Consider the following 57671-nt stretch of genomic DNA (forward strand, 5'->3'; position numbering starts at 1 on the left):
TCGTCGTCGCGTCATGTCGTGAACCGTCCTCCTGCACCCATTCTGGTGCATCAGAACTCTCACAACCGCTGGACCTGCTCAAAGGGCTCCAGTCACGTGTCAGTGAACGGTGCCGCAAGTCATCTGATCGCACGCCATTCGGCTACTTGGACAATGCGACCGGCTCGAACCCGCACACCGATCCTTCGGACAAGCCACACCCCGGACCCACCAAACAACCTAACTCCGCACCCACATCGACGCCTTGACTAAAGGGGCGGCAGAAGAGCGCGCTGCTATGCGGGCATGAACGGCCAACCCCAACCGTACCGTTCTAAACGTGCACTACAGCTGAGGAATTGGCGCGAAATTGCTGTTCTACAGACGATTGTGCGGGATTGCACCGGTCGCCCGAAACTCGGCATTTCCGTGCACAGTTGACGGGCCCGGTCGGGTGAGATGATCTCAGCCCGTTGATCTTCGGAGCGCTCGCGCTGACCGGTTCGGTCAGCGCGGCATGCGGCACGACCGAACGGTTGCTCACGCCTCGAGTGAGCAACCGGTCGCGCCGGTTATATCTACTCCGCAAACTCGGTTCGTTCGAACCACTCGTACACAGGCAGCCGCCCCTCGGCGGTATCGGTGAACCTTGGGGTGCTTTTGTAATGTTCGTAGCCGGCACGACGCTCGATCTTCACCTCGAAACCGGGCGGGGTTATCGGGACGATTCGCGTGGGCATGTCATCTGGTCCGCCTTCGATGAAACACTTCGTCGACATCATGCGCTCCTCTCGTTGATTGACCAGCTCAGCGGCATTCTATCGATCAGTTGATGGCAGGAGTGGGGCAACGGAATACTGCCGATGCACATCCTCCGTTCGACAGAAGAGGATGTCCTGGGCGGCCGGGGCGTCACTTGGGCGGCAGTTCAGGCCACCGGCGTCAAGGCGGGGGGGTTGCCAGGTGCTGTCGATCACCGACCACGGCGCGGTCAGACTTCCCGCAACCGGTCGACGAGGGCCGGGACCGCTATGAGCCCCAACGCCACCAGCAGGCCGGCGATCCGCCGGCGTTCGGTGACCGGCTTGCCGGGCGACAGCGTCCGCTCGGCCGGAACGGGCATGTGCAGCTTGGTGATCCGAGCGCGATACTGCGGTAGCGATCTGAAATCTAGCGACGCTAGACAAGCTGCTGGAGTCGATGTTACCGTTGCTCCAGTTTCTAGCTCTGCTAGACATCAGGAAGGGGAAGCCGAGAATGTTCATGATCGCCTGTTCATTGCCACTGCCGGACTGTGCGCCGCGCTGATTCTGTTCTGATCTCGGAGCAGGGAGGCGTCCTCCGCGATGTCGCGGTCCCACTGAACCGCCGACGCAGGACGCGCGGGACGCGCAGGCAACAGCTTGTGCTTCCCGCACACAACAACTTCCGGCTGATCGCCGGGCACACCTGATATCGAATTCACTGAGGAGTAAACGACATGACCTTCACCATCAATGAACAGCAGTTCCTCGCGGAGGCCGGGATCGGTCGGCTGGCTACGGTGTCGCCTGACGGCGTTGTGCAGAACAACCCGACCAGCTATCGGGTGAACGCCGACGGCACGATCGACATCGGGGGAATGCGGATGCGTGCGAGTCGGAAGTATCGCAATGTCGAGGCGGGCAGCCGGGTGTCGTTCGTCATCGACCAACAGGTTTCATTGGAGCCATACGTGATTCGCGGCATCGAGGTACGCGGCACGGCCGAGGCGCTGGATGACGAAGAGCCACCGTTCCAGCCCCAGGAACGCGCGGTCATCCGAATTCATCCCGAACGGATCATCTCCTGGGGCATCGACGGCGGATCCTTCGACTTCGTCAGTCGCGGTGCCGAGTAGAACATCAAACAAGACAGATCAAGAACGCTCCGACGTTGACGGCGGGCGGAAGGATCCAGGGTAAGCAGGGTAGAGCGGAATAGCCGGCCATGGCCTCGGACCGTTGCTCGGCTACGGGAGCCGATGCCGGTTCGGCTGTGGCGACGCCCGCACCGGCGGTGATGACGGATGCAATCGCTAGGGCTGTTGTCAGTGCACTCGATTTCTTGGTCATGGCAACCTCCGCTGTAGTGGTACCGGACGACCTCGCCGAGTGCACTCGATTGCGCTCGGACCGCTGGACACCCGGCGGGGCGGAATGCTCGAACACCAATTAACCCGCTCAGGAGGGGTCCCCCGCAAGGGCTCCGTCCGGACATCGGACTTTGCCGGCGAAGAAACCCCGCTTCCGCCCTCCACGTGGCCCCGGACACGCTGTGCCCCAAGCACTTGCTGGTTAACACGTCATCGAAGCCCGCCGATCTTGACTCGACAGTGGCGCGCGCACCCCACCCCGGGATGCGCGCGCCAGTTCGATCAACGCAAGGAACAACATGCGCAAGACTCTGTTCGCCCTGTCCGGCCTCGCCTTCGCCACCGCCGCCGCGGTGCTGCCCGCGGCCCCGGCCCAGGCCGCCTCCGGCTCGTGGGGCGCGATCGCGGTGTCCGACTACGGCGACCTGGGCTGGTCCTGGAACTACGACACCGAGGGCTCGGCGAGCCAGGCCGCCATCGACAAGTGCGCCAAGGCGAGCTGCTCGACCGTCACCACCTTCACCGGCTGCGGCGCGGTGGCCTTCTCGGATTCGATGAACAAGTACACCGGCGGCTACGGCGCGACGCCGGCCGACGCCGAGAACTCCGCCAAGTGGTACTCCGACTCCTACCTGGTGCGCACGGCCATCTGCAACGACTGAACCACCGGGGCCGGACGACCGCCCTGACATGGTCGGCCGGCCCCGGAGTCCTTGCACTGGAGCCCCTTTCGGGGGCTTCAGCGTTCGGCGGCTTCGACCGCCTTGCGCACCGTTTCAGCATCCGCGGGGGCCGCCTCGTTCTCCCAGAACGGCGCGGCGACGGCGTAGGGGGTGCCGTAGACGGGGGTTTCGGGTTGCGTGCGCCAGCTGTCGGCGAGCGAGCCGATATCGACGGTGTCGTAGCCGAGCCTGCTGATCAGTTCCGCCGCAGCGGTTTTCGCCGCGGTATCGTCACCGGCGATGGGCAGCGCGGTGCGATCGGCCGCCCCGGCGGGGCGGGCCAGCACGGCCAGATGCTTGAACAGGATGTTGTTGAACGCCTTCACGACCCGTGAGCGCGGCAGATGCCGTTGCAGCAGTTCGGAACTGGTGGCCACACCCGCGTCCAGGTCGGCGAATTCGCCGTCGCGGCCCGGATAGTAGTTGTTGGTGTCGATGACCACCTTTCCGATCAAGGGCTCGACCGGCACCTGCTGATACGCCTTCAACGGTACGGTCACCACCACGATGTCCCCCGCGGCGGCCGCCTCGGCCGGGGTCGCGGCACGGGCCCGCTCCCCCAGTTCGGCCACCAGCTCCGCCAGGCTCTCCGGCCCTCGTGAATTGCTCAGCACCACATCGATTCCCGCGGCCACGGCCAGCCGGGCCAGGGTGCCCCCGATATTTCCGCTTCCGATCAATCCGAGCGTCGTCATGCCCGCTGGTAACGCGGGCGCGGCGGGCGATGTTCCCGCGAGATCCTCCGGCGGTCACCGGGTGGGCGGGTCCAGGTCGCACCCACGGCCGCCGGCACGCGACGGCCGTGGGAGCTCGCCGGGTGGTCTCAGCCGAGGGTGATGGCGTCGAGGCGGGTGCGCAGGAACTCGGCGGAGACGACCGGCGCCAGGCCGGAGACCCGGCCGATGGGCGGCTCGAGGGGCGTCACCCGGGCGTCGTGGTCGAGTTCGTAGAAGTAGATGAGCGACACCAGGTCCTCGTCGGGTGCGGACGCCTGGGGCGGGAGTACGCGGTGGCGGCCCGCGGGCCAGCGCTGGCCGCTCCAATAGGCCAGCAGGTCACCGATGTTCACGGTCAGGGCGGACGGGTCGTAGGGCGCGTCCGCCCAGCCGCCGTCCTCGGTGTAGATCTGCAATCCGCCCGCGCCGGGTTCGCGGTCGAGGACGGTGACGGTGCCGAAGTCGGTGTGCGGACCGATGCGGAACTGGCCCGGTTCGGGCGGGCCGACCTCGGCCAGCGGCGGGTACCGGTTGATATTGCAGGTCCAGGTCGGACGGCTCGCCAGGCCCTCGAAGGGGTTGTGCGGCAGGTCGAGCGCGGCGGCGAAGAGCGCGAGCAGTTCGTCGGAGAGGGTGCGCATGGCCGCGGTGTAGGCGAGGAACAGCTCGCGCAGCTCGCCCACCTCCTCGGGCCAGACGTTGTCGAGGAACCACACGGTGTCGATCAGGGCGTCGCCGGTGCGGGTGTCCGCGCCGATCGCGAAGGTCTCCTTGAGGTCCGGCGGGGTCTCGGTGCCCTCGGCGTAGCCGTTGGCCTCGAGGCCGGGACCGATCCAGCCGCGCCCGCCGACGGAGACCGCATACCGCTGTTTCACCTCCGGCGGGAGCGCGAAGAAGCGCCGGGCCGCCGCCCGCAGGTCGGCCGGAAGTCCGTGCGGCACACCATGTCCGCGCACCAGGAGGAATCCGGCGCGCTGCATGCCCGCGTCCACCTCGCGCAGCACCGTGGCCGCGGTCTCGCCGCCTTCGCGCCAGCGGTCCAGGTCGACGGTCGCGATGGGGGTCATTCCGCCACTCCTATGTCCTCGTTCCAGAGTTCGGGCCGTTCCGCGATGAAACGGGTCATCATGTCCACGCAGGCCGGATCGTCGAGCACGGTGATGGAAACCCCGTGTACGGCAAGCCAGTCGTGGCCGCCGGTGAAGGTACGCGACTCTCCCACGATGACCGCTCCGATGCCGAACTGGCGGACCAGGCCGCTGCAATACCAGCACGGGGACAGGGTGGTGACCATGATGGTGTCGCGGTAGTCGCGGCGGCGGCCGGCATTGCGGAAGGCGTCGGTCTCGGCGTGCACGCTGGGGTCGTCGTTCTGGACGCGGCGGTTGTGGCCGCGGCCGAGCAGGTTGCCGGCGCTGTCGAACAGGGCCGCCCCGATGGGAATCCCGCCTTCCCGCAGCCCGAGTTGCGCCTCGTCATAGGCGGTGACCAGCAGATCCTGTGCGTTGATCATGCCGATCATGCTGCCACCGCGGCGCGTGCGATCCGGGACCGGTTCACGATCAGATAGGCCGCGCCGGAGAGCACGAAGCCGACGAAGAAGGTGATGTCGCCCAGCTGCGGCACCGCCTTGGCGACGAAGCCGACGAACTTCTCCTGATTGGAGAACAGCAGCACCGACACCACCAGCCCGGCCAGGAACGCCGACACGCCGGCCCAGTTGCGGTGGTCGCGGTCGTAGAGCAGATGGTCGATGCGCTGACCGCGACGCAGGTACTCGTCGGCGAACACCACACCCAGCCACGGCCCGATCCAATACGCGACGATGAGCAGGAAGCCCTCGTAGCTGGCCGCCGCGTCCGGCAGCGCCCACCAGGCGACCAGGAACCCGATCACGCCGAAGGCCACCGACACCAGCGCCCGCTGCGTGCGCACCGAGAACGTGAAGCCCATGGTCACGAAAGCCATTGCGCCCGAGTAGACATTGAGCGCATTGGCGGCCACCGCGCCCACCGCGATGGCCAGCAGGGTCAGGTCCGCCAGCAGCTTGGGCAGGTTGGCGGTGAACACATCGGTCGGGCTGCCCTGCGCGGTGCTCGCCACGGTCGCCGACGCCGCACCGACCACCTCCAGCCAGACACAGGAAATGAACAGGCCCGCCGAGGCGTACGCACCGGTCGCGGCCCGTGACACCGTCGCGGGCAGATAGCGGGAGTAGTCCGCCGCGTAGGGATTCCAGCCCGCGCCGTAACCGAAGGCGGTGCCGACGGTGAGCAGGAATCCGCCCGTGCCGCCCACGCCGCCGGCCGGAGCGGGAGCGCCCAGCGAGGCTTTGCTGAAGATCACCACGGTGACGATGGCGAACACGATGGCGAGCAGCGGGAAGGCGATGCGTTCCACCGCCTGCACCAGGTTGTGGCCGAAGAAGGCGAAGGCGGTCTGCACCACCACGATCACCAGCAGCGCGGTCGGCTTCGGCATGCCCGTCAGGGAATTCAGCGCGAACGCGCCGCTCACGGAGTTGGTGGCGAACCACCCGACCCCGCACATGACCGACATGAACGCGGCGGGCAAAGTGTTGCCGCGATAGCCGAAGGCCAAGCGCCCCAGCACCATTTGCGGGGCACCGTGCAGGGGCCCGCGCGCCGACAGCAGGTAGTGGGCGGCCGCGCCCAGCCCGGTACCCACGACGATGCCCAGGCTCGCCTGCCAGAAGTTCATGCCGTACGCGGTGACGGCGAGCACGCCCACGAAGACGGTGGCGAACTCCATGTTCGGAGACATCCACGTCCAGAACAATTTTCGCGGCGTACCGTGCCTGGCGTCCTCGGGGATGTAGTCGTCGCCGCCGGGCTCGACGGCTATCACGCGGTCGCCGTATGCGGGAGGGATCTCGGTGTCGGTCATGGCTTTCCGCCTCTCAGCGCTCGTGTGATTCTTCCAGCACGGTCCGGCCCAGCAGCGCGTAGCGGCCGGGGTCGGTGCGCTTCAGGTACAGGGCGTAGCCGATACCGGCGATGGCCACCGCGGCCACCAGGTACGGCGTCGCCTTCAGAATCAGCGACCCGGCCTCGCTGCCGGCCGCGGTGTCCATATTGAGGACCAGCAGCAGCACCACGCCGATCATGGCCACGCCGCCCACCAGCGGGGCCACCAGAGTCCGGAACCAGTGCCGGGTTTCGGGGTGATGGTTGCGGAAGTAGGCGATGACCGCGAAGGAGCACACGGCCTGCACGATCAGGATCGCCATGGTGCCGAGCACCGCCATCAGGGTGTAGAGGCTCGCGTAGGGGTCCTTGCCCGCGAGGCCGAAGGCCAGCACCAGCACGGCGGAGAAGACGGTCTGCGCCAGACCGGCGATGTACGGGGATCCGTTCTGCGGGTGGGTCTTTCCGATCGTCCGCTTCAACGCCGGAATCACGTCCTCGCGGCCGAGCGCGTAGAGGTAGCGGGAGGCGCAGTTGTGGAAGGCCATGCCGCAGGCCAGCGAACCGGTGACCATGAGCCACTGCATGGTGTCCACGGCCCAGTGCCCGACATAGCGTTCGGTGGGCGCGAAGAAGAGATTCATCGGATTGTCGGAGGCGGCCAGTTCCATGGCCCTGCCCTGCCCGTTGCCGGAGATGGTCATCCAGGAGATGAACAGGTAGAAAACGCCGACACCGAGGACGGCGATCATGGTGGCGCGCGGGATGATTCGCTTCGGATCCTTGGATTCCTCACCGTAGATGGCGGTGGATTCGAACCCGACCCACGACCAGAAGGCGAAGAACAGTCCCAGGCCCGCGGACGCGCCGTGGAAGGCGTTGACCGGATTGATCGGGGCCAGCGACAACCCGTCCGGCCCGCCGCCGTGCAGCAGCACCGACAGGCCCATGACCGTCAGCACGGTCACCTCGGTGACCAGCAGCACGATGAGCAGCCGCTCGGCCACGGCGACGCCGAACCAGGTGCCCAGGCCGTTGATCACCAGCATCAGGATGGCGAACACCCACCACGGAATGTTCACGCCCACCTGATCGGAGACCGTGTTGTGCGCGAAGCTCGAGAAGATGCCGATCAGCGACGGCTCGAACACCATGTAGGCGAAGGTGGCCAGCAGCCCGGCCGACAAGCCCGCGGTGCGGCCCAGGCCGTAGGAGATGAAGCCGTAGAACGCGCCGGTGGTGGTGATGTGCTTGGCCATGGTGGTGTAGCCGACGGTGAAGATGGCCAGCACCACCATGGCGATCAAAAACGCCGCGGGCGTGCCGATTCCGCTGCCGGCCGACATCATGAACGGCACATTGCCGGTCATGGCGGTGATGGGCGCGGCCGTCGCGACGGCCATGAACACCACGCCGAGCAGACCGACCACATTGGGTTTGAGCCGCGACACTCCCGCTGCGGATGTGTCCGATCCCCCGGAAAGTACGGTTGGTGCACTCGATTCCATGGTGAAGCTCCTCAATCTTGGTCGACTGACCTGCGAGGAATGTTCGGGCTGGAATGTTGCCTGGATATGAAACGGAGTTACCGGCAGAAACCAAAGGAGTGACTCAGGTCACTATTCTTACAGTCAGCCGGAAACCCGGTCCGGTGCTTTACGGATCGTATGGCGACCCCGCCTGAGGTCACCAGACGCCGGGGACCAGGCGCTTGGTCGTGTGGCGATAGGTCTCGTAGGGGGCGCCAAGGGTTGCCACCAGCGTCTTCTCCTCGAGCGTGATCCGGCGCAGGAACGCGTAGACCGGGACCACGGTGGTGAGCAGCAGGGACAGGTAGTTGCCGGCGGCCAGGCCGAAGCCCAGCGTCAGTAGCAGGATGCCGGTGTAGGAGGGGTGCCGGATCCAGCGGTAGGGGCCGGTGCTGATGACCGGCTGGTCGCGGTCCACCTCGACGGTGGTGCGAAAGTGCTTGCCCAGCACCGCGATCGCCCAGGCTCGCACGACCAGGCCCAGCCACATGAGGGCGACGCCGAGGATCTGCCACGGCAGGACCGGGCCGGGAAAGCGCAGCGGGCTGCCGGCCGGGAGGAGGATTCCGGCGAAGCTGGCGACCGTCATGGCGGCGGCCACCAGCACGAAGATGAGGAGCCTGGTGTGGCCGTCCCCGGCGGTGGAGCCGGTGCCGCGCAGGCGATCCCGCACCCGCAGCGCGATCTCGAATGCCATCCACGCCCAGGTGGTGTACACGGCGATGGTCACGTTGGACTCCCTTCCGGTTCGAGATAACCATCAAACGGGATCGGCCCGCATCAGGGATCCACCCGGAGAACGAACCCTGAGCGCCCCGGATCAGACCTGCTGCCGACACCGCGCCTCGATCAGTACCGCTCGAGTCGAATGGCATTGGCGGCCTTCTCGATCGGCTTCATGATCGGGCGCAGGGCCATGCCCTTCCACGGCATCCAGCGCAGCATGCGCATCATGGTCATCTGCATGCGCAGGGCGCGGGCGTCGGCGGCGACCATCTGGGTGGCGTTGTTCCAGCCGAGGGTCAGGTTCTCGTCGACGTACTCGCGCATGCGCTCCTGGTAGGCGGCGAAGGCGACGCGGTGGTCGCCGGCGGCGGCGCGCAGCTCACCGGCCAGCACGTACGCCCCGACCAGGGCCATGCTGGTGCCCTGCCCGGACAGCGGGGACGGGCAGTAGGCGGCGTCGCCGACCAGCGCGACGCGGCCCGAGGACCAACACTCCAGATGGATCTGGCTCACCGTGTCGAAATAGAAGTCCGGCGAGTCCGGCATGGCGTCGAGCAGGGTCGCCGTCTCCCAGCCGCCGCCGGCGAAGACCTCGGCCAGCAGCCGCTGCTGTGCGGCGGTGTCGCGGCGGTCCGGCAGCTGCTCGGGAGCGGGAAAGATGAACTGCGCCTTGGCCGCCGAGCGCTGCGTGCTGTACACCTGCACGACCTTGCCGGGGGCGGCGTGGATGAGCTCCCAGTGGTCGAGGTCCAGGTAGTTCGGCACCGAGATGACGCAGGCCGCCATGCCGGTGTGCCGGGCGAACTGCTCCTCCGCGCCGAAGACGCTGCGGCGCACCGTGGAATGCATGCCGTCCGCGCCGATCACCAGGTCGAACACCTGGGGAGCCGCATGGCGGAAGTGCACCTCGACGCCGTCGGCGTGCTCGATCAGCTCGGTGATGGCGTCGCCGAACCGATAGTCGACGCCGCTCTTGCCGGCGTCGAACAGGATTCGCGCCAGGTCGCCGCGCAGCACCTCGTCGTCGCCGGGCGAACGCATGCCGATCAGGTCCGGTCCGAGGGTGGCGATCGCCTTGCCGGTCGCGTCCACCCACGCACCACCGCGCATATCGGTGGAGGCCTTGCGGATCTCGCCGGAGAGCCCCATCCGCTCCACGACTTCCATTGCCACGCCGCGGATATCGACCTTGTACCCGCCCTCGCGCAGGGCCGGAGCCTGCTCCACGACGGTGACGGTGAAGCCGTACTTCTTCAGCCAGAAGGCGAGGGCCGGGCCGGCGACGCTGGCGCCGGAGATGAGGACGGTCTTGTTGGCGAACTGCTGTGTGCTGGTCATGTCACACAGCTTCGGCCGGGGCGCTCACCAACCCCTCACCGTCGGCTCACCGGCCCTCACCAACACCCTGACCTGCAATTTCAGGCGTCGTCCAACAGTGCCAGCCCCTCCCGCGCCCGCTCGTGCGCCTCGGTGATGGCGATCGAACCTCCGGCCGGGATCTCCAGCACCGACCAGTAGAGGTTCCGCGCCGCGGCCGGGTCCTCGGCACGAGCGATATCCCCCAGGCCGCGAAGTGCAGCGGCGTACATGTCGATCGCGCCGTGGGTCCGCGACAGCTCCGCTGCCCGTTCATAATCCGCGCGGGCCGCTTCGGCATCCCGCTCCGCCGCCCCGCCGAGGTAGATATCGCCGCGACGGGTCAAGAGGTCGGCAGTGTCCGCGGCCCAACCCAATTCGGTGTTCACCGCGATCGCCTCATCGATCAGAGCCAGCGAGGCGGCCCGATCGCCGTGCCGCTCGGCCACCGCCGCCAGCTTGTCCAAGGAGGCCGCGATCGCCCACCGGTCCCCGATCCGCCGGAACCGCGCCAGCGCCGCCGCGAACTCCGGCTCGGATTCGTCGACCCGCCCGGACATGAACAACGCCATCCCGTCCCCCAGCCGCAGAAACGCCTGCGACCAGTCATCCGCCCCGAACAGCCGGCGCAACTCCGCGGGCTTCCCGGGCAGCATCCCGCCCGCGAGCGCGAGCAGGAAGATCAGATGCGGCTGCCGCATCGGATGTTCCTGCGCCGCAACTCCGGCCGCCGCCCGCTCGACCTCGGCCGCGAGATCATCGCGTCCCCGCGCCGCCACCGCCACCACCAGCGCGTATTGCTCGGGATCCACCGCGACCAGCGACCCGGGCCGGGATGTGCGAGCCGCCGCGGCGACGCTCGACCCCACTCCCGGCGCATCATGCCCAGCAGCGGTTTCCGCAACGAACGGCGCGCGCCGCTCCTCGCCCAGAGGGCGCGCATCCGACCTGTGCGCCGCAGTGGGAGTGACCAGCGCCGTAGGCTCGTGGAGGTCTGTGTCTCGGCGGTCGCCGACGTCATCACGGCGTACCGGCCGACCCTGCGGCCGGGTAGCCGAGGCCGGCCGACGTGCCGCCGAATTCAGTTCGGGTAGTAGGCGGTTGGCGAGGGCGGGGCCGTCGCCCGAGTGGCCGGTGAGCCACCAGTACCAGGCTTGAGCGGCGATGAGGCGGGCGGCGAGGGCGGGGTCGGCGGTGGTGGACCAGTGCAGGGCGGCCTGTAGATTGTCGTGGTCGGTGGTGAGGCGGGCCAGGTGCTGGAGTTGGGTGGCGGTGCGTAGCAGGGCGTCCGTGGTTTCGGCCGTGTCGGCGAAGTATTCGGCGTGGGCGCGTTGGGTTTTCTCGTGGTCGCCGGATTCGATGGCGCGGGTGCGGGCGAATTCGCGGATGGTTTCGAGCATCCGGTAGCGGCCGGCGGCGATGTCCAGGAGGGATTTGTCGGTGAGGTCGGCGAGGAGGTCGTCGATATCGTCGATGTCGCACACCCGGCGGGCCTGTTCGGCGGTCGCGCCGCCCGCGAATACCGAGAAGCGCTGGGCCAGTTGCTGTTCGGCGGGTTCGAGGAGTTCCCAGCTCCAGGCCACCACGGCCTGCAGGGTCTGGTGGCGGGGTTCGGCGGTGCGGTCGCCGCGGGCCAGCAGGCGGAAGCGGTCGGTGAGGCGGGCGTCGATCTCGGGGAGGTCGAGGGTGCGCAGGCGGGCGGCCGCGAGCTCGATGGCGAGCGGGAGGCCGTCGAGGCGGCGGCAGATGCGGGCGACCAGGGCGATGGTGCCCGCGTCCGGGAGGAAGCCGGGGCGGACCGCGGCCGCCCGGTCGGCGAACAGGCGCACCGCCGGGGCCGCCAGCTGGTCGGCCAGCGGCGAATCCGATGGGGCCATGGGCAATTGGGGAACGGGGAACAGCGTTTCGCCCGTGACCCGCAGCGCCTCGCGGCTGGTGGCGAGAATCCGCAGGCCCGGGCATGCGACCAGCAGGCGGTGCGCGAGGCGGGCGATATCGAGGACGACGTGCTCGCAATTGTCGAGGATGAGCAGCAGCGGACGGTCGGCGAGCACGGCGACCAGCTGCGACTCGACATCGCGTGGCCCGGGGGCCGCATGCGCCGACAGGTCGCGACAGCCCAGGGCGCTCGCGATCGCCTGGGCCGCCTGCACACCGTCCACCAGCGGCGCCAATTCGACGAAGCAGACGTCGCCGCGGACCCGGCTGCCCGCCGCCAGCGCCAGCCGCGTCTTCCCGGTGCCGCCGGGGCCGATCAGGGTGACGAGGCGGGCCCGGGCGATCAGTGGCGCCAGCCGCGCGAGTTCGTCCTCCCGGCCGACGAAACTGGTGAGCGGGGTGGGCAGTCGCCGATTCGGCACGGCCGCAACCTCATCCGCGCGCAGGATCGCCAGGTGGGCGTCCATGAGCTCGGCCGAGGGATCGGCCCCGAGCTCGTCGGCGAGCAGCCGCCGTCCCGCTTCGAAGGATTCCAGCGCCTCGGCCTGCCGGCCCGCCGCGTACAGGGCACGCATGAGCAGAGCGCGCGCCCGCTCCCGGAGGGGATGTGCCGCAACCAATTCCGACAGTGTCGCCACCACCGCCTGCGAATCCCCCACCGCCAGCGCCGCCTCCGCCCGATCCTCCTCGGCGGCCAGCCGCGCCCCGTCCAGCCGCGCGCCCTGACTCTCGGCGAAGGGCGCGTCCCGCACATCGGCCAGCGCCGGACCGCGCCATAATCCGAGCGCCTCGTCCAGCAGCGTCATCGCCGCCCCGGAATCCAGGTCCCGCAAGGCTTTCCGCCCCTGCTCGGCCAGCCGCGCGAACCGGAGCGCATCCACCGACTCCGGGTCGACCGCCAATCGATAACCCGCCCCGGCCGACTCGACGAACTCGCCGTCCCCCACCCCGGTGCGCAGCGCCCGCCGCAGCCGCGACACCTGCGACTGCAACGCATGTCCCACATCCCCCGGTGGCTCCGACCCGTACAGGTCGTCGATCAGCCGCTCCCGCCCGACCACCCGCCCGGCATCCAATGCCAACACCGCCAGCAAGGCCCGCACCTGCGGACCCCCAATCGGAAACGGGCCCCCATCGGCCCGTCGCGCCTCGATCGGACCCAGAATCCCGAACTCCACGCGGCCAGTATGCCCGGGCCGGACCTGACCCCCAACGCGTGGATCTGAGCCGCTCCCGCTCATTCCGGTGCGCTGTGCCCGGAGCCTGCCGACCCACGTCGGAAGCACCGCCGGTTCGAATCCCAGGCCGGCGGCATACCTGGACGACGGGCGGCGATCCGGATCGCCGCTTGGAGAATGCGCTGGCGCACAGGGCTTCCCGGGCCTGTCCCGTACCTCGGAATGCACGCCGCAGGACCCTCGCGGGCTGTGGTCAGCGGGGTTCAGGGGCAGCGACCAGGTCCCGGATGAGCAGGGCGGTGTGGAGGGAGGTGCGGGTCTCGCCGTTGTCGAGATCGACGTCGAGGATGCGTTCGATGCGGGACAGGCGGTCGTAAAGGGTGGGCCGGCTGATATTGAGACGCTTGGCGAGTTCGGTCTTGTTGCCCGCCAGGTCGAGGAATTGGCGCAGGGTCCGGGTGAGATCGGCGGCATTGCGGATGTCGTGGCGGAGCAGGGCGCTCAGCTCGGTCTCGGCGAAGCGCTGGACGCCCGGCTCGTCGCGGATGAGCGATAGCAGGCCGCGCAGCCGGACGTCGCCGCTGCGATAGAAGGGGCGCGGAACCGAAGGGTCCAGGGAGAGAGCGACTTCGGCGACGTGCGCGGCCTGGGCCAGCTCGCGCGCGGTGTCGAGGAGGGAGTCCGATTCACCGCCGGCGCCGATGACCGCGCGCTCCACACCGGGCACGCGGCGGATCTCGGCGAGCATGGCCGAGCAGATCGCGGTGAGCGCGCCGTCCAGGTCGCCGCTCCGGGCGACGCCCAGCACGATGGTGACCCGATTGCCGTGGTCGGGTGCGGCCAGCGCGGTGGCCTTGGCCAGCGCCACCCCGTGCAGCGCCGCGTCCAGCAGTGCGGCCGTACGGCGTTGCTGCGCCACCGGATCCGCCTCGGCCGCCGCCGCGACCTCCACGGCGAGCGGGACATAGCGGGCGCGGCGGGCCAGCCCGAGCGCCGCCGCCAGCGCCACGGCGTCGCGCTCGTCGGTGAGGCGGCCGTTGACCATATCGTCGATGAGCCCGGTCTGGGCCTGCCGGTGCAGCCCGAAGCGGTCGCGCTCGATCATCCGGTGCAGGGTCAGTGTCTGCGCGCCGCGTTCGAGCACCATGCGGGCGCGGGCCGTGGGCACCCGGCTGGAGCGCAGGATGAGCCGGCCCCAGCGCTGTGTATGCGGGCCCACCGGAACCACATTCGGGTCGGAGTCGGGCAGCAACCGGGAGGTGGTCTCCCAGTGCTCGAGCAGGGCCGAGGTGCCGGTGTGGCGCGCGGTCAGGGCCAGCACGCGATGCGCCAGGTCCTCGAGCACGACCGAGGCGTCCAGCATTCCGGCAGCGGTTTTCACGATTTCGGCCAGCGACGCCCGCCGCACGCTCAGCGCCGTGAACGTCTCGTGCACCGTGCGCGCGAATTCCAGCTCCGCGTACTGGTCGGCCACGATCACCCGGTGCACCGCCTCGGTGACCTCCACGAACCGCACCACCCGATGCAGCGCCACGGTCGGCAACCCCACCCGGTCGGCGGTCTCGGCCACCACCGGCGACAATTCCCGCACGTAGGTGCCCAATTCGATGACCAGCCCGGACACCCCGGCCGCGGCCAGCGATTCCAGGTAGGCCACGGTGGCCGCGTCGCTACCGGCCAGCGCCTGTCCGGTGGTGAGAATCAATTCCCGTCCCACCAGAAGTTTCGCCACGTCCGGCAGTTCGCTCACATGCACCCACCGCACCGGCCGATCCAGCGGACCGCCGCCCACGACCTGCGGCTGCCCGGCCCGCACGACCGGCATGGCCAGCACATCAGCAACGGAGAGGAGCACCGACGAATCGTAATACGAAGTTGGAAAATGGATACACAACGTCGGGAATCAACCGGCGGGTAATGGCGCAGAGTAGGGACGGACACTCACGGAATCGAGGAGATATGCAGACCATCGCACACTGGCTCGACGGCAAGTCCTTCACCGGTTCCAGCACGGCGACCGCACCGGTCACCAATCCCGCGACCGGCGTGGTGACCGGACAGGTCGCCCTGGCCTCCGCGGCCGACGTCCGCACCGTGATCGAATCCGCCGTGGCCGCGTTCCCCGCCTGGCGCGACGCCTCCCTGGCCAAGCGCACCCAGGTGCTGTTCCGCTTCCGCGAACTGCTCAACGAGCGCAAGGAGGAGCTGGCCGCCCTCATCACCAGCGAGCACGGCAAGGTGCTCGCCGACGCGATGGGCGAGGTGACCCGCGGCCTCGAGGTCGTCGAATTCGCCTGCGGCATACCGCATCTGCTCAAGGGCGGCTACACCGAGAACGCCTCCACCAAGGTCGACATCTTCTCCGTACGGCAAGCCCTGGGCCCGGTGGCCATCATCTCGCCGTTCAATTTCCCGGCCATGGTGCCCATGTGGTTCTTCCCCGTCGCCATCGCGGCCGGCAACACCGTGGTGCTCAAGCCGAGCGAGAAGGACCCCTCGCCCTCGCTGTGGCTGGCCGAGCTGTGGCGCGAGGCCGGGCTGCCGGACGGGGTCTTCAACGTGGTCCAGGGCGACAAGGTGGCGGTGGACGAACTACTGGCGAACCCCGCGATCAAGGCGGTGTCGTTCGTCGGTTCCACCCCGATCGCCAAATACGTCTACGAGCACGGCACCGCCGCCGGCAAACGCGTGCAGGCCCTCGGCGGGGCCAAGAACCACATGGTGGTGCTGCCCGACGCGGATCTGGACCTGGCCGCCGACGCCGCCGTGAACGCGGGCTTCGGCTCGGCCGGTGAACGCTGCATGGCCATCAGCGCGCTGGTGGCCGTGGGCGATATCGCCGACGACCTGGTGGCGCGGATCACCGAGCGCGCCAAGACCATTCGCACCGGCGACGGCACCCGCGGCACCGATATGGGCCCGCTGGTGACCGAGGCGCACCGCGACAAGGTGGCGGCCTATATCGCGGCGGGCGAATCCTCCGGCGCCACCGTGGTTCTCGACGGCCGCGGGGTGGCCGCCGACGGCGCGGCCGACGGATTCTGGCTGGGCCCCACCATTCTCGACCACGTCACCACCGACATGAGCGTCTACACCGACGAGATCTTCGGCCCGGTGCTGTCGGTGGTCCGCGTGGACAGCTACGACGAGGCGCTGGCCCTCGTCAACGACAACCCCTACGGCAACGGCACCGCCCTGTTCACCAATGACGGCGGCGCGGCCCGGCGCTTCCACAACGAGGTCGAGGTCGGCATGGTCGGCATCAATGTCCCCATTCCGGTCCCCATGGCCTACTACAGTTTCGGAGGCTGGAAGAACTCCCTGTTCGGCGATTCGCATGCGCACGGCACCGACGGCGTGCACTTCTTCACCCGCACCAAGGCCGTCACCACCCGCTGGCTCGATCCCAGCCACGGCGGCCTGAACCTCGGCTTCCCCCAGAACCACTGAACGGAGTCCGCGATGACCCTGCCCAATGGGCTGACCCCGGAGGCGGCCCGCGAAAAAGCCGCCCGCGCCTACGAACTGGACCGCAAGCACGTCTTCCACTCCTGGTCCGCGCAGAAGTCGCTGGATCCCATGGTGATCACCGCCGCCCAGGGCTGCTACGTGTGGGACGGCGACGGCAACCGGCTGCTCGACTTCTCCTCGCAGATGGTGAACACCAATATCGGACACCAGCATCCGAAGGTGGTGGCCGCCATCCAGGAGCAGGCGGCCACGCTGTGCACCATCGGCCCGGCCTACGTGAACGACGCCCGCTCGGAGGCGGCGCGGCTCATCGCCGAACGCACCCCCGGCGAGCTGAACCGGATCTTCTTCACCAATGGCGGCGCGGACGCGGTCGAGCACGCGGTGCGCATGGCCCGGCTGCACACCGGGCGGTACAAGGTGCTCGCGCGCTACCGGTCGTATCACGGCGGCACCGAGACCGCGGTCAATCTGACCGGCGACCCGCGGCGCTGGCCGAACGACCACGGTAATGCGGGAGTCGTGCACTTCTTCGGACCGTTCCTGTACCGCTCGCACTTCCACGCCACCACCGAGGCCGAGGAGACCGAACGGGCGCTGCAGCACCTCGAGCAGACCATCGCGCTCGAGGGGCCGAGCACCATCGCCGCCGTCATTCTGGAATCGGTGCCGGGCACGGCCGGCATCATGGTGCCGCCCCCGGGATACCTGGCCGGCGTGCGCGAACTGTGCGACAAGTACGGCATCGTGTTCATCGCCGACGAGGTGATGGCGGGCTTCGGCCGCACCGGAGAATGGTTCGCCATCGACCATTTCGACGTGGCGCCGGACCTGCTCACCTTCGCCAAGGGCGTCAACTCCGGGTATGTGCCGCTGGGCGGCGTCGCCATCGCACCGCACATCGCGGCCACCTTCGACGACCGCGCCTATCCGGGCGGGCTCACCTACTCCGGGCATCCGCTGGCCGCGGCCGCGGCCGTCGCGACCATCACCGCCATGCGCGAGGAGTGCATCGTCGAGAACGCCGCCGACATGGGCGAACGCGTCATCGGCCCGGGTCTGCGGGAACTGGCCGAGCGGCACCCGAGCGTCGGTGAGGTCCGCGGACTCGGCGTGTTCTGGGCCGTGGAGCTGGTCCGCGACCGCGCCACCCGCGAACCCCTGGCGCCCTACGGCGGCACCAGCCCGGCCATGAACGAGACGGTCGCCGCGGCCAAGGCCGCCGGACTGCTGCTGTTCGTGAACTTCAACCGCCTGCACGTGGTCCCGCCCTGCACCATCAGCGAAGCCGAGGCCAAGGAGGGACTCGCCATCCTCGATCAGGCGCTCACGGTCGCTGACTCCCATACCGTGTGACCCGGAGACGGTGAATTCCGAGAAGGCGAGGAGCGCGATGGATCAGGAACAACTGCAATTCATCGGCGGCGCACGACGATCCGGGTCGGGCGCGCCGCTGTCGATCATCGCGCCGGCCACGGGCGCGGTCATCGCCGCGGGCGCCGGCGCGAACACGGCCGACGTCGAGTCGGCGGCGACCGCGGCCCGGGCGGCCTTCCCCGGCTGGGCCGGGCTCACCCCGGCCGCCCGGTCGGACCTCATGCACGAATGGGCCCGGATCCTGCGCGCTCGTGCCGGGGACCTCGCCGCGATCGAAAGTGTCAACGCGGGCAAGCCGATTCGCCTCGCCACGGAATTCGACGTGCCCGGCACCATCGACAACACGGCCTTCTTCGCCGGCGCCGCCCGGCACCTGGAAGGCAAGGCGGCAGCCGAATACTCCGGTGACCACACCTCGTCGATCCGGCGGGAACCCCTCGGCGTCATCGGGTCCATCGCGCCTTGGAACTATCCGCTGCAAATGGCGGCCTGGAAGATCCTGCCCGCCGTCGCCGCCGGAAACACGGTGGTGCTCAAGCCTTCCGAGCTGACCCCGCTGTCCTCGCTGTTGTTCGCGGAGGCCGCCACCGACGCGGGCGTGCCGCCGGGCGTGATCAATGTGCTCACCGGCACCGGCGCCGAGGCGGGACAGCCGCTGGTGGAGCATCCGGCCGTGGCCATGGTGTCGTTCACCGGCTCCACCGGGGTCGGCAAACGGGTGGCCGCCACCGCCGCCGGTATGGTCAAGCGGGTCCACCTCGAACTCGGCGGCAAGGCCCCCTTCGTCGTCTTCGACGACGCCGACCCGGAAGCCGCGGCGCGAGGCGCGGTCGCGGGCGCGCTCATCAATACCGGCCAGGATTGCACGGCCGCCACCCGCGCCTATGTGCAACGCCCGCTGTTCGAGGAATTCGTCGGCCGCGTAGCCGATCTCATGGACCGGGTGATACTCGGTCCGGTCGAGAACCTGGAAACCGATATGGGACCGCTCATTTCGCGCGCACACCGCGACAAAGTGCTGGGCATGGTGGAACGCGCCCGCGAATCCGGCGCGAAAATCGTTCGCGGCGGCCGAATTCCGGAACACACCCCGGCGGCCGGTTCGTACTTCGAGCCGACCCTGATCACCGGCGCGGCCCAGGACTCCGAGATCGTGCAGCACGAGATCTTCGGCCCGGTGTTGGTCGTACTGCCCTTCGAGACCGACGACGAGGCCATCGCGCTGGCCAATGACACGGTCTACGGGCTGGCCGCCTCCGCCTGGTCCCGCGACGTGTTCCGCACCCAGCGGGCGAGCCGGGAAATTCAGGCCGGCTGCGTGTGGATCAACGACCATATTCCGATCATCAGCGAAATGCCGCACGGCGGGTACAAGTCCTCCGGATTCGGAAAGGACATGTCCGCCTACGCATTCGAGGAGTACACGAATATCAAGCACGTCATGTCGGATATCACCGGCGCGGCGCACAAGCCCTGGCACGACATCATCTTCCGGGCCGGCTAAAAGCGGCGATATCGCGCGGGCGGGCTCCGATCGGACCCGCCCGCGAATTTCTGGGCTATCCTCATGACACAGGAGGAGGCGGAAATGGACCGGCCGACGTCGCCGACGCAGGTATTGCGGTCCACCGTGCGTATGCCCCGCCGCTCCGAGGATCGCGCCGCCACCAGCTGACTCTCTCGAAAGCCGCCGACTGGTCCCCCCACGGGTGACCATCGGCGGCTTCCACGTACCCCGAGCACGCAGGCGCGAACGTTCGCCGTTACGGCACGAGAGAAGGAGTTGATCGGCCATGTCGGCCAAAGGAAGCAAACTGTGGGCGTCGGCACTCATCGATGCAGCGCCGACGCCGTACTGGACCGACCGGCCCGAGCGGCCGACCCCCACCGACCCCCTCACCACCGCCACCACCGCGGATCTGGCCGTCGTCGGCGGCGGCTACAGCGGACTCTGGACCGCGCTGCTGGCCAAGGAACGCGATCCCGGCATCGATGTGGTGCTGCTGGAGTCCGGTCTCTGCGGACACGCGGCCTCGGGCCGCAACGGCGGATTCTGCTCCGCCAGCCTGACCCACGGCCTGGCCAATGGCATGGAGCGCTTCCCCGACGAGATCGGACAGCTCGAACGGCTCGGCCGCGCCAACCTGGACGACATCGAGAAGGCCATCCTCCGGTACGGCATCGACTGCGACTTCGAGCGCACCGGCGAAATGGAGGTCGCCACCGCGCCCCACGAGGTCGAATGGCTGCAGGAGAGCCACGACGCCGCCGAAGCCCTCGGCTACCGCACCGAACTGCTCGACGCCGGCCAGGTGCAGGGCATGGTGCACTCGCCCACCTACCTCGGCGGCTGGTGGGACCGCGACGGCGTCGCCATGCTCGATCCGGCCCGGCTGGCCTGGGGACTACGGCGCGCCTGCCTGGATTCCGGTGTCCGCATCTTCGAAGGCACTCCGGTGCAACGCCTTTCGAAATCCCACGGCGGCACGCTCACCCTGCACACTCCGCACGGTGAGGTCCGCGCGCCCCGGGTCGCCCTGTGCACCAGCGCTTTCGCGGGCCCGGTGCCCAAGGTGTCACGCCACGTGGTGCCGGTCTACGACTACGCGCTGATGACCGAGCCACTCACCGCCGAACAGCTCGACAGCATCGGCTGGGGTACCCGCATGGGCCTGGGCGACGCCTCCTACCGCTTCCACTACTACCGCCTGACCAGCGACAATCGCATCCTCTTCGGCGGCTACGACGCCATCTACCACTTCGGCAATCGCATCGCCCCCGCCCTGGAATACAACGAGGCCACCTTCGAAACCCTCGCCCAGCACTTCTTCCAGACCTTCCCGCAGCTCGACGGCCTGCGCTTCACCCACCGCTGGGGCGGGGTCATCGACACCTGCGGCCGGTTCTGCGCCTTCTTCGGCTCCGCCTACAAGGGCCGGCTGGTCTACGCCGCCGGCTACACCGGGCTCGGGGTGGGCGCGACCCGCTTCGGCGCGGAGGTCATGCTCGACCAGCTGTGGGGCCGCGACACCGAGCGGACCCGCCTGCGCATGGTCCGCTCCCGGCCGCTGCCGCTGCCACCGGAACCGTTGCGCTCCGCGGGAATTCACCTCACCCGCTGGTCCCTGGCCCGCGCGGACGCGCACCAGGGACGCCGCAATCTGTGGCTGAAAACCCTCGACTACACCGGCCTGGGCTTCGACAGCTGAGCGGCCGGAATCAGTTGGGCCGGCGCAGGATCAGCACCGTGATCTCGCTCGGCGCGAACAGGCGCAGCTGCGGACCCCAGAAGCCGGTGCCCCGGCTGGTGTAGAGCTGGGTGCGCTCGCCGTGGCGGCTGAGCCCGGCCACCACGGGCTGATCGAGGCGGACCAGGTACCGGAAGGGCCAGATCTGCCCGCCGTGGGTGTGGCCCGAAATCTGCAGGGCCACACCGGCCGACACCGCGTCGGTGACCTGTTTGGGCTGGTGGGCCAGCAGGACCACCGGCAGCGCCGGATCGGCGCCGGCCAGGGCCGCTTCGATGTCGGGGCCGTGGCCGGGCAGGCCGCTACCGGTGGGGTCGTCGATGCCCGCCAGCACGAGGCTGTCGCCCTCGCGGGTGATGACCTCGTGCTGGTTGCGCAGCGGCTGCCAGCCCAGGCCGGACATGTGGTCGATCCAGCCCGGTGCGTCGCCGAAGTATTCGTGATTGCCGGTGATGTAGAAGCGGCCGTACTCGGCCTCGACCTTGCCGAGCGGATCGACCTGCGCCCTCCGCTTCTCCACCGAGCCGTCCGCGAGATCGCCCGCGTGACAGGCGATATCGGGACGCAGCGCGTTGACCTCCTCGACCACCCGCTCCGACCAGCGCAACCGATCGGTCGCGGCGTAGTGGGTGTCGGTGACGACCACCAGCCGGAAACCGTCCAAACCCGCACCGAGACCGGGGATCTCGACCTGGACCGTACGCACGCGCGGCACCCGGCGCGCCTCGTAGATCGCCCAGGCGGACAGCACAATCGACACCGCGAGCACCCCGACCGCCACCACGCGCGAGCGCACCGGATCGTCCACCCCCGCGACCGTAAGTACACCCCGGACCGCGGCGCCGATCACCGACCAGGTGAACACCACCCACATGACGCCCAGCATGGTGTCGCCCACCAGCGACGCCGCGTCGGACTGCCGCGGGCCGTGCCCGAGCAGCATGCCCGCGGGCAGCGCCAGATAGCCGAGCAGGAACACCGCCGACCCGAGCCAGAACCAGGTCCCGGACATCGTCGTGTAGACCAGCAGCCACCAGGGGAGGGCGAACAGGAGCGCGGGAATGCCGAGGAACAGAACCGCGCGCGGAACGTACTTCACGGGAGATCATCCTTGTCGGACCGAAAACCGCCGGACCCGGCGACCGATCCCAACATACCCGCGCGCTCGCGACCGCCGGTCGGGCGTTCGCCCGACCAGCCGCGATGAGGAAGGATGATCTCGTGATCGACCAGAACTCCGGCCGGGGAGCTCCGATCCTCGACGACATCTCCAAGCGGATCATCGATCAGCTCCAGGAGGACGGGCGACGCGCGTACGCCACCATCGGCAAGGCCGTCGGACTCTCCGAGGCCGCCGTCCGCCAGCGCGTGCAGAAGCTGGCCGATGCCGGGGTGATCCAGATCGTCGCGGTCACCGATCCCCTGCAGGTCGGGCTGTTCCGGCAGGCCATGATCGCCATCACCGTCGACGGGCCGGTGCAGCAGGTGGCCGACATCTTGGCTGCCATCGAGGAAATCAACTATGTCGTGGTGTGCGCCGGACGCTACGACATCCTCTGCGAGGCCGTGTGCCCGGACGACGAAGCCCTGCTCGACCTGGTGTCCAACCGGATTCGCGGGCTGGCCGGGGTCCGGCATGCCGAGATCATGGTGTACCTCAAGCTGCGGAAGCAGACCTACAAGTACGGCACCCGCTGATCGGGGCGCGAACCCTCACTCGGCCCCGGGTTCGCCCGCCGGCTCCGCGGTGAGCGTGGCGAGTTCGGCCGCGAGGTTGGCGCGGGCCGCGGACTCGTAGCGGGACCGGGCGGTGGGGGTGCGGAAAAGCGCGGGCTGCCCGGCGAGCGCCGCCAGCACGGCGGCCCGGCCCGAGCGGAAGAGCGGGTCGGGAACGTGGGCGTACTCGGCGCGGACGGCGGCGGTGTAGGCGGCGTAGGCGGTCGCGTCGGCCGCGAGGATCGCCAGATCGGCATCGCAGAGCACCGCGCCGTTGCGGTCCGACGGGTCCGGATGGTGGCCGCCGGTGAGCCGGACCAGCCGCGCGGCCTCCGCCACCGTGTCCGCGCCGACTCCCAATGCGGGCAGGGCGGTTTCGGCCAGGCGGGCGCTGGCCTCCTCGTTGTCGGTGCCGTCGACGGCGTAGACCGCGTCGTGGAAGAAGGCGGCGTAACGCACCGCGTCCAGATCCTCCGCGTCGGCGGCCAGATCGTCGATGACCGCCAGCATGGCGGCCAGGTGCTCGACGGTGTGATAGCGGCGGTGCGGCTCACGGTAGCGGCGGACCAGGTCCTCCCCCACCGCGCGTGCCTGCGGCCCGGCCAATTTCGTCCAGCGGTCCAGCAGATCCGCGTCCAGACTCATCCCCATCCGGGCAGTGTGCCCAATCTTCGGTCCGGAGAAAACCCCTCCGGCAGCGTGGTTTTCACCACTGGCTCACAAGGTCAAGCGTTCCCGAGCGTGAGGTAGCGCTGAATGGTGGGCCCGATGTCGGCGACGATCTGCTCCGAGCTCAGCGCCACCACCGGCGGCAGCCGTAAGACATAGCGGCACAGGGCGAGTCCCAGGATCTGGGTGGCGATCAGACCCGCGCGATGCGGTGCGTCGGCCGGATCGCCGAAACGGAGCACGGCCGGCATGAGCTGCTGGGCGAAGATGCGCCGGGTGCGTTCCACCACGTCCTCGTCGGTCAGCGACGAACGAATGAGGGTGAGCAGGATCTCACTGGTCGGCGGCTGCTCCCACAGCTCCAGGAACCGCGCCGCGAGCAGTGCGCCCAGCGAATCCGGCGCGGCCGCACCGAGATCCGGCAGCTCCAGGTCGACATCCAGTGCGGCGTCGAACAATCCGTCCTTGTTGCCGTAGTAGCGCATCACCATCGACGGGTCGATCCCGGCGTCGGCCGCGATCGCCCGGATGGTCGCCTTCCGGTAGCCGTCCTCGGCGAAGCGGCGCCGTGCCGCCTCCAGAATCGCCGCGCGGGTGGCATCCGACCGCCGCGGCCCCGTCTCCACAATCATGCCCACAAGTGTAGGCCAACAACTGTTGACTACCAAGGGCCGGGTTACAGTGAGCCATGTCCATGCAGCCCAAGCGCTGGACGCCGCCCAAGGCGACGGCCCGCGCCCACGAAAACCACAGTGCGCCACCCATGCCGCCCGTACGGCGGCTCGAGGTGCCCGGAGACGGGCCCGAGGATGTGGTCGTCGCCCCCGACGGCAGAGTCGTCGCGGGACTCGCGGACGGCACCCTGGTGGCGGTCGACCCGGCCGACGGCACCGTCGAGCGGATCGGGCACACCGGCGGGCGACCGCTGGGACTGCACGCGAACCCCGATGGCTCGCTGCTGATCTGCGATGCCAACCGTGGGCTGCTGCGCCTGGACAAGCCGGGCGGGCAGGTCGAGGTGCTGGTGTCCGAGGTCGACGGCGTGCCGCTGAACTTCACCAGCAATGTGGTCGCCGACGGCGACACCGTCTACTTCTCCGAGTCCACCCGGCACTGGTCGCTAGGCGAGTACATGGGCGACATGCTCGAGCACTCCGAGACCGGCCGGCTGCTGCGCCGCAATCCCGACGGCAGCGTCGAAACCCTGGTCGACGGGCTGAAATTCGCGAACGGCATCGTGCTCGCCCCGGACCGTTCGTGCCTGCTGGTCGCCGAAACGGGCGGCTACAGCATCATCCGCTACTGGCTGACCGGGCCGAAGGCGGGCACCCACGACTACTTCGCCGAGAACCTGCCCGCCTTCCCCGACAATATGGGCCTCGGCAGTGACGGGCTGGCCTGGGTGGCGCTGGTGTCGCCGCGAAATCCGCTGCTGGACATGCTGCTTCCGCTGCCCGGCGTGCTGCGCCGGCTGGTGTGGGCGATTCCCGAAGCGCTGCAACCGAAACCGGCCCGCACCGTGTGGGTGCAGGCCTTCGACTTCGACGGGAATCTCGTCCACGACCTGCAGCGCGAGGGCACCGACTACGCCATGGTCACCGGGGTCGCCGAACAGGACGGCGCGATCTACCTCGGCAGCCTGACCGAATCGGCGATCGCGGTCACCGCGGTGCCCTAGCTCTTCTGAGCCTCGTCCTGTGCGTGCTGCGCCTGGGCCAGCTGCCCGGGCGTGTACCGCAGCGTCAGCGCCAGCAGGCCCATGACCGCGGTGCCGATGGCGCACACCAGCAGGACGAGGGTGTACCCGCTGCCCAGCGCATCGATCTGGCTCGGCGACATCTCGCTCACCTTGCCCGATTTGCCGCCGAGCGCCAGCGTGCGCGACAGGGCGACCGGGCTCAACACGCCGACCGCGAACGGCGTGCCCATGTTCATGAACATCTGCCCGACCGCCGACAGCGGGCCGATGTGGGCCATGTCCACGCCGACCAGCACGCACAGCGGCAGGATCACGATGGCGGTGCCCACGCAGAAGCCGACGATCGACATCATCACCAGCAGCGTGGGGAAATAGTCGGCCGAACTGTCCAGTGTGGAACCGAAATACAGCGCGCCCGCCAGCACCAGGGCGGCCGCCAGCAGCAGCCAGCGCGCCCGGACATACATGCACGCCTTGGACGCCACCGCGGTACCGACGCCCGCGCCGAGGGTGAACGGAATGCTGGCCAGACCGGCCTGCAGCGGGCTGTAGCGCAGCACGTTCTGCAGGAACTGCGCGACGAAGAAGGTGGTCGCGCCGAGCACGCCGGAAGTCAGGAAGATGGCGGCGAAGGTGATCACGCGGTCGCGACTCTTGAACAGCGACCACGGCAGCAGCGGGTTGTCCACATCACGCTCGGCGAAGATGAACACGATCAGCAGGACGAAACCGCCGATCAGCGCGCCGAGGATGACCGGAGAGCCCCAACCCATTTCGGGCCCCTCGGTCGCACCGAAGACGATCGACACGCAGGCCAGCGTGCCCAGGATGGCGCCGCGCACATCCATGGACATGCGGTGGTGCGCGGTGTCGCGCAGCTGGTAGATCGCGCCCCAGACGATGAGAATGCCGATCGGCACATTGATCCAGAAGATCCAGCGCCAGTCGACCTGGGTCAGCGCGCCGCCGATGACCAGACCGCCGACCGAGCCGACACCGACCATGGATCCGAAGATGGCGACCGCCTGATTGCGGGCCGGGCCGGGCGCGTAGGTGCTCGCCACCAGCGCGAAGGCGGTCGGCGCGGCAATGGCCGCGCCCGTACCCTGCAGCGCGCGGGCCGCGATCAGCCAGGCCTCGTTCTGCGCCGTGCCGCACAGCGCCGAGGCGACGGTGAACAGCGCGACGCCGAGGATCAGCATCCGCTTGCGGCCGAACGAGTCGCCGAGACGTCCGCCCAGCAGCATGAGGCCCGCGAACGGAAGACCATAGGCCGTGACCGTCCACGCACTGCCCGCGCTGGACAGGCCGAGCTGTTCCTGTAGTCGCGGCAGCGCCAGGATCATGACGGTGCCGTCCAGCACGACCATCAGCTGAAGCCCGCTGAGGACGAGAATTGCGAGCCCGAACGCCCGCTTGGTCACCGGATACTGCATCGTCGCAGCGGGGTTATCGAGCACCCGCCCACTGTAATGGATGCACTATCCGGCGAACCGAACTCATTACGCGACGTCAGGAGTTGTCCTGGTCCGGCGCACCCGCGGTGAAGCCCGCGGTCGGGCCGATGACGATGATGGCCGGCGGGCGAATGCCCTCGGTGCGCACCCGCTCGGCGACGGTGGCCAGGTCGGCGCGCAGGATGCGCTGGGTGCGCAGGCTGCCCTCCTGGATGACGGTGACCGGGGTGTCGGCGGCACGGCCCCCCGAGATCAGCGCGTCGGCGAACTTCTCGATCCGCTCCACCGCCATCAGCAACACGATGGTGCCGCGCAGCCGGGCCAGCGCGGGCCAGTCCACCAGCGAATCCGGGTGGTCGGGGGCGACATGGCCGCTGACGACCACGAACTCGTGCGTGACACCGCGGTGGGTGACCGGGATACCGGCCAGGGCGGGCACCGAAATCGCGCTGGTGACACCGGGAACCACGGTCACCGGGATACCGGCGTCGACGCAGGCTTCGAGTTCTTCGTAGCCGCGCCCGAAGACATAGTTGTCGCCGCCCTTGAGCCGCACCACGAACTTGCCCGCCTTCGCGCCCTCGATGAGCGCGGCATTGATGGCCTCCTGCGCCATGGCCCGGCCGTAGGGAATCTTGGCCGCGTCGATGACCTCCACCTCCGGCCCGAGCTCGGCCAGCAGCTCCGGCGGCGCGAGCCGGTCGGCGACAACGAGATTCGCGCGGGCCAGCAGACGGCGGCCGCGCACGGTGATCAGATCCGGATCGCCGGGGCCGCCGCCGACCAGCGCCACGCCCGGGGTCACGGGGGCCGAATCATCGGTCACCACACCGGATTGCAGGGCTTCCAGCAGCGCGTTGCGCACCGCGGCCGAGCGGCGGTGCTGCCCGCCGGCCAGCACGCCCATCGTCATGCCGTCGTAGCGCGCGGTGGCCGGGGTGACTGCGGTGCCCAGCCGCGCGGTGTCGGCGCGGACACAGAAAATGCGGCGGCGGGTGGCCTCCGCGACCACGGCCGCATTGGTCTCGGGCTCGTCGGTGCAGGCCATGACATACCAGGCGCCGTCGAGATCGCCGTCGGCGTAGGCACGCAACTCCAGGGTCAGCTGTCCCGAGGTGGCCATGCCCTCGACCGCGGGCGTGGCCTCGCGGCTGATCACGTGCACATCCGCACCGGAGGCGATGAGCAGCCCGAGCCGCCGCTGCGCCACCGTGCCACCGCCGACCACGACCACGCGGCGACCGTTCAGATCGAGGCCGACCAGGTAGTTCAGATCGCCGGTGTCGACCCGGGACTCGGGAACCGGCTGGTCATCGGGGGTGGCTGCGGGGTTCTGCACAAGGATTCAGGGTACGGCGTGGGCGTCGGCGCACGACAATCGACCGGCATCCGGGTGGCAATCGATACAGAGTTCACAACGGTCGCGGTCATCTTGCGCATCCGACGCGCCGGCCATTTCTATGCTCAATAGCTATGACACGCAGTGCCGCCGTGCTTGTTCGCTGTTGCCTGCTCGCCGCACTGGTGGTGCTCGGCATTCCCTTCGGAACCGGTCACGCGGACCCGCCGGTCGAGGCCGTCTATGCGCAGCCGGGGCCGTGGGCGGTGACCGAACAGCGCGCCTTCACCTGCTGCGACTCCACCGGGGCCGCCTACGACATCTGGTATCCGACCGAGCTGGGGGCCAACGGGTTCCGGCATCCGATCATCACCTGGGGCGACGGGACCAACGCGCACCCGAACCAATACGCTTATCTGCTGCGGCATTTCGCGTCCTGGGGGTTCGTGGTGATCGCCACCGAGAACTCGGCCACCGGGTCGGGGATCGACATCGCGGGGGCGGTCGACCGGCTGCTGTCCCTGGCCGCGGACCCGGACAGCGTCTTCCACGACCGGCTGGACCCGGATGCGATTGGCGCGGTGGGGCATTCGCAGGGGGCGACGGGCGCCCTCAACGCCATGATGCATTCGGGCGGCCGGATCAAGACCGCCGTGCCGATCGAGCTGCCCATCCAGCTGTCGTGCCTCCTGGGCTGGTGCCCCGATACCCACGGACTGGCCGGCGGTTCGATCTTCTTCGTGAACGGTTCGGCCGACACCGTCATCTCGCCGTCCGAGCAGACCTTGCCGCCGACGGCCGTCGGCCTGCAATCACTGCGGGCCTTCTACGACGCGGTGCCCGCCGGTGTCCAGAAGGCGTGGGGCACCCTGGTCGGCCCGAACCACAATGATGTTCAGGGCCAACCGGATTGCGCCGACGCCTCCTGGCCGTGCACCTCCGGCGTCTCCGGCTACCTCGGCTATCCCACCGCCTGGCTGGCCGCCCGGCTGCTCGGCAGGGCCGACGCCCAGCGGGCGTTCGCGGCCGGATCCGGCGAATTCCTCGCCCCGAATCCGCTGTGGACCAACCAGATCAGCGACATCACTACCCCATGACCTTGCCGAAGTTCGCGTCTTCCTGAATCAGGTGCAGGCCACGGCCCTTCCGGAGCGGCAGCTGGCCGAGGTCGACCCGATCGAGCGTGATGGTGACCGGGTGGCCGTCCAGCCGGCCGTCGAGCACCAGCCGGTCCGGCGTCGGTTGCTCATAGCCGAGATCCGCCAGGTCCGTGGTCGCCTGCGCGCTGCGGAGCACCAATCGGTGTGCGCCGGTGTCGATCTGCGCGCCCAGCGGCATCAACTCATCGTCCATGCGTTGTACGACGGCCATCTTCGGCTGGTCGAGAACCAGTCGCCGCCAGCGGCTCTCATCGGTCAGCAGCGGCGGCACCGGCCGGCCGTCGCGGGTGAAGTCGGTGACCGTCCAGATGCCGTACAACTCGGATTTCGGGCTGCCACCGCCGTATTCGTGCCAGTTGTCCGCCCCGATCCAGACGTAGCCCGCCGACAACCACACGATCAGCAGCACCTGCGCGGCGGCCGCCCAGCGCCGCGTCCGGCGCGTGCGGAACGGCTCCGGTGTGGCGGCCGGACCGGCGGCCCGGCCGGTCAGCAGCGCGGTGAGCCGCGGAGCCTCGGGCACCAGCAGGACCAGGCAGAGCAGCATCAGATGGAACGACAGCAGCTTCACCGGCACATCGAAGGTCATGTTCAGTACCCACACCTGCGCCATGCTCACCAGGCTCAGCAGCACACCCGCCAGCCGGGTGCGCGGCACCAGCAGCAGCACGCCGCCCAGCACCTCGGCGATCCCGAGCAAGGTTTCGTACACCGGTGACACGCCGACCTGACTCCACAGCACACTCATGGGCGCGAAGTCGCCGTACGGGGTCAGCAGCGTGGTGAGCGCGGGCTCGGGCATCTGCGTCGGAATCGCCTTGGCGAACCCGTATCCGAGCATCTGACCGGCCAGGCACAACCGGATGAACAACAGGAACCACGCGGACAGGCGGTGGTACTCGGTCCGGGTGCGGTCCAGCATCGTCCAGAGCACGGTCCCGGCCGCCGCGATAACGAGCAGGCAGAACACCAGGATCCAGAAGACCGCCTGATCACCGCTGCCCGTGCTGTGCAGCGCCACATCGGTCCCGAAGACGGTGTGGCCCGTCCACTTCACCACGGGCAGGGACACGCTCATCCAGAGGCGGGGCCAGTCGTCCGGGAGCCAGCGTTGCAGCGGTCCCGCGAAGTCGATCAGCATTTGCGGGTAGAAGACGCAGAAGAGCCCGAAGTACAGGAATCCGAAGCGGAAGAGAATGCGTCCGATCGGATTCCAGGACCGTGCGGGCTCGGTGTCCCTCCCCTCCCGCTCGGTCGCGGTGTCGATTGTCTGCACGCTCATGCCCCGTCCCTCACTTCCATTCGGAAGCTTCGACGGTAGGCGGTCCGGCGGCCCGCACGCTTCCGGATTCACCCTGAGCCGACCCGGAATATGCCTGATAGGAACTACTTCTCGAGGCGTACGTGGCAGCACGACCACGACATGGCGACCAAGCCACATCCCGGTCACCGGTACTGGTGAAACGGGTCTCGCCGATCCCCTACCAGAGCTATTTAGAACGCGTTACATTTCACCCAACGTGCCGACCGGACTTACCACAGCGGCGACCCGGCCGCATCCGGTGGCCCGCAGGCACACTCCGCTACACCCGCGCAGGGAGGACCCCATGACTTCGGCCCACGCCGATCCCAACCAGCGGATGGAACTCACGGTTTCCGACCAGAACCTCGATGAACTCGCGACCGAACTCGCGCAGTGGCTCGGGACCAAGGTCGAGGCCGACGAGCCGCCGCAGGTCACCTCGATCACCCGGCCGCAGGCCGGCGGCATGTCCAGCACCACGCTGCTCTTCGACGCCGAGTGGACCGAGCAGGGGCAGGCGGCCGGCGGGTCCTTCGTGGCGCGGCTCGCGCCCGATCAGAGCTCCTTCCCGGTGTTCGAGAACTACGACCTGGCAACGCAGTTCGCGGTCATAGCCGGTGTCGCCGAGGCCACCGACCTGCCGGTGCCGCCGCTGTGCTGGCTGGAAACCGGTTCCGACAATGTGCTCGGCGCACCGTTCTTCGTCATGCGACGCGTGAACGGCCGTGTGCCCGAGGACAATCCGCCGTACGTGTTCATCGGCTGGCTGCACGAGGCCACCCCGGAGCAGCGCTATCAGGTGACCCGCCGGACCATCGAGATCATCGCCAAGGTGCACTCGATTCCCGATCCGGAGCAGCGGTTCCCGATGCTGGCGGGCGAGGGCTCGGCGCTGCGGCGGCACTTCGAGGCCCAGCGGGCATGGTACGACTGGGCGCTCGCCCGCGACGGCTTCCGCATCCCGCTGCTGGAGCGCACCTTCGACTGGCTCGAGGAGAACTTCCCCACCGACACCGGAACGGACGTGCTGAGCTGGGGCGACGCCCGGCCGGGCAATGTCATGTTCGACGAGTTCGATCCGGTCGCGGTGCTGGACTGGGAGATGGCCGCCATCGGCCCGCGGGAACTCGACGTGGCCTGGACGATTCTCATCCACCGGTTCTTCCAGGACATCGCCACGCGGTTCGACCAGCCGGGCCTGGCCGACTACATGCGGCGCGCCGATGTGGAGAAGCTCTACGAGGAGGCCAGCGGGCACGCCGTGCGCGACCTGGACTGGTACCTCATGTACGCCGCGCTGCGGCACGGCATCGTGATGGCCCGCATCCGGCGGCGGATGATCCACTTCGGTGAGGCGACCGACAACGACGATCGCGACGACTACGTGATGCACCGGCATCTGCTGGAAGCCATGCTCGACGGCACCTACTCGTGGGATTGAGAGATGACGCAGAATCAGATCAACTCGCTCGACGAATACCCGATCCACCAGACCCCGCTGTCCATGTCGCGGGTCGGGACCAGTGATCGGAACTTCTACGACCGCAACTACTTCAACGCGCTCGACACCGGCAGTGACACCTTCCTGGTCACCGGTTTCGGCGTATATCCGAACCTGGGCGTGACCGACGCGTTCGCGACCGTGCGCCGCGGCGACACCCAGCGGGCCGTGCGGTTCTCCGACGCCCTGGCCGAGCGCAGCCTCGAGCCCAAGGTCGGCGGCTACCGGATCGAGATCGCCGAACCGCTGCAGAAGATCCGCGTGCTCTGCGAACACGAGGACCTGTCCTTCGACCTGACCTGGGAGGGTTCCTTCCCGGCCGTGGCCGAACAGCCGCACACCATCCTCACCGGCGTGCACCGGCCCATCATCGACGCGCAGCGCTTCGCGCAGGTCGGAACCTGGTCGGGCACACTGCATGTCGACGGCACCGATATCAGCGTGGACCCGTCCGCATGGTGCGGCACCCGCGACCGCTCCTGGGGGATCCGCCCGGTCGGCGAATCCGATCACCCGGGCCGGTTGGGGTCCGAACCGTCCGAAGGCTTCTGGTGGCTGTACGTGCCGCTGCTGTTCGACGAGTTCTCCATCATCGTCATCGTGCAGGAGGAGCCCAACGGCTTCCGCACGCTCAATGACGCCACCCGGATCTGGAAGGACGGGCGAGTCGAGCAACTGGGCTGGCCCCGTGTGCATCTGACGTACAAGTCGGGCACGCGCATCCCGACGCGGGTGCGCCTGGATCTCACCACGCCGGACGGCAAGCCGCTCGAGGTCGAGGTCGAGGCCGGAACCTTCATGGCCCTCAATGTCGGTTGCGGCTACGGCGGCGACCCCGACTGGCAGCACGGCCAATGGAAGGGCCGCGACTGGTCCGAGAGCAAGCTCTACGACCTGACCGACCCGGCCATTGCCGGACGCATTCCGTTCGGCGTCATCGATCACGTCGGCAAGGCGCGCTGCGGCGACGCCGAAGGCTGGGGACTGTTCGAGCACGGCACCATGGGTCGCCACGATCCGACCGGATTCGCCGATTGGGGTGCTGTCGCACCCTGACCGCGCACAGCCGCAGCCCTCGCCGGCAACCAACCACCCGGCGGGGGCCGCGGCGTGTGGGAGTGATGTCACATGTCGGCAATTCCGGTGGCCTACTGCGGAATTCACTGATCGCAGACGCCACGGCCCGGATGAGGAAGTGGTCAGGTGGAGGGCCACCAGTAAGTGGCGACCATGTAGAGGCTGAGTAGGAACCCTGCGATGAAGATCAGGGCGCCGACCGCGAGTGCCCAGGTGGGGCGCCAGCCGTGGCGCAGGGCTATTCGACCGAGCTGCCAGGAGACGGCTCCACCGGCTGCCCAGGTGTACAGGGGGAACGCGCCCAGGCCCAGGATGATCTGGGGTGGGCAGGGGTGACGCCAGCCGCAGAACTCTGGGATGCCGTCCAGGTCTCTGATGATGAGGAAGGACAGGAAGGCTGTGGCGCAGAAGCCGACGGTGCCCCAGAAACGCCACCACATCAGGAAGCTGCGCCAGCCGTCGGGTACGAGGGTGGGATACGCCACAAGGCAAAAGATAAAGAACAAAACGCAAAATACAAAAGACCGAAAGACAAAGACGCCTGGAGAAGCGAGGGGGCCGGGCTTGGGGACGCGCCTACACCTACCAGCCCAATCACCTTTGAACCTGCATGTGGGTGTCGCTGCAGGAGGTATTCGCTTGGATCTCGGGGTTGCGGTATCCGCAGGATGGGATCTAGCGAGGAGAAGACCGCTGTGGCTGTTCGGCGTTCGAGGAACTCAGGATGGACTTGCGGTGGGTTCTGTCTGTAGAAGGTGATGCGTGCAGTCCCTGGGCCGGGATCGGCGGGAGACGTTCCCGACCCGGCGTCAGCCCAAGTCCGGTAGGGCAGGCGAGGTGACCACACCTCCCCGTCCCCGCGCACACCAGCCCGACACGAGCAGCCGGGAATCACGCCGCCCATGAACCCCACCTCCGGCAACTGGAATCGGTCGCAGCCGCGACCCACTGCCCCACGCGATGCCGATCGTCCACCCGCACCTCCCCGGCGCCCTGCGCACGCCAGCAGGACACGAGCAGCCGGGAATCACGCGGCCCGTGCACCCCACTTCTGGCAACTGGATTCGACGGCAGCGGCGACCCACTGCCCCACGCGATGCCGATCGTTCACCCACACCTCCCCATGCCCCGCGCACGCCACCAGGACACGAGCGGCCAGGAATCACGCCACCCGAGCACCCCACCTCCAGCAACTGGAATCGATCGCAGCCGCGACCTGCTGCCCCACGTGATGCCGATCGTTCACCCGCACCTCCCCGTGCCCCGCGCACGCCAGCAGCACACGAGCGGCCGGGAATCACGCTGCTCGTGCACCCCACTTCTGGCAACTGGATTCGACGGCAGCGGCGACCCACTGCCCCACGCGATGCTGATCGTTCACCCACACCTCCCCGGCGCCCTGCGCACGCCACCAGGACACGAGCGGCCGGGAATCACGCCGCCCGTGAACCCCACTTCCAGCAACTGGATTCGACGGCAGCGGCGACCCACTGCCCCACGTGATGCCGATCGTCCACCCGCACCTCCCCGTGCCCTGCGCACGCCAGCAGGACACGAGCGGTCTGGGAATCACGCTGCTCGTGAACCCCACTTCTGGCAACTGGATTTGATGGCAGCGGCGACCTGCTGCCCGACGTGATGTCTGTCGTTCACGCGAGGAATGCTGGTGGGGTCGAGGCGTTTCGGGGCAAGCCACCCGGTCCGGCCCCGATAGGGGGAATCTTTGCCCATGACAACGGTTTTCCAGCCGTCGGGACTGTCGTTGACCAGTGCGTGGCAGTGATCGCAGACCAGGGTCAGATTGGTCAGGTCGGTGGGGCCGTCTTTGGCCCAGTCGGTGATGTGGTGGACCGCGCACATGCTCGCGGGTGCGTCGCATCCTGGTCGGGTGCAGCCCTTGTCGCGGGCGATCAACGCCAACCGCTGGGCGGGGGTGGCCAGGCGTTGGCAGCGGCCCAGGTACAGCGGCAGCCCGTCGGCGTCGAGGACCGCCAACACCGGACGGGTCCCCTCGGCCAGCGTCAACGCCTCGTTGATCGAGACATGGCCGCCCGAGGCGGTGGTCGCGACCCCGGCTCCACGCTCGAGGTCGGCGAGGTTCATGGTGAGGATGGCTTGGACCGGCAGACCGCGGTGGGAGCCGAGTTTGGCGGGGTCGACTCCAGGCTGCAGGAGTGCGAACAGGGCGTCGTGGGTGCGCTGCCCGCCATCACGACGATCACGACGCGCGGCCGCCTCGAGGACCTTGGAATCGACGACCTTGACCGTGGCAGCGACGCTGTCGGGGTCGTCGATGTTGCACATGCCCGGACGCGCCAGCTTCGCGAACACCGCATCCAACAGGGCCCGCAACTCGGGAGTGATCCAACCCTCGATCCACGACATCCCATCCACCCCGGAACGACCCAGGACCAGACCGCGACGGCGACGGCGGTCGACGTCGGAGACGACCTTGCCGTCGGGATCGACGCGGGCGAGGATGTCACGACCGATCTTGGGCAGGTCATCGGGCCAACCGACCCGGGAATGGCCGACCAGGATGTCCTCGGCCTCCGCACGCGTCTCGGCCGCGATGTCGGCGGGCAGGTGGTTCATCACGTCGATGATGTTGCGGACATGATCGCGTGAGATCTCGCCTGCTTCAAAGGCTTCGGCGGTCGAAGCCAACGTCGCCGGGCGCAGGTGTCCGGTGGGTTCGAAGAATTCCCCGCACTGGCGGGCGATTTTCACCCGCACCGACGCGTCGTACCTCGACAGGCCCAAGGTCTGCCGCAGGAACGGCACCACATCTTTTGCCCCGCTGCTTTCGGGCAGGGAGCGGTTGCAGGCCTCGATGATCAAGCGTGAATCCAGCGCCGACAGTTGACGTTTGCAGGTTTCGAGCCGCTGCATCAACTCCACGACATCAGCGTCGGAGAACGGGGTGAGGTTTCCGTGCAGGACGGAATTCGACAGGGCCTCGACGGCGGCCGCCAATTCGGCCATACCGAACGCTTCGAGTTTCACCCCCATCGAATTCATGCACTGATTCTACCGCTACAGCAACAACCTAGGAACCCGAAATGTCCTGTATTACTTGGCTTTTCACATTTGCGACTACGAATTGAATTCTGCCGCCGCGATAACAACCCCAGCGAAAACGGTTTTGGCGACGACCAAATTCCCGCCATCGCCGGCCAGCACAGCGGCCGCCTCAGCGACGCTCGCGCTCCCTACGGCAAGCGCAACCCGCTCCGACGGATTGGGAACGGAAACGGCCTCCAGCTCCGTGAGCGTGAATCCCACCAGCTCGACACCCAACCGGTCGGCGGCCGTTCTGATCCCGGGCTCTCCGACTCGCCGCTCGACGGTCGCCAAGCAGCGAATCACCCTGTCACCGACCGTGTTTCGTATGGCAGCCAGGATCGCGTCGGCGGTTGTCCCGGGACGGAGTCCAACCCCGACAGCCAATTCAGGCCGGGGCATGGGTGCGGGCGAAATCAGCGGCGGTGGTGACGAATCGGCTGACGGCCGCTGGATTTCCGGCGGGGTGGGTGTGCAGGTAGGACGCGTGGACGCGATGTACTGCCGCGCCCTCGCGGACGGTCTCGCCGGAGGGAGCGCGCCAGGCCCAGGCCGCAACGGCGGATCCGGGGGTGACCAGGCGGGTGCGGTGGAATTCGTGGCCGCGCACGCGTGCGCCCGCGCTCCAGAGCGGAGTATCGGTGAGCGCCACCGCATCCCGGTAGCCGAGGGTGAGGCGCGGGCCGAATTCGGCTTCGGCGTCGATGACTCCGGCCATGCGGTGACCGTCGAGGGTGCGGGTCAGGTAGAGCAGGCCCGCGCATTCGGCGTGGATCGGGAGGCCGCGGCCGGCCTGTTCGGCGATGGCGTCGAGCAGGCCCGTGTTGGCAGCGAGTTCGGCGGCGTGCTCTTCGGGGAAACCGCCGGGAAGGACCAGTCCCGCTGCACCGGAGGGCAATTCGTCGCGCAGCGGGTCGAAGACTCGCACCTGCGCGCCCGCCGCCGCCAGCAGCTCGCGATGTTCGGCGTACCCGAAGGTGAAGGCCGGTCCGCCCGCCATCGCCACCACCGGCCCGGACTCCGCCGCCGTCACCTCGGCGGCGGGATCCCAGTCCTGCCCCTGTGCGCTCGACACGGCCAAAGCGGCCACCGCCGCGAGATCGATATGCGCCGCAACGAGATCCGTCATGGCGTCCACGGCGGCCTGGGCCGCCGAGCCGTGCTCCACCGCCGGAATCAGGCCGAGATGCCGTGACGGCACCGCCAATTCGGCCAGTCGCGGCAGTGCGCCCAGCACCGGCAGTCCGACGCGGGCGCAGGCCGCACGCAGCACCTGCTCGTGGCGTTCGCTGCCGACCCGGTTGAGAATCACTCCGCCGAGCCGGATTCCGCTGTCGTAGGTCGCGAATCCGTGCAGCAGGGCCGCCAGGCTCTGGCTGTGCCCGCGCGCGTCGACCACCAGGATGACCGGCGCGCCCAGCATGGCGGCGATCTGGGCGGTCGAGCCCTCCGCGACGGGTTCGGTGTGGTGTTCGTCGATGCGCCCGTCGAACAGGCCCATGACGCCCTCGACGACCGCCAGATCGCAGCCCTGGCTCCCGTGCCGGTACAGCGGCACCACGCGGTCGGGCCCGACCAGAACCGGATCCAGGTTCCGCCCGGGTCGTCCGGCCGCCAGCCCGTGATATCCCGGGTCGATGTAGTCCGGGCCCACCTTGAACGGCGCGACCCGGTGCCCGGCCCGGCGCAGCGCCCCGATCAATCCGGTGGCGACGGTTGTCTTCCCGCTCCCCGAGGCGGGCGCGGCGATGACGACCGCGGGCGTGTTCACCATTCGATGCCGCGCTGGCCCTTGCGGCCCGCGTCCATCGGGTGCTTCACCTTGGTCATCTCGGTGACCAGGTCCGCGGCCTCGATCAGCGCCTGGGGTGCGTCGCGGCCGGTGATCACCACGTGCTGGTTGCCCGGCCGGTTGCGCAGCGTCTCGACGACCTCGTCCACGTCGACCCAGCCCCACTTGAGCGGGTAGGTGAACTCGTCCAGCACGTAGAACCGATGCTGCTCGGCCTCCAGGCGGCGGCGAATCTCCTGCCACCCCGCCAGCGCCGCGGCCGCATGATCCTCATCGGACCCCTGCTTCCGCGTCCACGACCAGCCCTCCCCCATCTTGTGCCACTCCACGGCCCCGCCGACCCCGGTCTCGTCGTGCAGCGTCCCGAGCGTCCGGAACGCGGCCTCCTCGCCCACCTTCCATTTCGCGCTCTTCACGAACTGGAACACCGCGACATCGAACCCCTGATTCCAGGCCCGCAGCGCCATCCCGAACGCCGCCGTCGACTTCCCCTTCCCGGGCCCGGTGTGCACCGCGAGGACAGGCAGATTCCGGCGCTGCCGCGTTGTCAGCCCGTCATCCGGAATGCTCTCCGGCAGCGGCACACCCTTCGGCATCGTCTCCAGCTCCTTCCACACCGACTCGTCGGTGAATCACGGTGCCATACGCATCCGGCGCACCGATCCGCGCCCCGGCCCACACGACGACCGGTCACCTGTTGTGGTCAGGCCCGGGCCGCTCCGATACCCCGGCGCGCCCTGATCCATATCGGCCGACCGCGGCAGTGCGGCCTCGCCGAAAGTCGGCGAGGACTCGGACCCGGAGTCCGCCAAGGGTTTCGGCGGACACCTCATGGGTAGTCCCACCCGCCGCAACTGGCCGCGGGGGAACGGGTGGGTGGTCAGGCGGCTCGGGTGGCGCGGACGATGCCGGCGACGGAATCGCCGGTGAGGGCGGTCAATTGGAGGTAGCCGGCGCGGAGGGCGGTGGCTATGTCGCGGGCGAGGTTCAGGCGGATCATGCCGCGTTCGCAGTCGATGACCATGGCGGTGACGGCGTCGGCGGCGAGCATGCGGGCGGCGGTTCGGGCGCGCGGGAGCGGGTCGGTGCCACCGGTGGCCCGGCCGTCGGTGAGGAGGACGAGGAGGGGGCGGCGGTGGGGGTCCCGGGTCCGTTCGCGGCGGATGAGGTCGCGGGCCTTCAGGAGGCCTTGGGCGAGTGGGGTTTTGCCGCCGGTGCGGAGGTCGGCCAGGCGGCGGACGGCGATGTCGACCGACGTGGTGGGCGGAAGGACCAGTTCCGCGTCCTGGCCGCGCATGGTGATGACGGCGACCTTGTCGCGGCGCTGGTAGGCGTCGCGGAGCAGCGCCACCACCGCGTTGGTGACGGCGGCGAGGCGGTCGCGGGCGGCCATGGAGCCGGAGGTGTCGACGACGAAGACGACCAGGTTGCCTTCGCGGCCTTCGCGATACGCGCCCCGCAGGTCGTCGGCAGCGAAGGCGAGGGGGCCCGACAGGCGGCCGCGCTCGAACTGGCGCGGGGCCGCGGCGAAGATGGTGCCCAGCAGATGCAGGCCGGTGGAGGTGTCGTCGGTGGTGCGCACGACGCGGCCCTGGCGGGTGCGGGCACGGGAGCGGCGGCCGGGTGCGCCCTCGCCGACGCCGGGGACCTCCCAGCGCGGGGGCTTGGGCAGGGTTGCGGTGGGCGCGGCGACGCGGCCCTCACGGCCGGCCGAGTCGTTCCGGCCACGCCGATCGTCGTCGTCCGGGCGCGGGTCACCCGGTGGATTCTGGCCTCCCCCAGGGATGTCCGGGCCGCTGTCCGGCTCGAGGCCATGGTCCGAATCCGGACCACCCGGGGTATCGGAGTCGCTCGGCAAGGGGTCCGAGCCATCGCACGACCCAGCGCCGCCATCACGCGAGTCCGGTTCGGCGCCAGGTGAATTGGCGTGTTCCGGGTTCAGACCGGAACCATCGGCCCCGTCCGCCGGATCCTGCGGTCCCGCACCGTTGTTCGGCGGGACCGCTTCACCTTTTCCCAGGCTGTCGTCCTCCTCGGCGCGGGCCGCTTCCTCGGCCGCGTTCCGCATGGCGTCGTCGAGTTGCTCCTCGCTGATACCGGGTTCGTCGAAGGGATCGCGGCGACGGCGGTGCGGCAGCGCCAGTTCGGCGGCCACGCGGACATCGGCCTCGGTGACCGCGGTCGCTCCGCGCCAGGCTGCGTGGGCGGTCGCGGTGCGCGCCACCACCAGGTCGGCGCGCATGCCGTCGACATCGAAGCTCGCGCACAGGGCGGCGATGCGGCGCAGCTCGACATTGTCGAGACCGACGTCGGCGAGCTTGTCGCGGGCGGTCAGAATGCGTTCGGCCACTTCACGATCCGCGGCGGCGTAGCGGCCGGCGAAGGCGCCGGGATCCGCCTCGTAGTCCAGGCGGCGGCGGACGACGGCCATCCGCACGTCCACATCGCGGGAGGCGACCACGTCCACGGTGAGCCCGAATCGGTCCAGCAGCTGCGGCCGCAGCTCGCCTTCCTCTGGATTCATGGTGCCCACCAGGACGAATCGCGCCGGATGCGTGTGCGAGACACCGTCGCGCTCGATGTGCACCCGCCCCATGGCGGCCGCGTCCAGCAGTACGTCCACCAGATGGTCGTGCAGCAGGTTCACCTCGTCGACGTAGAGCACGCCGTGATGCGCGGCGGCCAGCAGCCCCGGCTTGAACGCCTGCTCCCCGTCACGCAGCACCCGCTCCAGATCCAGCGACCCGACCACCCGGTCCTCGGTGGCGCCCACCGGCAGCTCCACCAGCCGTGCGGGCCGCGCCCCGGACTCGTCCACCACCGGCGGCAGCAACTGCGCCAGCGCCCGCACCACGGTCGATTTCGCGGTCCCCTTCTCCCCGCGCACCAGCACCCCACCGATCCCCGGATGCACCGCGCACAGGATCAGCGCCAGCTGCAACCGCTCCTGCCCCACCACCGCGGAGAACGGAAACCCGGCCTCGTCAACGGCCGTACGAACACTCTCGGAGTAAGCCACAGGAGAAACGGACACGACCCCAACTCTAAGGGCGCCCCCGTCCCCCACCCCGGGCACCCCTTCCCGGTCGCGCTGCCGACCTGGGCCACTGGGTGAAACAGCCGCGCCCGCTGTGGGTTTCACAGCGGGCGCGGGATTGTTCGGTGGGTGCGGGGTCAGCCGCGGCGCATCGGGATGTGCGGGATGCCGTCTTCGATGTACTCCTCGCCGTCGGGCCTGAAGCCGTGCTTGGTGTACATGTCGAGCAGGTAGGTCTGGGCGTTCAGGCGGACGGTCGCCGAGCCGGCTTCGGCCAGGGCGGCCTGCAGCAGGCGGGTGGTGTAGCCGTGGCCGCGGGCCTCGGGGGTGGTGCAGAGGCGGCCGATGCGGAAGGACTTCACGCCCTCGTCGTGCTCCTCCATGAGGCGCAGGGTGCAGATGACCTCACCCTCATCGTCGAGCCAGAAGTGCCGGGTTTCCGGCAGCAGGTCGAACCCGTCCAGTTCCGGGTACGCGCACTTCTGCTCGACGACGAACACCTCGACGCGAAGTTTCAACAGCTTGTACAGCGTCGCGGTGTCCAGGTCTTGGGACCACGACCGTTTGAGAGCAACCGTTGACATCATCGCGTCTTGCTATCACATCTAGGCGTGAGAAGCGATACCGACGGGCTCGGGCGTGTTGTCCGAATCCACCGAATCCAGCTGCAGAGCCTTGGCGGACCAGTCCCAGACCTCGCGGTACAGGGCCTGGTTCTCAGAGAGCTTGACGCCCAGCGACGGCACCATTTCCTTGAGTTTCGGCTCCCACGTGGAGAATTCGCGCGGGAAGCACTTCTTCATGACATCCAGCATGGCGCTGACACAGGTGGACGCGCCGGGGGACGCACCGAGCAGACCGGCGATGGTGCCGTCCTCGGCCGCGACGACCGCGGTGCCCAGCTCCAGCACGCCGCCGATGCCCTTGCGACGGATCATCTGCACGCGCTGACCGGCGATGATCAGCTCCCAGTCGGCGCTGTCGGCGCGCGGGATGAACTCCTCCATGGCGCCGATGCGGCCGTTCTGCGACTTGAGCAGCTCGGAGACCAGGTAGTTGACCAGGCCCATCTCCGTGACGCCCACGCCGAGCATGGAGAACAGGTTGTTCGGCTTGACCGACTTGACGAGGTCGGTCAGCTTGCCGTCCTTGAGGAACTTCGGCGTCCAGCCGGCGTAGGGGCCGAACAGCAGGCCCTTCTCACCATTGATGACGCGAGTGTCCAAGTGCGGCACCGACATCGGCGGCGCGCCGACCGACGCCTGGCCGTACACCTTGGCCTCGTGCTGGGCGATCAGGTCCGGGTTGGTGCAGCGCAGGAACAGGCCCGACACCGGGAAGCCGCCGAAGCCGCGGATCTCCTTGATGCCCGACTTCTGCAGCAGCGGCAGCGCGCCGCCGCCCGCGCCGACGAACACGAACTTCGCGTTGATGACCCGCACCTTGTTGCTGCGCAGGTTGCGCACCTTGACCAGCCAGGAGCCGTCGGACTGCTTGGTCAGGTTCAGCACGTCGTGGCCGAAGGCGATGTCCGCGCCGGACGCACCCAGGTAGGCCAGCAGTTCCTTGGTGAGCTCACCGAAGTCGATATCGGTGCCCGAGTCGGTCCAGTTCAGAGCGACCGGGTCGGAGAAGTCACGGCCCTTGGCCATCAGGGGCAGGCGACGGCTGAATTCGGCTGCGTCGTCGATGAATTCCATGCCCTCGAACAGCGGGTGCTTCGACAGCGCCTCGTGGCGCTTGCGCAGGTACTCCACGCCGTCCGGGCCGTGGGTGAAGCTCACGTGCGGGATGGGGTTGATGAAGTTCGACGGGTTGGCCAGCACGCCGTTCTCGACCGAGTAGGACCAGAACTGGCGCGAGACCTGGAAGCGCTCGTTGATGTCGATGGCCTTGGTGATCTCCACCGAGCCGTCGGCGTTCTGCGGCGTGTAGTTCAGCTCGCACAGGGCGGAGTGGCCCGTCCCCGCGTTGTTCCACGGGTCGCTGCTCTCGGCGGCCGCGGCCTCCAGGCGCTCGAAGATGGTGATCGACCAGTCCGGCTGCACCTGTCGAAGCAAGGCACCGAGGGTGGCACTCATGATGCCGGCACCGATGAGTACTACATCGGTCTTTTCAATCGTGGCAGCGTTCGACACGGCGTTGATCGACTTCCTTGTCATTTGTGGGTCACCAGGTGGAGGTTAGGTTACCCGTCGTTCACTTGGACTCAATTCTGCCCCTGACCATTCCCGAATCCTGCTTCCAAATCCCCGAATGTGAGAGATCCCTCCCAAATGGACATCGCCGGGACGCGGTCTATGTTGGGCGTGTGACCTCCGAAACGTCATCCACCACGTCGTCGACCACCACCTGGCAGCCCGATGTGCTGGGTGCCGACTACCAGCAGCTGACCATTCCGATGGGTCCGGATCCGGACGGTGAAGGCGACGTGGTCGCCACCCTGGTCCGTTATGCCCCGGCCGACGCCCCGGTCGCCACCCGGGCCGTGCTGTACGTGCACGGGTTCACCGACTACTTCTTCCAGGAGCACCTGGCCCAGCACCTGGCCGCCCAGGGCTACGCCTTCTACGCGCTGGATCTGCGCAAATGCGGGCGCTCGCAGCGGGCCGGGCAGACCCCGCACTATGTGAGCGACCTGGCCCTCTACGACGGGGAACTGAACCGGTCGCTGCAGGTGATCCGCGAGGAGACCGAGCTGCCGGTGCTGATCATGGCGCACTCCACCGGCGGCCTGGTGACCTCGCTGTGGCTGAACCGATTGCAGGCCACCGGCGGCGCTCGCGCGCAGGGCATCACGGGACTGGTGCTCAACAGCCCCTGGTTCGACCTGCAGGGACCCGGCTACTACCGCTCGGTCGGCACGCCGCTGCTGGAGGGCCTGGGCCGGTGGCGGGGGTTCGCGAAGCTGCCGCTCGGCGTCTCCACCGCGTACGGCGACAGCCTGCACCACAGCGTCTCCGGCGAGTGGGATTACAACCTGGACTGGAAACCGTTGAGCGGCTACGCGGTTCACGCCGGCTGGCTGCGGGCCATTCGCCGCGGTCACCTCCGGCTGCACAAGGGCCTGAACATCGGTGTGCCCGCGCTGATCCTGCGGTCGAAGGCCACCAAGTTCATGAGCAAGTACGGACCCGCCGCCGACCTGGCGGATCTGGTACTCGACGTCAAGCAGATCCAGCGCTGGTCGGGCTGCCTGGGCGAGCGCACCAATATCGTGCCCATCGAGGGCGCGCGGCACGACGTGTTCCTGTCGTCGGAGACGCCGCGCACCCAGGCGTTCAGGGAGCTGGATTCCTGGCTGAAGTGGCTCGCCGACTCACCAGAAACTGGTGCGTAGCACCACTTCGGTGGCCAGCTCGTGGCCCGCTTCGGCGGCCACATCGGCGACATCCATGGGGACCAGCCGGAATTCGCCGTAGACGAACCGGCTGGAAGCCTCGGCCACCGGGCGCGGCAGGCGCTTGGTGGCCAGCAGGGTGGTGGGGATCTCCACCGGCGGGCAGGAAGGGTCCTTGACGGCGCCGTCCGGGCCCGGCGCGGCCGGGTGACCGCCGCCGGCCACGACGAGGCTCATGAAGCGGCCGAAGCCGCGGGCGGCCAGCTGCCAGGCCAGGTCCGCGCCCGCGCCGCTGCCGACCAGGTTGGCCCACGGGACCTTCAGCTGGTCGAGGATGGCGAAAACGGTGGTGGCGTCGAGACCGTCGATCGATTCGATCGCGATGGTATGCAGGTCCGAGGTCTGCAACCGGGCACAGACCTGGTCGTAAATGTCGGCCGGATCACCCGCATCGGGTAGCAGCAGGACGTGGTGCCTGGTTTCGGGTCCGCCGACTCGCACCGCCCACTCGCGGTCACCGACCGTGATCCGCCGAGATTCCATGGTCGAACACGCTACAGGAGCGCCGGAGGGGCCGAACGCGAGTCGGGCGGATTTATGTGACGCCGGTCACTTCTTGATGGTCAGAACCGGGAGATCCGCGGGCGCACCAGCGGTGATGAGCTGTTCGAGCGCGTCCTGGTCGAGGTGCTTCTCCATGAGGTCGGCCAGCAGATCCAGCTGGGCGGAGCGCACCTCGGCGACCGAAACAGTGTCGGAGACAACGAAATCGGTGCGGCCCGCCCGCGCGGCGACCACGCGCAGCCAGGCGCGGCGAAACTCGTCCGACTCCAGGGCTCCGTGCAGATGGGTGCCCCAGATCGCCTCGCGCACACTACCTTCGGGAGCGCTGTCGAGTTCGAACCACGGGTCGTCGCCCTGCCGGGTGACGCGCCCGTGGTGGATCTCATAGCCGTGCACCGGGAGATCGCTGTCACGGCCCGGCTCAGCATGAATCGGGACACGGCCGCTGGAACGGCGCAGCACCTTGGGGTCGGCGAATTCGATCTCCAGGTCCAGCAGGCCCAGGCCGGGGACGGTGCCCGCGGCGGATTCGACCGGGTCGACGATGGTGCGGGCCAGCATCTGGTAGCCGCCGCAGATGCCGAGAATGGGGCCACCGGCCGCCGCACGCACCGTCAGGGCGTCGGCAATCCCGGTGCGCCGCAACCACTCCAGGTCTCCGACGGTGGATTTGCTGCCGGGAATGACGACCAGGTCCGCTCCGGCCAGGCGGGACGGGTCGCTCACCCAGCGCACGGATACCCCGGGTTCGCAGGCCAGGGCCTCCACATCGGTGGAATTGGAGATGCGCGGCAGCCGGATCGCGGCGACCGTCAGCCACTCTCCGCCCAGCGGCGGGCGGGAACGGCCGACGGGGGCGTCCGCGACGGTGCCGAGCGAGTCCTCGGCGTCGATCCAGAGGTCCTCGGCGAACGGGATGACACCGAGCGTGGACCGCCCGGTCAGCTCAGCGAGCTGGTCCAGCCCCGGTCGCAACAGGTCCACATCGCCCCGGAACTTGTTGATGATGAACCCGGAAATCAGTTGCTGGTCTTCGGGTTCCAGAATCGCCACGGTCCCGAACAGGTGGGCGAGCACTCCCCCGCGATCGATGTCGCCGACCACCACGACCGGCAGCTCTGCAGCCCTCGCCAATCCCATGTTCGCCAGATCCGTTGCCCGCAGGTTGATCTCGGCGGGCGATCCCGCGCCCTCGCAGATCACCACATCGAATTCGGCTCGCAGCGAAGCCAATTCCTCGGCGACGATGGCACGCAACTGCTGCCGATGACGGAAGTAATCCTTCGCCCCGACGGTATCGACGGCCTTGCCCCGCACCACGAGCTGCGAGCGCCGGTCACTCCCCGGCTTCAACAGCACCGGGTTGAACCGCACGCTCGGCTCCAGCCCACAGGCCCGGGCCTGCAGCGCCTGCGCCCGGCCGATCTCCCCGCCGTCCAAGGTGACGACGGAGTTGTTCGACATGTTCTGCGCCTTGAAGGGTGCGACCCGCACCCCGCGCCGCGCCAGCATGCGGCAGAGCCCCGCCACCACAACGCTTTTGCCCGCATCGGACGTGGTCCCGGCGACCAGCAGAGCGCCCTTCATCCCGGCCACCCGATTCCGGCCACCACAGATCCGCTCCCCGTGCCCCGCGCAACGACACTCGCCCCACACCTCGCCGACATCCGGCAAGGCCCGGCCGCGACAACGCTTACTTCGCAGGTGGCGCCCGCCGCGGGCGAAGCGCTCCTCACCTCTGCCACTCGACGCTCCCCCGGAGGACGCGGGTGAGGATGGTGGCGCCGGCTGCCCTCCGTGCTCTCCACTGCGCGCGCCGACGGCAAAACCCGTTCACCACAACGCTTTTCCCGGCGAGCGAGGCGGTACCCGCAACCAGCGGGGCACGCGTCACCGCCGGTTGTTCCCAGCTCGGGCGCCGCTGTCATAGGCGTCCCGGCTGGCATAGGAGTCGCGGCTGCCACTGGTGTACGCGTCCCGGCTCGTGTAGACGTCGCGGCCGTCGTCCGCTTCGGCGTCGGCGCCGCTGGTCACCTCGACGTCGGGCTGCTCGCCGGGGGCGTCGTCCGCTTCCGGCACCTGCCGTCCCGCGGCGAGTTCGACGTGGCGGCGCATGGTGGCGCGGAGCGCGCCCAGACCCTCGTCGCGGGGGTTGGGCGGGAGGACCCGCGAATTCTTCCGCCGCGGGCCGCGGGAGCCGATCGCCCGAGTTCTGGTACCCCGCTGGGGCATCGCGACTCTCACGGGAGCGTCAGGATCTCGGCGCCGTCGTCGGTGACGACGAGGGTGTGCTCGAACTGTGCGGTCCACTTGCGGTCCTTGGTGACCACCGTCCAGCCGTCGTCCCAGATCTCGTAGTCGATGCCGCCCAGATTGATCATGGGCTCGATGGTGAAGGTCATGCCCGGCTCGATGACCGACTCCACGGCGGGCTGGTCGTAGTGCAGGATGACCAGGCCGGAGTGGAAGGTGGGGCCGACACCGTGGCCGGTGAAGTCGCGGACCACGCCGTAGCCGAAGCGGTTGGCGTAGGCCTCGATGACGCGGCCGATGACATTGAGCGCGCGGCCCGGCTTGACCGCCTTGATGGCCCGCATGGTGGCCTCCTCGGTGCGCTCGACCAGCAGGCGCACCTCCTCGTCCACATCACCGGCGAGGAAGGTCTTGTTGGTGTCGCCGTGCACGCCGTCGATGTAGGCGGTGACGTCGATATTGACGATGTCGCCGTCCTCGATCACGGTCGAGTCCGGGATGCCGTGGCAGATGACCTCGTTCAGCGAGGTGCAGCAGGACTTGGGAAATCCCTTGTAGCCCAAGGTCGACGGGTACGCGCCGTGGTCGAGCATGTACTCGTGCGCGATCCGGTCCAGCTCGTCGGTAGTGACGCCGGGCGCGACGGCCTTGCCGGCCTCTTCCAGGGCCTGGGCCGCGATCTTGCCCGCGATCCGCATCTTCTCGATGGTCTCCGGGGTCTGCACCCAGGGCTCGTGCCCCTCCTTGGCGGTCTTCTTCCAGACGTACTCGGGTCGCTCGATGTTCTTCGGGACCTCGCGAATGGGCGACTGCGTGCCGGGAACGAGGGGCTTGCGGGTGCGCACAGACATGGGTACCAGACTATCTGCCGGTCCGGATCGCGAGATCCCCAGGTCCGGCTACGGGGGAATTCTTCCGGACCGTGGTCCGTTTATCCTTTCGGTTGACTTGGAAACCAGACTCGAGAGGGGTTCCGGCCGTGGAACTGGGGCTGACGACATTCGCTGAAACTCATCCCGTCGGTGGCGACGGGCCGGTGCCGACCGCGGGCGAGCGGTTGCGGCAGGTGGTCGAGGAGGCAGTGGCCACCGAGCAGGCCGGGCTGGACGTCTACGGCGTCGGTGAGCATCACCGCAAGGACTTCGCCGCGTCTTCGCCGGCCGTCGTGCTGGCGGCCATCGCGTCCCGCACCGAACGGATCCAGCTCACCAGCGCGGTGACCGTGCTGAGCTCCGCAGACCCGGTGCGGGCCTTCCAGGACTTCTCCACGCTGGACGGGATTTCGAACGGGCGGGCCGAATTGATGGCCGGGCGTGGGTCGTTCATCGAATCGTTCCCGCTGTTCGGGTACGACCTCGGCGACTACGACGAGCTCTTCGAGGAGAAGCTCGCGCTGCTGCTGAAGATCCGCGAGGAGGAGCCGGTCACCTGGTCGGGCAGGTTCCGCGCACCGCTGACCGACGCGATCGTCTACCCGCGCACCGAGAATCGGCCGCTGCCGGTGTGGATCGCGGTGGGCGGCAGCCCCGAATCCGTCGTGCGCGCAGGGCTGCTGGGCCTGCCGCTGGCCATCGCCATCATCGGCGGGCAGCCGGCGCGGTTCAAGCCGCTGGTCGATCTCTATCACCGGGCACTCGAGGAAGGCGGGCACGAGCCGCAGCCGGTGGCGGTGCACGCGCACGGGTATGTCGCCGACACCGACACGGAAGCCGTCGAGGACTTCTACGCGCCGTACGCGCGGGCCATGTCCGGGATCGGGCGCGAGCGCGGCTGGGGTCCGATGACCCGGCAGCAGTTCGATGCGCTGCGCTCGCAGAGTGGTTCGCTGTTCGTGGGCACGCCGGACCATGTCGCGGAGAAGATCGCCGATGTCCGTGACACGCTCGGGCTGGACCGGTTCATGCTGCACGCCAGCGTGGGCACGCTGCCGCACGAGAAGGTGCTGCACACCATCGAACTGCTGGGCGGAAAGGTTGCCCCGCAGCTCGGCTGACCGGCGTCAGTAATCGGTGAGTCTGGCCTGGAACGCGATGCGGTCGCCGCGATAGAGCGAGCGCACGCGTTCGATGGGCACACCCTCACCGTCCACACTGCGGCGGTGCAGCAGCAGCATCGGCAGGGCCGTCGTGCATTCCAGCAGGGCGGCCTCGCGCGGTGAGGCGAGCACGGTTTCGATGCGCTCGGTGGCGACCGCGTAGACCACGCCCATGCCACGGGTGGCGGCGTACAGCGAGGTCTCCGGGTTGTAGAACTCGCGCAGCACGGCGAAGCGGTCCAGCGGCATCCAGGTGCTCTCCAGGCCGATGCGCTCGCCGTCGGCGAGCAGGATGCGCTCCAGGTGCATGACCGGCGTGCCGGGTTCGAGCGCGAGGTCCCCGGCGGTGTCCTTGTCCGCCGGGATATCGGTCCATTCGACGAGCAGACGGCCGGGTTTGCGGCCGAACTTGATCGCGCCCTCGGTGTAGGAGCGCAGCGACAGGGGCTGCACCATCTTCGGGCGCGAGACCACCGTGCCGCGGCCCTGACGGCGAATACGGCCTTCCACCAAGAGTTCTCGCACTGCCTGACGCACGGTTTCGCGGGCGACGCCGCAGCGCAGGGCCAGTTCGCGTTCCGAGGGCAGCGGGTCGCCCTCGGAGAGTTCGGCGAGCAGCGCCTCGAGTTCCGCGCGCACACGGTACGACTTCGGCAGGCGCGCGTTCGGCGCGGAATCGGTTCCGGCGCCGGGCATTTCGCCCAGCGGACGGCCTGGCTCCACCTGGTCTTCCACCCCGGCAGCCTCCCTCGTGTCCATGACCCCAGCCTACACAGGATTGGTCTATACCAATTATTAACCTACCGTTTCCACACGAAACACTCGTAGGTCTAGACCATTGCTCAGGATGATTCCCATGCGAATGGTCATCATCGGCGGAGGGATCCTCGGTACCGCCCACGCTCTGGCCGCCATCCGGCGCGGCCACCACGTCGTCCACCTCGAGCGCGAGGTCGAAGCCCGCGGCGCGACCGTGCGCAACTTCGGTCTGGTGTGGGTATCGGGGCGCAGCGCACACGAATTGGAGCTCACCCTGCGCTCGCGGCAGCTGTGGGAGGAGATCGGCGGCCAGGTCCCCGGCGTCGGCTTCCGCGCGGCCGGTTCCCTCACGCTGGTGCGCTCGGAGAACGAGCTCGCGGTGGCCGAGGCCGCCGCGGCCCACCCCTCGGCCGCCGAACGCGGCTTCGAACTGCTCGACGTCGACCGGGTGCGCGCGCTGAACCCCGCGCTGCGCGGCAAATTCCTTGCGGGCCTGCACTGTTCGACCGATGCCGCCGTGGAGTCCCGGCAGGCGCTGCCCGCCCTGCGGCGCTACATGGAGGCCACTGAACGCTACGCCTTCTTCGCCGGCACCGAGGCCCGCGCCGTCACCGGCACCACCGTGATCGACGACCGCGGCCGCCGCCACGAGGGCGATCTGGTGCTGGTCTGCCCGGGCGCCGCGCACACCGGCCTGACCCGCGAACTGGTGGGCGACATTCCGGTGCGCCGGGTGCGGCTGCAGATGATGCAGACCGCTCCCCTGGGCGAACCGCTCACCACCGCCATCGCCGACGGCGACAGCTTCCGCTACTACCCGGCCTTCGCCGGCCCGGAGCTGGACCGGCTCAATCGTGAAGAGGCGCAGCCGTTCACGGCCGCCCAGCACAAGATGCAGCTGCTGGCCGTGCAGCGCCTGCACGGCGGGCTCACCATCGGCGACACCCACGAGTACGACGAGCCGTTCACCTTCGACGTGGACGAGGCCCCCTACGAGCACCTCACCGGCGTGATGGAGGAACTGCTGGGCCGCAAGCTGCCGCCGATCGTGCGGCGTTGGGCGGGCGTGTACAGCCAGTCCATCGATCCGGGCACCATCGTCACCCGCGCGCAGGCGGCCGACGGCGTCTGGGTCGTCACCGGTCCGGGTGGCCGCGGCATGACGCTCGGCCCCGCCCTCGGCGAAGAGACCGCCGACCTCCTCTCGCTCTGAGACCTCCTCGACCAAAGGAATCACCGTGTCCGACAAGCAGATCGAACTCGCCGTCCTCGATATGGCGGGCACCACCGTCGCCGACGACGGACTGGTCGAGCGGGCGTTCGAGGCGGCCATCACCGCCGCGGGCGTGCCCGCCGCGGGCCCGGAGCGCGAGGCGGCCCGCACCTTCGTGCGGGACACCATGGGCCAGTCCAAGATCTGGTGCTTCCGCACCCTGCTCGGCGACGAGGACCGCGCCCAGCTGGCCAACCGCGCCTTCGAGGCCGCCTACGCGGAATTCGCCGACGCGGGCGTGAACCCGATTCCCGGTGCCGCGGAGGCCATTTCGGCGCTGCGGGCGGCTGGCATCAAGGTGGCGCTGACCACCGGGTTCAGCCGCGAGACCCAGGACAGGCTGCTGAACGCGCTGGGCTGGAACGACATCGCCGATCTGGCCCTGGTGCCCTCCGACGCCGGGCGCGGCCGCCCCTACCCCGACATGGTGCTCACCGCCGTGCTGCGGCTGGAGGCCGACGCCGTGGATCGCGTTGCGGTGCTGGGTGATACGTCCAGCGATATCGCCACCGGCCTGGCCGCGGGCGCGCGCATCGTCGCGGGCACGCTGACCGGCGCGCACACCGAGGAGCAGCTGCGGGCCGCGGGAGCGACCCACGTGGTGCCGTCGGTCACCGAATTCGCGCAGCTGCTGCTGGCCGAGCGCGGCTAGAGAATTCCGCCGCCCGGCGCGCCTCGCCCGGGCGGCGGAGTACCCCATCCCTTCGATTCCACCAGTCTTCGACTCGACCGTCCCCTGAACTGAAAGTGCAGTCACCGTGCGTATTTCGAACAACCGCCTCGCACGCAACATCGCCCGCACCGCTCTCATCCTGACCTCCGCCACCGCGGTCGCCTTCAGCCTGACCGCCTGCGGCGGCACCGGCAGCGACTCGAAGGACGGCAAGACGGTCACCGTCTACTCCGTCGATGGCCTCGGCGACTGGTACAAGCCCGTCTTCGAGAAGTTCAAGGCGCAGACCGGCATCACGGTCAACGAGGTGGAGGCCGGCTCCGGTGAGGTCGTCAGCCGCGTGGAGAAGGAACAGTCCAACCCGCAGGCCGATGTCGTCGTCACCCTGCCGCCGTTCATGCAGAAGGCCGACAAGTCCGGGCTGCTGCAGGCCAGCGGCGTGGACACCGGCGCGGTCGCCGCCGCCGACAAGGACGCCAACGGCAAGTGGGTTTCCCTGGCGGGCAACTACCTGTGCTTCATCGCCAACCCGTCGGTCGACGCCACCAAGCTGACCTGGGACGACCTGCTCAAGCCCGACTACAAGGGCAAGCTGCAGTACTCCACCCCCGGCCAGGCCGGTGACGGCACCGCGGTCCTGGTGCTGCTGCAGCAGCTCATGGGCAAGCAGGGCGCGCTCGACTACCTGGCCAAGCTGCAGGCCAACAATGTCGGCCCGTCCTCCTCCACCGGCAAGCTGCAGGCCAAGGTGGACAAGGGCGAGATCCTCATCGCCAACGGCGACGTGCAGATGAACCTGCAGAGCGTCAAGAACGGCTCCAAGTTCAACGTCTTCTTCCCGGCGTCCGCCGACGGCAAGAAGTCGACCGTCTCGCTGCCCTACCTGATGGGCATGGCCAAGGGCGCGCCGCATTCGGACGCGGCCAAGAAGCTGATGGAGTTCCTGCTCTCGGCCGACGTGCAGAAGTCGCTGCCCGACACCTTCGCCATCCCGTCCCGCACGGATCTGGCGAGCGCTCCGGCCACCGGCAACGGGCCGTCGCCGACCTCGACCATCAAGGACGTGACCGTCCTGCACCCCGACTGGACCTCCGTGCTCGACAACCTCGACGCCGACGTGGCCGCCTACACCAAGGCCACCGGTAGCTAGCGATACCAGCCCCAGGAGCAGCAACCATGTCCTCCGCGTTGACGACATCCACGGTGGCCGGCGAGACCACCGACGAACCGGCCATCGTGTTCGACCGGGTCGGAGTGACCTACGGTCGCGGCCGTAAATCCACTGTGGCACTGGCCGATTTCAACCTGCGGGTGGCCGCGGGGGAAACGGTCGCGCTCCTGGGGCCCAGCGGTTCCGGCAAGTCCACCGCGCTCAAGGCGCTGGCCGGGTTCGTCCGGCCCACCTCGGGCGCGGTGCGGCTGGCCGGCCGCGACGTCACCGACCTCTCCCCCGCCAAGCGCGGCATCGGGGTGGTGGTGCAGTCCTACGCGCTGTTCCCGCACATGCGGGTGCACGACAATGTGGCCTTCGGGCTGAAGGCACATCGTGTGCCGCGCAACGAGATCGGGGCCCGGGTGACCGAGGCCCTGAACATGGTCGGCATGGGCGCCTACGCCCAGCGGCTGCCGCGCGAGCTGTCCGGCGGGCAGCAGCAGCGCGTCGCCATCGCGCGGGCGCTCGCCATCCGGCCCCGCGTGCTGCTGCTCGACGAGCCCCTCGCGGCGCTGGACGCGCAGTTGCGCCAGAACATGCTCGGCGAGCTGCAGCAGCTGCGAAAAGCCTTGCCGGACACGGCGATGCTGTACGTGACCCACGACCAGGCCGAGGCGCTCGCGCTGGCAGATCGCATCGCGGTCATGCGCGACGCGCGGCTGGTCGACATCGATACCGCGCACAAACTGTGGCAGCAGCCCGCCACCGAATTCACCGCATCCTTCCTGGGCGGCGCGAATCTGCTGGCCTGCACGGTCGAACACGTCTCCGGCACCGCCGCGCTGGTGACCGTCGGCGAGCACACGCTGCGCGCGGACGCGCCGCCGGCCGGCGTGGGACGCCCCGACTGGGCACCGAATGCCGAAGCCCAGTTGTGCGTCCGGCCGCACACTGTGCGCATCGTGCCGCTCACCGAACGAGATGCGCTGCGCGCCACCGTGATCACCAGCGTCTGGAAGGGCGCTTCGACCCGGCTGCACCTCGATGTGACGGGCATACCCGCCGAGCTCACCGTGGATGTCCTGGGCCACACCGAGATCGAGCCCGGCGACCACATCGGGGTGTGCTTCCCCGACCCGGCCGGGGTGCTCATCCCGCCGGGCATCGGCACCGACTCCGCCGCCGACGGCGAGGTCCGCGCATGACCGCCCCGCCGGCCCGTCGAGCTACAGGTGAATTCGACTATGCCGCGGTGACATCGAGCCCGCTGCGGGAAGAACGGCGGACGGTGTCGCGACGGCGCGCGGTGACCGCCGACGAGGCCTCCGAGCTGGTCGCAGGGTCAGCCGCGGCGCGGGACAGGAGGCCGTCGTGACCGCGCTGCTCGAATCCCCTTCCGCGGCAGAGGCTCCCGGGACTCGCGAGCCGGGACGGTCGTGGCGGCCGGTGCTGTGGACACTGCCGCCGGTGCTGACGGTGCTGCTGATCGCGGTGTATCCCATCGTGCGGGTGCTATTGGAATCGACCAAGACCAAGTCCGGGCGAGGGGTCGGGACCTGGTCGGCGGTGCTGGCCGAAGAGTCGTTCCGGAATGCGCTGCTGCGCACCGTCACCATCGCGGTCAGCTCGACGATCGGCTGCCTGCTGCTGGGGACATTCCTGGCGATCGTGCTGGCATTCGTGCCGTTTCCGGGTTCGCAGCTGGTGGGCCGGCTCATCGACTCGGTGCTGACACTGCCGTCCTTCCTCGTGACACTGGCCTTCACGTTCCTGTACGGGACAGCGGGGGCGGTGAACGCGTTCATCAACCAGATCACCGGCGGTACGCGGCCGGTGGTGAACTTCCTCAGCACGCCCTGGGGCGTGATCCTCGCCGAGGTCACCTTCTTCACGCCGTTCGTGGTGCGGCCGCTGCTGGCCGCGTTCGCGCAGCTGCCGCGCGAACAGCTGGATGTGGCCTCCAGTCTGGGCGCCTCGCCGTGGCGGGTGCTGGCACAGGTGGTGATGCCGGAGGCCTGGCCCGCGCTGGCGGCGGGCGGCAGCCTCACGCTGCTGTTGACCCTCAACGAATTCGGCATCGTGCTGTTCACCGGGGCCAAGGGTGTCATCACGCTGCCCGCGCTGATCTACACGCGCGGCATCGTCACCTTCGATCTGCCGGGGGCCGCGGTGCTGGCCTCGGTGCAGGTATTGCTGTCGCTCGGCCTGTATCTCGGATATCGGCTGCTGTTCACGCGCCTCACCGGTGCGCGGAAGGAGAGCTGAACCATGCTGGTGTGGACCAGGCGCGGGCGGACCGCGGTGCTCGCCGTGTTCGGAGTCGTGGTGGCGGTGGTGTTCGTGGCGCCCATCGCGACCGTGGTGGCGGCGGCACTGGCCGGACGCTGGAACGGGCCGCTGCCCTCGCAGCTGGGGTTCGCGAACTTCTCCCGGGCGCTGTCGGGCGAGGAGTCCGCGAGCCTGTCGGTGAGCCTGCAGACCGCGCTGCTGGCGGGACTGCTCTCACTGGCGCTGGGCACCTGGGCGGCGCTGGCGTCGATGGAGGCGCCCGGCTGGCTGCGGCGGCTCACCGACGCGGTGTTCCATGTGCCGGTCGCGGTGCCGTCGGTCGCGATCGGCCTGGGCGTGCTCATCACCTGCAACGAGCGGCCGCTGCTGCTGGGCGGGACCAAATGGATTGTGATCCTGGCGCATACGGTGCTCGTGCTGGCCTACGCCTTCAGCGGGGTCTCCGCCGCGCTGGACCGGCTCGACCCCGGCTACCGGCAGGCCGCCGAATCGCTCGGTGCCGGACCGGCGCGGGTCCTGTTCCGGATCACGCTGCCGCTGCTGCTGCCCGCGCTCGGCGCGGCGGCGGGGCTGGCCATCGCACTGTCCATGGGTGAGCTGGGGGCGACCATCATGGTCTACCCCGCGACCTGGAAAACCCTGCCGGTGGCCATTTTCGCGGCCACCGACCGCGGCGAAGTCTTCGATGCCGCGGCCAGTACCACGCTGCTGGTGCTGGTCACCCTCCTCGCCCTGGTGATCCTGGGCCGCTTGAAAGGTCGTGCGGCACTGCGCTGACTGCCGGGTCAGCTTTCGGGTCGACCGCACCACACCGCTGACCGCGAATGAGGGGACGGTCAGCGGTGTCTTGCGTTTATTGCCGGGCGCGGCGGACAGTTGAACGGTTAGGCTCGCCGCGTTGTCGCGTTCGTTCGCGTTGTCGGTGTTACTGCTCGGGCGGGGGTAGTTCGATGGTGGTCGTAGCAGGGTTGTCCGGTGAGTCCTATGACGTGGACAACGAACCGTTCTATACCGCGGGCAGCCGGTCGCTGCAGTACCTGTGCCGGGATCCGCGTGGGCAGCAGCGGCTCTACAAGCTGTACCGGACTCCGGTCACCGGTCCCGACGCCATCGAATCGGCGCGGCAGGCCATGCTCTTCGGGCGGCAGACCGTCCTCGCCGCCGAGGCCGCGGGCGGATCCACCGGGGATGCCGCCGAGGCGGTGAACTGGCCGATCGATCTGGTGCTGCACGAGGGGATGCTGGCCGGGACCGTGCTGCCGTTGATTCCGATGGACTTCCTGCAGCCGGACGGGCGGCCGCGCACCCTGGATCAGCTGTGGGCCGCGCCCGGACAAGTGGCGTCGTATTTCCGGGCCGGACTGGCGATCCGGCTGAGCGACATCGCGCGGGTGCTCGAGGAACGGCAATTCGCGCACGGGGACCTGTCCGCCAAGAACGTGCTGTGGCAGCCGGCCGCGCCGCTGGCGTACGTCATCGACACGGCCGGGCCGGCGACGCCCGACGCGGCCCACGACCGGTTCAAGGATCGGTACGACCTGGCGGTGCTGGTGTATCGGACGTTGCTGCCGGATGCCGGGGCGGGGGCGCCCGGTGCGTCGTGGCAGCCGTCCGGGGTGCCCGCCGATCTCGATCCGCGGGTGCGGGCGCTGTTCGACCGGGCCTTCGGCAATGGCGGATTCGGGCCGGACGCCCGGCCCTCCGCGACGGAGTGGAGTGACACGCTGCGGGCGGTGTATCTGACGCCCGACGGTGCGAACTATGTGCCCGAGGCGCTGGCGGTGCTGGATCGGCACGCCGGGCAGCCGGCCAGTGCGCCCGCCGTGCCGACGGTGACGTTCGGCTCGCCGACCACGCCGAGCGATTGGTCCATGCCACAGCAGCCGGTGGCGTATTCGACTGCACCGCAGTCCAGTTCGGCGAACACGGCACTCAAGGTGATCCTCGGCGTCCTGCTGGTGGTACTGGTCATCGCCATCGCGGTGGGCGCGGTGGTGCTCACCGGCAAGGACTCCAACAAGAACTCGGCCGCCGGCACCTCCACGACCACCACCGTGACCACGACGGCCCCGCCGACCAGCACCACCGCGGGCTTCGACAAGAACACCCTCAACAAGCAGTCCACCGACAAGACCCCGTTCACCGCGGACGCACTACTGCCGCAGAGCTTCACCGACAGCAAGGGCGTGGTGTTCACCCGTCGCTCCTTCGGCCCCAAGGACTGCGTCTCCAGCAATAT

General features: G+C 68.9%; 50 protein-coding genes (1 of these 50 running past the window's edge). 20 read left to right on the plus strand and 30 right to left on the minus strand.

What is annotated here, in order from left to right:
• Positions 1–557: 557 nt before the first annotated feature.
• On the minus strand, positions 558–761 hold the full coding sequence (locus ACFXKA_RS15130; protein WP_354850943.1) for a DUF5988 family protein: 204 nt from the start codon (positions 759–761) through the stop codon (positions 558–560).
• 209 nt (positions 762–970) lie between these two features.
• Entirely contained in the window at positions 971–1102 is a 132-nt protein-coding gene (locus ACFXKA_RS15135; protein WP_379427656.1) for a hypothetical protein, read from the minus strand.
• A 357-nt stretch (positions 1103–1459) separates the two neighbouring features.
• On the opposite strand from ACFXKA_RS15135, the gene ACFXKA_RS15140 reads away from it, so the two are divergent.
• Together ACFXKA_RS15140 and ACFXKA_RS15145 are read left to right on the plus strand one after the other, a co-directional pair.
• On the plus strand, positions 1460–1858 hold the full coding sequence (locus tag ACFXKA_RS15140) for a PPOX class F420-dependent oxidoreductase (RefSeq protein ID WP_354850948.1): 399 nt from the start codon (positions 1460–1462) through the stop codon (positions 1856–1858).
• 533 nt (positions 1859–2391) lie between these two features.
• Entirely contained in the window at positions 2392–2754 is a 363-nt protein-coding gene (locus tag ACFXKA_RS15145; protein WP_354851264.1) for a DUF4189 domain-containing protein, read from the plus strand.
• Between the two features lie 77 nt (positions 2755–2831).
• Here ACFXKA_RS15145 and ACFXKA_RS15150 read toward each other — a convergent pair whose 3' ends face one another.
• The 9 genes from ACFXKA_RS15150 to ACFXKA_RS15190 form a co-directional block, all read right to left on the minus strand.
• Complete coding sequence (locus ACFXKA_RS15150; protein WP_379427657.1) at positions 2832–3509, minus strand: NADPH-dependent F420 reductase; 678 nt, start codon at positions 3507–3509, stop codon at positions 2832–2834.
• A 128-nt stretch (positions 3510–3637) separates the two neighbouring features.
• Positions 3638–4597, minus strand: coding sequence for an isopenicillin N synthase family dioxygenase (locus ACFXKA_RS15155; protein ID WP_379427658.1), 960 nt, complete (start codon positions 4595–4597; stop codon positions 3638–3640).
• Positions 4594–5043, minus strand: coding sequence for a nucleoside deaminase (locus ACFXKA_RS15160; protein ID WP_379427659.1), 450 nt, complete (start codon positions 5041–5043; stop codon positions 4594–4596). Before ACFXKA_RS15160 ends, ACFXKA_RS15155 begins: the two co-directional genes overlap by 4 nt.
• Positions 5044–5048: 5 nt before the next feature.
• A complete protein-coding gene (locus ACFXKA_RS15165) occupies positions 5049–6437 on the minus strand; it encodes a purine-cytosine permease family protein (protein WP_379427660.1) in 1389 nt (462 codons plus the stop codon).
• A gap of 13 nt (positions 6438–6450) precedes the next feature.
• Complete coding sequence (locus ACFXKA_RS15170) at positions 6451–7965, minus strand: APC family permease (RefSeq protein ID WP_379427661.1); 1515 nt, start codon at positions 7963–7965, stop codon at positions 6451–6453.
• A gap of 178 nt (positions 7966–8143) precedes the next feature.
• Entirely contained in the window at positions 8144–8716 is a 573-nt protein-coding gene (locus ACFXKA_RS15175; protein WP_354851247.1) for an isoprenylcysteine carboxylmethyltransferase family protein, read from the minus strand.
• Positions 8717–8835: 119 nt separating this feature from the next.
• The gene (locus ACFXKA_RS15180; RefSeq protein WP_379427662.1) at positions 8836–10050 is read right to left on the minus strand and encodes an FAD-dependent monooxygenase; all 1215 of its coding nucleotides are present in this window, start codon (positions 10048–10050) and stop codon (positions 8836–8838) included.
• 80 nt (positions 10051–10130) lie between these two features.
• Positions 10131–13184 (minus strand): BTAD domain-containing putative transcriptional regulator, encoded by a 3054-nt coding sequence (locus ACFXKA_RS15185; protein WP_379427663.1) that lies wholly within the window; start codon positions 13182–13184, stop codon positions 10131–10133.
• A 253-nt stretch (positions 13185–13437) separates the two neighbouring features.
• Positions 13438–15039: a PucR family transcriptional regulator gene (locus ACFXKA_RS15190; protein ID WP_354851238.1), complete on the minus strand. Its 1602-nt coding sequence runs from the start codon at positions 15037–15039 to the stop codon at positions 13438–13440.
• A 104-nt stretch (positions 15040–15143) separates the two neighbouring features.
• Here ACFXKA_RS15190 and ACFXKA_RS15195 point away from each other — a divergent pair, with 104 nt between their 5' ends.
• The 4 genes from ACFXKA_RS15195 (at position 15144) to ACFXKA_RS15210 (ending at position 21241) form a co-directional block, all read left to right on the plus strand.
• Positions 15144–16634 (plus strand): CoA-acylating methylmalonate-semialdehyde dehydrogenase, encoded by a 1491-nt coding sequence (locus ACFXKA_RS15195; protein ID WP_354851235.1) that lies wholly within the window; start codon positions 15144–15146, stop codon positions 16632–16634.
• 12 nt (positions 16635–16646) lie between these two features.
• Positions 16647–18011: an aspartate aminotransferase family protein gene (locus tag ACFXKA_RS15200; RefSeq protein ID WP_379427664.1), complete on the plus strand. Its 1365-nt coding sequence runs from the start codon at positions 16647–16649 to the stop codon at positions 18009–18011.
• 37 nt (positions 18012–18048) lie between these two features.
• A complete protein-coding gene (locus ACFXKA_RS15205; RefSeq protein WP_379427665.1) occupies positions 18049–19536 on the plus strand; it encodes a gamma-aminobutyraldehyde dehydrogenase in 1488 nt (495 codons plus the stop codon).
• A gap of 289 nt (positions 19537–19825) precedes the next feature.
• Positions 19826–21241: an FAD-dependent oxidoreductase gene (locus ACFXKA_RS15210; RefSeq protein WP_354851226.1), complete on the plus strand. Its 1416-nt coding sequence runs from the start codon at positions 19826–19828 to the stop codon at positions 21239–21241.
• A 10-nt stretch (positions 21242–21251) separates the two neighbouring features.
• Here ACFXKA_RS15210 and ACFXKA_RS15215 read toward each other — a convergent pair whose 3' ends face one another.
• The gene (locus ACFXKA_RS15215; protein WP_354851224.1) at positions 21252–22379 is read right to left on the minus strand and encodes a metallophosphoesterase; all 1128 of its coding nucleotides are present in this window, start codon (positions 22377–22379) and stop codon (positions 21252–21254) included.
• Between the two features lie 104 nt (positions 22380–22483).
• Here ACFXKA_RS15215 and ACFXKA_RS15220 point away from each other — a divergent pair, with 104 nt between their 5' ends.
• Positions 22484–22978 carry an Lrp/AsnC family transcriptional regulator gene (locus tag ACFXKA_RS15220; RefSeq protein WP_379386513.1) on the plus strand — a complete coding sequence of 165 codons (495 nt, stop codon included), beginning with the start codon at positions 22484–22486 and terminating at the stop codon, positions 22976–22978.
• Positions 22979–22993: 15 nt separating this feature from the next.
• On the opposite strand, the gene ACFXKA_RS15225 is transcribed toward ACFXKA_RS15220, so the two are convergent.
• Complete coding sequence (locus ACFXKA_RS15225; protein WP_354851218.1) at positions 22994–23647, minus strand: metal-dependent phosphohydrolase; 654 nt, start codon at positions 23645–23647, stop codon at positions 22994–22996.
• A 74-nt stretch (positions 23648–23721) separates the two neighbouring features.
• Positions 23722–24297 carry a TetR family transcriptional regulator gene (locus tag ACFXKA_RS15230; protein ID WP_379427666.1) on the minus strand — a complete coding sequence of 192 codons (576 nt, stop codon included), beginning with the start codon at positions 24295–24297 and terminating at the stop codon, positions 23722–23724.
• A 56-nt stretch (positions 24298–24353) separates the two neighbouring features.
• Between ACFXKA_RS15230 and ACFXKA_RS15235 the strand changes: the two genes are divergently transcribed.
• On the plus strand, positions 24354–25343 hold the full coding sequence (locus tag ACFXKA_RS15235; protein ID WP_379427667.1) for an SMP-30/gluconolactonase/LRE family protein: 990 nt from the start codon (positions 24354–24356) through the stop codon (positions 25341–25343).
• Here ACFXKA_RS15235 and ACFXKA_RS15240 read toward each other — a convergent pair.
• The gene (locus ACFXKA_RS15240) at positions 25340–26824 is read right to left on the minus strand and encodes an MFS transporter (RefSeq protein WP_379427668.1); all 1485 of its coding nucleotides are present in this window, start codon (positions 26822–26824) and stop codon (positions 25340–25342) included. The genes ACFXKA_RS15235 and ACFXKA_RS15240 overlap by 4 nt on opposite strands.
• A 52-nt stretch (positions 26825–26876) precedes the next feature.
• Positions 26877–28094, minus strand: coding sequence for a uroporphyrinogen-III C-methyltransferase (gene cobA / locus ACFXKA_RS15245; protein ID WP_379427806.1), 1218 nt, complete (start codon positions 28092–28094; stop codon positions 26877–26879).
• A 200-nt stretch (positions 28095–28294) separates the two neighbouring features.
• On the opposite strand from cobA, the gene ACFXKA_RS15250 reads away from it, so the two are divergent.
• On the plus strand, positions 28295–29257 hold the full coding sequence (locus ACFXKA_RS15250; protein WP_379427669.1) for a hypothetical protein: 963 nt from the start codon (positions 28295–28297) through the stop codon (positions 29255–29257).
• Here ACFXKA_RS15250 and ACFXKA_RS15255 read toward each other — a convergent pair.
• Complete coding sequence (locus ACFXKA_RS15255) at positions 29247–30602, minus strand: DoxX family protein (RefSeq protein WP_379427670.1); 1356 nt, start codon at positions 30600–30602, stop codon at positions 29247–29249. The two genes, ACFXKA_RS15250 and ACFXKA_RS15255, sit on opposite strands and share 11 nt — an antisense overlap.
• A 325-nt stretch (positions 30603–30927) precedes the next feature.
• Here ACFXKA_RS15255 and ACFXKA_RS15260 point away from each other — a divergent pair, with 325 nt between their 5' ends.
• Both ACFXKA_RS15260 and ACFXKA_RS15265 read left to right on the plus strand, forming a co-directional pair.
• Positions 30928–32064, plus strand: a complete 1137-nt coding sequence (locus ACFXKA_RS15260; RefSeq protein ID WP_379427671.1) for a phosphotransferase family protein — start codon at positions 30928–30930, stop codon at positions 32062–32064.
• A 3-nt stretch (positions 32065–32067) separates the two neighbouring features.
• Positions 32068–33180 carry a hypothetical protein gene (locus ACFXKA_RS15265; RefSeq protein WP_379427672.1) on the plus strand — a complete coding sequence of 371 codons (1113 nt, stop codon included), beginning with the start codon at positions 32068–32070 and terminating at the stop codon, positions 33178–33180.
• 143 nt (positions 33181–33323) lie between these two features.
• On the opposite strand, the gene ACFXKA_RS15270 is transcribed toward ACFXKA_RS15265, so the two are convergent.
• From ACFXKA_RS15270 to mqo, 8 genes are all read right to left on the minus strand, one after another.
• Positions 33324–33686 (minus strand): hypothetical protein, encoded by a 363-nt coding sequence (locus ACFXKA_RS15270; protein ID WP_354851195.1) that lies wholly within the window; start codon positions 33684–33686, stop codon positions 33324–33326.
• A 1084-nt stretch (positions 33687–34770) separates the two neighbouring features.
• On the minus strand, positions 34771–36222 hold the full coding sequence (locus ACFXKA_RS15275) for a DUF222 domain-containing protein (RefSeq protein ID WP_379427673.1): 1452 nt from the start codon (positions 36220–36222) through the stop codon (positions 34771–34773).
• Positions 36223–36297: 75 nt separating this feature from the next.
• The gene (locus ACFXKA_RS15280; RefSeq protein WP_379427674.1) at positions 36298–36666 is read right to left on the minus strand and encodes a cobalamin biosynthesis protein; all 369 of its coding nucleotides are present in this window, start codon (positions 36664–36666) and stop codon (positions 36298–36300) included.
• A complete protein-coding gene (locus ACFXKA_RS15285) occupies positions 36653–38038 on the minus strand; it encodes a cobyrinate a,c-diamide synthase (RefSeq protein WP_379427675.1) in 1386 nt (461 codons plus the stop codon). The genes ACFXKA_RS15280 and ACFXKA_RS15285 overlap by 14 nt, the downstream gene beginning before the upstream one ends.
• Positions 38032–38652 (minus strand): cob(I)yrinic acid a,c-diamide adenosyltransferase, encoded by a 621-nt coding sequence (cobO, locus tag ACFXKA_RS15290; protein WP_354837574.1) that lies wholly within the window; start codon positions 38650–38652, stop codon positions 38032–38034. Before cobO ends, ACFXKA_RS15285 begins: the two co-directional genes overlap by 7 nt.
• Positions 38653–38936: 284 nt before the next feature.
• A complete protein-coding gene (locus ACFXKA_RS15295) occupies positions 38937–41090 on the minus strand; it encodes a magnesium chelatase subunit D family protein (protein ID WP_379427676.1) in 2154 nt (717 codons plus the stop codon).
• A 140-nt stretch (positions 41091–41230) separates the two neighbouring features.
• The gene (locus ACFXKA_RS15300; protein WP_379427677.1) at positions 41231–41680 is read right to left on the minus strand and encodes a GNAT family N-acetyltransferase; all 450 of its coding nucleotides are present in this window, start codon (positions 41678–41680) and stop codon (positions 41231–41233) included.
• A gap of 18 nt (positions 41681–41698) precedes the next feature.
• On the minus strand, positions 41699–43231 hold the full coding sequence (gene mqo / locus ACFXKA_RS15305; RefSeq protein WP_379427807.1) for a malate dehydrogenase (quinone): 1533 nt from the start codon (positions 43229–43231) through the stop codon (positions 41699–41701).
• 263 nt (positions 43232–43494) lie between these two features.
• Here mqo and ACFXKA_RS15310 point away from each other — a divergent pair, with 263 nt between their 5' ends.
• On the plus strand, positions 43495–44433 hold the full coding sequence (locus ACFXKA_RS15310; RefSeq protein ID WP_379427808.1) for an alpha/beta hydrolase: 939 nt from the start codon (positions 43495–43497) through the stop codon (positions 44431–44433).
• Here the strand turns inward: ACFXKA_RS15310 and ACFXKA_RS15315 are convergent.
• From ACFXKA_RS15315 to map, 4 genes are all read right to left on the minus strand, one after another.
• Positions 44413–44976 carry an alpha/beta fold hydrolase gene (locus ACFXKA_RS15315; RefSeq protein ID WP_379427678.1) on the minus strand — a complete coding sequence of 188 codons (564 nt, stop codon included), beginning with the start codon at positions 44974–44976 and terminating at the stop codon, positions 44413–44415. The genes ACFXKA_RS15310 and ACFXKA_RS15315 overlap by 21 nt on opposite strands.
• 66 nt (positions 44977–45042) lie before the next feature.
• Positions 45043–46584, minus strand: coding sequence for a cobyric acid synthase (locus tag ACFXKA_RS15320; RefSeq protein WP_379427679.1), 1542 nt, complete (start codon positions 46582–46584; stop codon positions 45043–45045).
• Positions 46585–46887: 303 nt separating this feature from the next.
• Entirely contained in the window at positions 46888–47229 is a 342-nt protein-coding gene (locus tag ACFXKA_RS15325; RefSeq protein WP_379427680.1) for a hypothetical protein, read from the minus strand.
• A gap of 8 nt (positions 47230–47237) precedes the next feature.
• Positions 47238–48101 (minus strand): type I methionyl aminopeptidase, encoded by an 864-nt coding sequence (gene map, locus ACFXKA_RS15330; RefSeq protein ID WP_354837586.1) that lies wholly within the window; start codon positions 48099–48101, stop codon positions 47238–47240.
• Positions 48102–48229: 128 nt separating this feature from the next.
• Here map and ACFXKA_RS15335 point away from each other — a divergent pair, with 128 nt between their 5' ends.
• Positions 48230–49243 carry an LLM class flavin-dependent oxidoreductase gene (locus ACFXKA_RS15335; RefSeq protein ID WP_379427681.1) on the plus strand — a complete coding sequence of 338 codons (1014 nt, stop codon included), beginning with the start codon at positions 48230–48232 and terminating at the stop codon, positions 49241–49243.
• Between the two features lie 6 nt (positions 49244–49249).
• Here ACFXKA_RS15335 and ACFXKA_RS15340 read toward each other — a convergent pair whose 3' ends face one another.
• Positions 49250–49981: a GntR family transcriptional regulator gene (locus ACFXKA_RS15340; protein WP_379427809.1), complete on the minus strand. Its 732-nt coding sequence runs from the start codon at positions 49979–49981 to the stop codon at positions 49250–49252.
• A gap of 160 nt (positions 49982–50141) precedes the next feature.
• Between ACFXKA_RS15340 and ACFXKA_RS15345 the strand changes: the two genes are divergently transcribed.
• The 7 genes from ACFXKA_RS15345 to ACFXKA_RS15375 all read left to right on the plus strand — a co-directional run.
• Complete coding sequence (locus tag ACFXKA_RS15345; RefSeq protein WP_379427682.1) at positions 50142–51257, plus strand: TIGR03364 family FAD-dependent oxidoreductase; 1116 nt, start codon at positions 50142–50144, stop codon at positions 51255–51257.
• A 25-nt stretch (positions 51258–51282) separates the two neighbouring features.
• Positions 51283–51969, plus strand: a complete 687-nt coding sequence (locus tag ACFXKA_RS15350) for a phosphonatase-like hydrolase (RefSeq protein ID WP_379427683.1) — start codon at positions 51283–51285, stop codon at positions 51967–51969.
• A gap of 106 nt (positions 51970–52075) precedes the next feature.
• On the plus strand, positions 52076–53140 hold the full coding sequence (locus ACFXKA_RS15355) for a 2-aminoethylphosphonate ABC transporter substrate-binding protein (RefSeq protein ID WP_379427684.1): 1065 nt from the start codon (positions 52076–52078) through the stop codon (positions 53138–53140).
• Positions 53141–53166: 26 nt separating this feature from the next.
• Positions 53167–54348: an ABC transporter ATP-binding protein gene (locus tag ACFXKA_RS15360; RefSeq protein ID WP_379427685.1), complete on the plus strand. Its 1182-nt coding sequence runs from the start codon at positions 53167–53169 to the stop codon at positions 54346–54348.
• A gap of 166 nt (positions 54349–54514) precedes the next feature.
• Complete coding sequence (locus ACFXKA_RS15365; protein ID WP_379427686.1) at positions 54515–55408, plus strand: 2-aminoethylphosphonate ABC transporter permease subunit; 894 nt, start codon at positions 54515–54517, stop codon at positions 55406–55408.
• A gap of 3 nt (positions 55409–55411) precedes the next feature.
• The gene (locus ACFXKA_RS15370) at positions 55412–56209 is read left to right on the plus strand and encodes an ABC transporter permease subunit (RefSeq protein ID WP_379427687.1); all 798 of its coding nucleotides are present in this window, start codon (positions 55412–55414) and stop codon (positions 56207–56209) included.
• Between the two features lie 173 nt (positions 56210–56382).
• Positions 56383–57671, plus strand: the 5' portion of a protein-coding gene (locus ACFXKA_RS15375) for a hypothetical protein (RefSeq protein ID WP_379427688.1). Its footprint extends 406 nt past the window's final position; only the first 1289 of its 1695 coding nucleotides appear in the window; its start codon is at positions 56383–56385; its stop codon lies off the right edge, out of view.

It is taken from the genome of Nocardia sp. NPDC059228 (assembly GCF_042754245.1).
GTDB lineage: Bacteria > Actinomycetota > Actinomycetes > Mycobacteriales > Mycobacteriaceae > Nocardia.

Coding starts and splice junctions, on each gene's coding strand:
- ACFXKA_RS15130 (WP_354850943.1), bottom strand. CDS start 761: ATGATGTCGACGAAGTGTTTCATCGAAGGCGGACCAGATGACATGCCC.
- ACFXKA_RS15135 (WP_379427656.1), bottom strand. CDS start 1,102: ATGCCCGTTCCGGCCGAGCGGACGCTGTCGCCCGGCAAGCCGGTCACC.
- ACFXKA_RS15140 (WP_354850948.1), top strand. CDS start 1,460: ATGACCTTCACCATCAATGAACAGCAGTTCCTCGCGGAGGCCGGGATC.
- ACFXKA_RS15145 (WP_354851264.1), top strand. CDS start 2,392: ATGCGCAAGACTCTGTTCGCCCTGTCCGGCCTCGCCTTCGCCACCGCC.
- ACFXKA_RS15150 (WP_379427657.1), bottom strand. CDS start 3,509: ATGACGACGCTCGGATTGATCGGAAGCGGAAATATCGGGGGCACCCTG.
- ACFXKA_RS15155 (WP_379427658.1), bottom strand. CDS start 4,597: ATGACCCCCATCGCGACCGTCGACCTGGACCGCTGGCGCGAAGGCGGC.
- ACFXKA_RS15160 (WP_379427659.1), bottom strand. CDS start 5,043: ATGATCAACGCACAGGATCTGCTGGTCACCGCCTATGACGAGGCGCAA.
- ACFXKA_RS15165 (WP_379427660.1), bottom strand. CDS start 6,437: ATGACCGACACCGAGATCCCTCCCGCATACGGCGACCGCGTGATAGCC.
- ACFXKA_RS15170 (WP_379427661.1), bottom strand. CDS start 7,965: ATGGAATCGAGTGCACCAACCGTACTTTCCGGGGGATCGGACACATCC.
- ACFXKA_RS15180 (WP_379427662.1), bottom strand. CDS start 10,050: ATGACCAGCACACAGCAGTTCGCCAACAAGACCGTCCTCATCTCCGGC.
- ACFXKA_RS15195 (WP_354851235.1), top strand. CDS start 15,144: ATGCAGACCATCGCACACTGGCTCGACGGCAAGTCCTTCACCGGTTCC.
- ACFXKA_RS15200 (WP_379427664.1), top strand. CDS start 16,647: ATGACCCTGCCCAATGGGCTGACCCCGGAGGCGGCCCGCGAAAAAGCC.
- ACFXKA_RS15205 (WP_379427665.1), top strand. CDS start 18,049: ATGGATCAGGAACAACTGCAATTCATCGGCGGCGCACGACGATCCGGG.
- ACFXKA_RS15210 (WP_354851226.1), top strand. CDS start 19,826: ATGTCGGCCAAAGGAAGCAAACTGTGGGCGTCGGCACTCATCGATGCA.
- ACFXKA_RS15220 (WP_379386513.1), top strand. CDS start 22,484: ATGAGGAAGGATGATCTCGTGATCGACCAGAACTCCGGCCGGGGAGCT.
- ACFXKA_RS15225 (WP_354851218.1), bottom strand. CDS start 23,647: ATGGGGATGAGTCTGGACGCGGATCTGCTGGACCGCTGGACGAAATTG.
- ACFXKA_RS15230 (WP_379427666.1), bottom strand. CDS start 24,297: ATGATTGTGGAGACGGGGCCGCGGCGGTCGGATGCCACCCGCGCGGCG.
- ACFXKA_RS15235 (WP_379427667.1), top strand. CDS start 24,354: ATGTCCATGCAGCCCAAGCGCTGGACGCCGCCCAAGGCGACGGCCCGC.
- ACFXKA_RS15250 (WP_379427669.1), top strand. CDS start 28,295: ATGACACGCAGTGCCGCCGTGCTTGTTCGCTGTTGCCTGCTCGCCGCA.
- ACFXKA_RS15255 (WP_379427670.1), bottom strand. CDS start 30,602: ATGAGCGTGCAGACAATCGACACCGCGACCGAGCGGGAGGGGAGGGAC.
- ACFXKA_RS15260 (WP_379427671.1), top strand. CDS start 30,928: ATGACTTCGGCCCACGCCGATCCCAACCAGCGGATGGAACTCACGGTT.
- ACFXKA_RS15265 (WP_379427672.1), top strand. CDS start 32,068: ATGACGCAGAATCAGATCAACTCGCTCGACGAATACCCGATCCACCAG.
- ACFXKA_RS15275 (WP_379427673.1), bottom strand. CDS start 36,222: ATGAATTCGATGGGGGTGAAACTCGAAGCGTTCGGTATGGCCGAATTG.
- ACFXKA_RS15280 (WP_379427674.1), bottom strand. CDS start 36,666: ATGCCCCGGCCTGAATTGGCTGTCGGGGTTGGACTCCGTCCCGGGACA.
- ACFXKA_RS15285 (WP_379427675.1), bottom strand. CDS start 38,038: ATGGTGAACACGCCCGCGGTCGTCATCGCCGCGCCCGCCTCGGGGAGC.
- cobO (WP_354837574.1), bottom strand. CDS start 38,652: ATGCCGAAGGGTGTGCCGCTGCCGGAGAGCATTCCGGATGACGGGCTG.
- ACFXKA_RS15300 (WP_379427677.1), bottom strand. CDS start 41,680: ATGATGTCAACGGTTGCTCTCAAACGGTCGTGGTCCCAAGACCTGGAC.
- ACFXKA_RS15310 (WP_379427808.1), top strand. CDS start 43,495: ATGGGTCCGGATCCGGACGGTGAAGGCGACGTGGTCGCCACCCTGGTC.
- ACFXKA_RS15315 (WP_379427678.1), bottom strand. CDS start 44,976: ATGGAATCTCGGCGGATCACGGTCGGTGACCGCGAGTGGGCGGTGCGA.
- ACFXKA_RS15320 (WP_379427679.1), bottom strand. CDS start 46,584: ATGAAGGGCGCTCTGCTGGTCGCCGGGACCACGTCCGATGCGGGCAAA.
- ACFXKA_RS15325 (WP_379427680.1), bottom strand. CDS start 47,229: ATGCCCCAGCGGGGTACCAGAACTCGGGCGATCGGCTCCCGCGGCCCG.
- map (WP_354837586.1), bottom strand. CDS start 48,101: ATGTCTGTGCGCACCCGCAAGCCCCTCGTTCCCGGCACGCAGTCGCCC.
- ACFXKA_RS15340 (WP_379427809.1), bottom strand. CDS start 49,981: ATGCCCGGCGCCGGAACCGATTCCGCGCCGAACGCGCGCCTGCCGAAG.
- ACFXKA_RS15345 (WP_379427682.1), top strand. CDS start 50,142: ATGCGAATGGTCATCATCGGCGGAGGGATCCTCGGTACCGCCCACGCT.
- ACFXKA_RS15360 (WP_379427685.1), top strand. CDS start 53,167: ATGTCCTCCGCGTTGACGACATCCACGGTGGCCGGCGAGACCACCGAC.
- ACFXKA_RS15370 (WP_379427687.1), top strand. CDS start 55,412: ATGCTGGTGTGGACCAGGCGCGGGCGGACCGCGGTGCTCGCCGTGTTC.